58 protein-coding genes (1 of these 58 cut by a window edge) are annotated in these 52,550 nt (G+C 66.6%); 34 read left to right on the top strand and 24 right to left on the bottom strand.

The genetic code is table 11. The features are described from left to right. Positions 1-100: 100 nt before the first annotated feature. The 3 genes from AC3A6B_RS15180 to AC3A6B_RS15170 form a co-directional block, all read right to left on the bottom strand. Positions 101-874: a glucose 1-dehydrogenase gene (locus AC3A6B_RS15180; RefSeq protein ID WP_487837515.1), complete on the bottom strand. Its 774-nt coding sequence runs from the start codon at positions 872-874 to the stop codon at positions 101-103. A gap of 76 nt (positions 875-950) precedes the next feature. Further along, a complete protein-coding gene (locus AC3A6B_RS15175) occupies positions 951-1,622 on the bottom strand; it encodes an RraA family protein (protein WP_487837514.1) in 672 nt (223 codons plus the stop codon). 27 nt (positions 1,623-1,649) lie between these two features. Beyond that, positions 1,650-2,858, bottom strand: a complete 1,209-nt coding sequence (locus AC3A6B_RS15170; RefSeq protein ID WP_487837513.1) for an aspartate transaminase — start codon at positions 2,856-2,858, stop codon at positions 1,650-1,652. Positions 2,859-3,015: 157 nt separating this feature from the next. Here AC3A6B_RS15170 and nac point away from each other — a divergent pair, with 157 nt between their 5' ends. The 13 genes from nac (at position 3,016) to AC3A6B_RS15105 (ending at position 13,077) form a co-directional block, all read left to right on the top strand. Beyond that, positions 3,016-3,954, top strand: a complete 939-nt coding sequence (gene nac, locus AC3A6B_RS15165) for a nitrogen assimilation transcriptional regulator NAC (protein WP_436295229.1) — start codon at positions 3,016-3,018, stop codon at positions 3,952-3,954. 69 nt (positions 3,955-4,023) lie between these two features. Further along, entirely contained in the window at positions 4,024-4,437 is a 414-nt protein-coding gene (locus AC3A6B_RS15160) for an acetyl-CoA carboxylase biotin carboxyl carrier protein (RefSeq protein ID WP_487837512.1), read from the top strand. Between the two features lie 10 nt (positions 4,438-4,447). After that, positions 4,448-5,800, top strand: coding sequence for an acetyl-CoA carboxylase biotin carboxylase subunit (gene accC, locus AC3A6B_RS15155; protein WP_487837511.1), 1,353 nt, complete (start codon positions 4,448-4,450; stop codon positions 5,798-5,800). After that, the gene (gene pxpB, locus AC3A6B_RS15150; RefSeq protein ID WP_487837510.1) at positions 5,797-6,465 is read left to right on the top strand and encodes a 5-oxoprolinase subunit PxpB; all 669 of its coding nucleotides are present in this window, start codon (positions 5,797-5,799) and stop codon (positions 6,463-6,465) included. Before accC ends, pxpB begins: the two co-directional genes overlap by 4 nt. Continuing rightward, complete coding sequence (locus tag AC3A6B_RS15145; RefSeq protein WP_487837509.1) at positions 6,462-7,448, top strand: 5-oxoprolinase subunit C family protein; 987 nt, start codon at positions 6,462-6,464, stop codon at positions 7,446-7,448. The genes pxpB and AC3A6B_RS15145 overlap by 4 nt, the downstream gene beginning before the upstream one ends. 1 nt (position 7,449) lies before the next feature. Beyond that, positions 7,450-7,860 carry an acetyl-CoA carboxylase biotin carboxyl carrier protein gene (locus AC3A6B_RS15140; protein ID WP_487837508.1) on the top strand — a complete coding sequence of 137 codons (411 nt, stop codon included), beginning with the start codon at positions 7,450-7,452 and terminating at the stop codon, positions 7,858-7,860. A gap of 13 nt (positions 7,861-7,873) precedes the next feature. Next, positions 7,874-8,641 carry a LamB/YcsF family protein gene (locus tag AC3A6B_RS15135; protein WP_487837507.1) on the top strand — a complete coding sequence of 256 codons (768 nt, stop codon included), beginning with the start codon at positions 7,874-7,876 and terminating at the stop codon, positions 8,639-8,641. Between the two features lie 88 nt (positions 8,642-8,729). Further along, complete coding sequence (locus AC3A6B_RS15130; RefSeq protein WP_487837506.1) at positions 8,730-9,482, top strand: SDR family oxidoreductase; 753 nt, start codon at positions 8,730-8,732, stop codon at positions 9,480-9,482. 25 nt (positions 9,483-9,507) lie between these two features. Continuing rightward, the gene (locus tag AC3A6B_RS15125) at positions 9,508-10,209 is read left to right on the top strand and encodes an amino acid ABC transporter permease (RefSeq protein ID WP_487837505.1); all 702 of its coding nucleotides are present in this window, start codon (positions 9,508-9,510) and stop codon (positions 10,207-10,209) included. Positions 10,210-10,212: 3 nt separating this feature from the next. Beyond that, positions 10,213-10,971, top strand: coding sequence for an amino acid ABC transporter permease (locus AC3A6B_RS15120; protein ID WP_487837504.1), 759 nt, complete (start codon positions 10,213-10,215; stop codon positions 10,969-10,971). An 80-nt stretch (positions 10,972-11,051) separates the two neighbouring features. After that, a complete protein-coding gene (locus AC3A6B_RS15115) occupies positions 11,052-11,786 on the top strand; it encodes an amino acid ABC transporter ATP-binding protein (RefSeq protein WP_487837521.1) in 735 nt (244 codons plus the stop codon). A 35-nt stretch (positions 11,787-11,821) separates the two neighbouring features. Then, positions 11,822-12,664: an ABC transporter substrate-binding protein gene (locus AC3A6B_RS15110; RefSeq protein ID WP_487837503.1), complete on the top strand. Its 843-nt coding sequence runs from the start codon at positions 11,822-11,824 to the stop codon at positions 12,662-12,664. A gap of 80 nt (positions 12,665-12,744) precedes the next feature. Beyond that, the gene (locus AC3A6B_RS15105) at positions 12,745-13,077 is read left to right on the top strand and encodes a DUF1090 family protein (RefSeq protein WP_487837502.1); all 333 of its coding nucleotides are present in this window, start codon (positions 12,745-12,747) and stop codon (positions 13,075-13,077) included. 29 nt (positions 13,078-13,106) lie between these two features. Here AC3A6B_RS15105 and AC3A6B_RS15100 read toward each other — a convergent pair whose 3' ends face one another. Genes AC3A6B_RS15100 through AC3A6B_RS15090 form a run of 3 tightly spaced genes read right to left on the bottom strand, consistent with a single transcriptional unit; the run spans position 13,107 to position 16,464 of the window. After that, on the bottom strand, positions 13,107-13,838 hold the full coding sequence (locus AC3A6B_RS15100) for an oxygen-binding di-iron domain-containing protein (protein ID WP_487837501.1): 732 nt from the start codon (positions 13,836-13,838) through the stop codon (positions 13,107-13,109). Positions 13,839-13,890: 52 nt separating this feature from the next. Beyond that, entirely contained in the window at positions 13,891-15,276 is a 1,386-nt protein-coding gene (locus AC3A6B_RS15095; RefSeq protein WP_487837500.1) for a vanadium-dependent haloperoxidase, read from the bottom strand. Between the two features lie 24 nt (positions 15,277-15,300). Further along, positions 15,301-16,464 (bottom strand): sulfite oxidase, encoded by a 1,164-nt coding sequence (locus tag AC3A6B_RS15090; protein WP_487837499.1) that lies wholly within the window; start codon positions 16,462-16,464, stop codon positions 15,301-15,303. A gap of 112 nt (positions 16,465-16,576) precedes the next feature. On the opposite strand from AC3A6B_RS15090, the gene AC3A6B_RS15085 reads away from it, so the two are divergent. Continuing rightward, the gene (locus AC3A6B_RS15085; RefSeq protein ID WP_487837498.1) at positions 16,577-17,092 is read left to right on the top strand and encodes a hypothetical protein; all 516 of its coding nucleotides are present in this window, start codon (positions 16,577-16,579) and stop codon (positions 17,090-17,092) included. 64 nt (positions 17,093-17,156) lie between these two features. On the opposite strand, the gene AC3A6B_RS15080 is transcribed toward AC3A6B_RS15085, so the two are convergent. From AC3A6B_RS15080 to AC3A6B_RS15065, 4 genes are all read right to left on the bottom strand, one after another. Then, positions 17,157-17,564, bottom strand: coding sequence for a hypothetical protein (locus AC3A6B_RS15080; protein ID WP_487837497.1), 408 nt, complete (start codon positions 17,562-17,564; stop codon positions 17,157-17,159). Between the two features lie 70 nt (positions 17,565-17,634). Next, positions 17,635-18,930 (bottom strand): UDP-N-acetylglucosamine 1-carboxyvinyltransferase, encoded by a 1,296-nt coding sequence (locus AC3A6B_RS15075; RefSeq protein WP_487837520.1) that lies wholly within the window; start codon positions 18,928-18,930, stop codon positions 17,635-17,637. Between the two features lie 536 nt (positions 18,931-19,466). Continuing rightward, positions 19,467-19,814: a hypothetical protein gene (locus AC3A6B_RS15070; protein ID WP_487837496.1), complete on the bottom strand. Its 348-nt coding sequence runs from the start codon at positions 19,812-19,814 to the stop codon at positions 19,467-19,469. Positions 19,815-19,882: 68 nt separating this feature from the next. Continuing rightward, on the bottom strand, positions 19,883-20,878 hold the full coding sequence (locus AC3A6B_RS15065) for an alpha/beta hydrolase family protein (RefSeq protein WP_487837495.1): 996 nt from the start codon (positions 20,876-20,878) through the stop codon (positions 19,883-19,885). Between the two features lie 114 nt (positions 20,879-20,992). On the opposite strand from AC3A6B_RS15065, the gene AC3A6B_RS15060 reads away from it, so the two are divergent. The 5 genes from AC3A6B_RS15060 (at position 20,993) to AC3A6B_RS15040 (ending at position 23,292) form a co-directional block, all read left to right on the top strand. Continuing rightward, entirely contained in the window at positions 20,993-21,421 is a 429-nt protein-coding gene (locus AC3A6B_RS15060; protein WP_487837494.1) for a GNAT family N-acetyltransferase, read from the top strand. A gap of 277 nt (positions 21,422-21,698) precedes the next feature. After that, the gene (locus AC3A6B_RS15055) at positions 21,699-21,842 is read left to right on the top strand and encodes a hypothetical protein (protein WP_487837493.1); all 144 of its coding nucleotides are present in this window, start codon (positions 21,699-21,701) and stop codon (positions 21,840-21,842) included. 206 nt (positions 21,843-22,048) lie between these two features. Then, positions 22,049-22,450, top strand: a complete 402-nt coding sequence (panD, locus tag AC3A6B_RS15050) for an aspartate 1-decarboxylase (RefSeq protein ID WP_487837492.1) — start codon at positions 22,049-22,051, stop codon at positions 22,448-22,450. A gap of 129 nt (positions 22,451-22,579) precedes the next feature. Then, positions 22,580-22,801 carry a hypothetical protein gene (locus AC3A6B_RS15045; RefSeq protein ID WP_487837491.1) on the top strand — a complete coding sequence of 74 codons (222 nt, stop codon included), beginning with the start codon at positions 22,580-22,582 and terminating at the stop codon, positions 22,799-22,801. A gap of 107 nt (positions 22,802-22,908) precedes the next feature. Continuing rightward, positions 22,909-23,292: a hypothetical protein gene (locus AC3A6B_RS15040; RefSeq protein ID WP_487837490.1), complete on the top strand. Its 384-nt coding sequence runs from the start codon at positions 22,909-22,911 to the stop codon at positions 23,290-23,292. 24 nt (positions 23,293-23,316) lie between these two features. Here the strand turns inward: AC3A6B_RS15040 and AC3A6B_RS15035 are convergent, their stop codons facing one another. Both AC3A6B_RS15035 and ydiK read right to left on the bottom strand, forming a co-directional pair. Beyond that, entirely contained in the window at positions 23,317-23,832 is a 516-nt protein-coding gene (locus AC3A6B_RS15035; RefSeq protein WP_487837489.1) for an anthrone oxygenase family protein, read from the bottom strand. Positions 23,833-23,977: 145 nt separating this feature from the next. Continuing rightward, a complete protein-coding gene (gene ydiK, locus AC3A6B_RS15030; protein ID WP_487837488.1) occupies positions 23,978-25,045 on the bottom strand; it encodes an AI-2E family transporter YdiK in 1,068 nt (355 codons plus the stop codon). Between the two features lie 91 nt (positions 25,046-25,136). On the opposite strand from ydiK, the gene ku reads away from it, so the two are divergent. The 8 genes from ku (at position 25,137) to AC3A6B_RS14990 (ending at position 33,003) form a co-directional block, all read left to right on the top strand. Further along, entirely contained in the window at positions 25,137-26,036 is a 900-nt protein-coding gene (gene ku / locus AC3A6B_RS15025; RefSeq protein WP_487837487.1) for a non-homologous end joining protein Ku, read from the top strand. Continuing rightward, positions 26,033-26,887: a tetratricopeptide repeat protein gene (locus tag AC3A6B_RS15020; RefSeq protein ID WP_487837486.1), complete on the top strand. Its 855-nt coding sequence runs from the start codon at positions 26,033-26,035 to the stop codon at positions 26,885-26,887. Before ku ends, AC3A6B_RS15020 begins: the two co-directional genes overlap by 4 nt. Positions 26,888-26,902: 15 nt before the next feature. Continuing rightward, the gene (gene ligD / locus AC3A6B_RS15015) at positions 26,903-29,422 is read left to right on the top strand and encodes a DNA ligase D (RefSeq protein WP_487837485.1); all 2,520 of its coding nucleotides are present in this window, start codon (positions 26,903-26,905) and stop codon (positions 29,420-29,422) included. A gap of 107 nt (positions 29,423-29,529) precedes the next feature. Further along, a complete protein-coding gene (locus AC3A6B_RS15010) occupies positions 29,530-29,841 on the top strand; it encodes a hypothetical protein (RefSeq protein ID WP_487837484.1) in 312 nt (103 codons plus the stop codon). Between the two features lie 23 nt (positions 29,842-29,864). Further along, the gene (locus AC3A6B_RS15005; RefSeq protein ID WP_487837483.1) at positions 29,865-30,134 is read left to right on the top strand and encodes a GlsB/YeaQ/YmgE family stress response membrane protein; all 270 of its coding nucleotides are present in this window, start codon (positions 29,865-29,867) and stop codon (positions 30,132-30,134) included. Positions 30,135-30,279: 145 nt separating this feature from the next. Continuing rightward, entirely contained in the window at positions 30,280-31,080 is an 801-nt protein-coding gene (locus AC3A6B_RS15000; protein WP_487837482.1) for a transporter substrate-binding domain-containing protein, read from the top strand. 136 nt (positions 31,081-31,216) lie between these two features. After that, positions 31,217-31,999 (top strand): YihY family inner membrane protein, encoded by a 783-nt coding sequence (locus tag AC3A6B_RS14995; RefSeq protein WP_487837481.1) that lies wholly within the window; start codon positions 31,217-31,219, stop codon positions 31,997-31,999. Then, positions 31,996-33,003, top strand: a complete 1,008-nt coding sequence (locus AC3A6B_RS14990) for a formylglycine-generating enzyme family protein (RefSeq protein WP_487837480.1) — start codon at positions 31,996-31,998, stop codon at positions 33,001-33,003. The genes AC3A6B_RS14995 and AC3A6B_RS14990 overlap by 4 nt, the downstream gene beginning before the upstream one ends. 24 nt (positions 33,004-33,027) lie before the next feature. Here the strand turns inward: AC3A6B_RS14990 and AC3A6B_RS14985 are convergent, their stop codons facing one another. From AC3A6B_RS14985 to AC3A6B_RS14955, 7 genes are all read right to left on the bottom strand, one after another. After that, positions 33,028-33,918 carry a hypothetical protein gene (locus tag AC3A6B_RS14985; RefSeq protein WP_487837479.1) on the bottom strand — a complete coding sequence of 297 codons (891 nt, stop codon included), beginning with the start codon at positions 33,916-33,918 and terminating at the stop codon, positions 33,028-33,030. Between the two features lie 8 nt (positions 33,919-33,926). After that, the gene (locus AC3A6B_RS14980; protein ID WP_487837478.1) at positions 33,927-34,325 is read right to left on the bottom strand and encodes a nuclear transport factor 2 family protein; all 399 of its coding nucleotides are present in this window, start codon (positions 34,323-34,325) and stop codon (positions 33,927-33,929) included. Between the two features lie 173 nt (positions 34,326-34,498). Continuing rightward, positions 34,499-35,362: an MlaA family lipoprotein gene (locus AC3A6B_RS14975; protein WP_487837477.1), complete on the bottom strand. Its 864-nt coding sequence runs from the start codon at positions 35,360-35,362 to the stop codon at positions 34,499-34,501. Positions 35,363-35,518: 156 nt separating this feature from the next. Next, positions 35,519-38,635 carry an efflux RND transporter permease subunit gene (locus tag AC3A6B_RS14970; protein ID WP_487837476.1) on the bottom strand — a complete coding sequence of 1,039 codons (3,117 nt, stop codon included), beginning with the start codon at positions 38,633-38,635 and terminating at the stop codon, positions 35,519-35,521. Next, positions 38,632-39,816: an efflux RND transporter periplasmic adaptor subunit gene (locus tag AC3A6B_RS14965; RefSeq protein WP_487837475.1), complete on the bottom strand. Its 1,185-nt coding sequence runs from the start codon at positions 39,814-39,816 to the stop codon at positions 38,632-38,634. Before AC3A6B_RS14965 ends, AC3A6B_RS14970 begins: the two co-directional genes overlap by 4 nt. 2 nt (positions 39,817-39,818) lie before the next feature. Next, positions 39,819-40,481: a phosphatase PAP2 family protein gene (locus tag AC3A6B_RS14960; protein WP_487837474.1), complete on the bottom strand. Its 663-nt coding sequence runs from the start codon at positions 40,479-40,481 to the stop codon at positions 39,819-39,821. A 2-nt stretch (positions 40,482-40,483) separates the two neighbouring features. Next, the gene (locus AC3A6B_RS14955) at positions 40,484-42,016 is read right to left on the bottom strand and encodes an efflux transporter outer membrane subunit (RefSeq protein ID WP_487837473.1); all 1,533 of its coding nucleotides are present in this window, start codon (positions 42,014-42,016) and stop codon (positions 40,484-40,486) included. A 195-nt stretch (positions 42,017-42,211) separates the two neighbouring features. Here AC3A6B_RS14955 and AC3A6B_RS14950 point away from each other — a divergent pair, with 195 nt between their 5' ends. The 4 genes from AC3A6B_RS14950 (at position 42,212) to AC3A6B_RS14935 (ending at position 45,819) form a co-directional block, all read left to right on the top strand. After that, entirely contained in the window at positions 42,212-43,042 is an 831-nt protein-coding gene (locus AC3A6B_RS14950) for a MipA/OmpV family protein (protein ID WP_487837472.1), read from the top strand. Continuing rightward, positions 43,042-43,728, top strand: a complete 687-nt coding sequence (locus AC3A6B_RS14945) for a response regulator transcription factor (protein WP_487837471.1) — start codon at positions 43,042-43,044, stop codon at positions 43,726-43,728. Before AC3A6B_RS14950 ends, AC3A6B_RS14945 begins: the two co-directional genes overlap by 1 nt. After that, complete coding sequence (locus AC3A6B_RS14940) at positions 43,697-45,139, top strand: sensor histidine kinase (protein ID WP_487837470.1); 1,443 nt, start codon at positions 43,697-43,699, stop codon at positions 45,137-45,139. The genes AC3A6B_RS14945 and AC3A6B_RS14940 overlap by 32 nt, the downstream gene beginning before the upstream one ends. A gap of 83 nt (positions 45,140-45,222) precedes the next feature. Then, entirely contained in the window at positions 45,223-45,819 is a 597-nt protein-coding gene (locus tag AC3A6B_RS14935) for a hypothetical protein (protein ID WP_487837469.1), read from the top strand. A gap of 50 nt (positions 45,820-45,869) precedes the next feature. On the opposite strand, the gene AC3A6B_RS14930 is transcribed toward AC3A6B_RS14935, so the two are convergent. The 3 genes from AC3A6B_RS14930 to AC3A6B_RS14920 form a co-directional block, all read right to left on the bottom strand. Further along, a complete protein-coding gene (locus AC3A6B_RS14930) occupies positions 45,870-46,670 on the bottom strand; it encodes a hypothetical protein (RefSeq protein ID WP_487837468.1) in 801 nt (266 codons plus the stop codon). Positions 46,671-46,799: 129 nt separating this feature from the next. Continuing rightward, positions 46,800-47,930, bottom strand: coding sequence for a sensor histidine kinase (locus tag AC3A6B_RS14925; RefSeq protein WP_487837519.1), 1,131 nt, complete (start codon positions 47,928-47,930; stop codon positions 46,800-46,802). 138 nt (positions 47,931-48,068) lie between these two features. Beyond that, positions 48,069-48,449 (bottom strand): response regulator, encoded by a 381-nt coding sequence (locus AC3A6B_RS14920; RefSeq protein ID WP_487837467.1) that lies wholly within the window; start codon positions 48,447-48,449, stop codon positions 48,069-48,071. A 275-nt stretch (positions 48,450-48,724) separates the two neighbouring features. Here AC3A6B_RS14920 and AC3A6B_RS14915 point away from each other — a divergent pair, with 275 nt between their 5' ends. Genes AC3A6B_RS14915 through AC3A6B_RS14905 form a run of 3 tightly spaced genes read left to right on the top strand, consistent with a single transcriptional unit; the run spans position 48,725 to position 51,710 of the window. Beyond that, positions 48,725-50,635: a galactose oxidase early set domain-containing protein gene (locus AC3A6B_RS14915; protein WP_487837466.1), complete on the top strand. Its 1,911-nt coding sequence runs from the start codon at positions 48,725-48,727 to the stop codon at positions 50,633-50,635. A gap of 38 nt (positions 50,636-50,673) precedes the next feature. Continuing rightward, a complete protein-coding gene (locus tag AC3A6B_RS14910) occupies positions 50,674-51,111 on the top strand; it encodes a hypothetical protein (RefSeq protein WP_487837518.1) in 438 nt (145 codons plus the stop codon). Further along, complete coding sequence (locus AC3A6B_RS14905) at positions 51,108-51,710, top strand: SCO family protein (protein WP_487837465.1); 603 nt, start codon at positions 51,108-51,110, stop codon at positions 51,708-51,710. The genes AC3A6B_RS14910 and AC3A6B_RS14905 overlap by 4 nt, the downstream gene beginning before the upstream one ends. On the opposite strand, the gene AC3A6B_RS14900 is transcribed toward AC3A6B_RS14905, so the two are convergent. Both AC3A6B_RS14900 and AC3A6B_RS14895 read right to left on the bottom strand, forming a co-directional pair. Then, the gene (locus AC3A6B_RS14900; RefSeq protein ID WP_487837464.1) at positions 51,682-52,338 is read right to left on the bottom strand and encodes a DUF2894 domain-containing protein; all 657 of its coding nucleotides are present in this window, start codon (positions 52,336-52,338) and stop codon (positions 51,682-51,684) included. The genes AC3A6B_RS14905 and AC3A6B_RS14900 overlap by 29 nt on opposite strands. After that, positions 52,313-52,550: the end of an OmpA family protein gene (locus AC3A6B_RS14895; protein WP_487837463.1), read on the bottom strand. Its footprint extends 410 nt past the window's final position; only the last 238 of its 648 coding nucleotides appear in the window; its start codon lies beyond the right edge, outside the window; its stop codon occupies positions 52,313-52,315. The genes AC3A6B_RS14900 and AC3A6B_RS14895 overlap by 26 nt, the downstream gene beginning before the upstream one ends.

Raw genomic sequence — 52,550 nt, 5'->3', positions numbered from 1 at the left:
ACCTGCAGCTGGCCGGGGCCGAGTTCGGGGGTCGCGACTTCTTCGACGCGCAGATCGCCGGGGGCGTGGATGACGAGGGCTTCCATGGCTGGTTCCTTGTCTAGAGCGTGGCCGTCACGCCGCCGTCGACGTAAAGGACGTGGCCGTTGACGAAGTTGGAAGCGTCGCTCGCGAGGAACACCGCCGCGCCGACCAGGTCTTCCACGTCGCCCCAGCGGCGCGACGGCGTGCGGTTCACCAGCCAGGCGGTGAACTCCTCGTTCTTGACCAGCGCATCGGTCAGCTCGGTCTTGAAGTAGCCCGGCCCCAGGCCGTTGACCTGGATGCCGTGCTGGCCCCAGTCGATCGCCATGCCCTTGGTCAGCATCTTCACCGCGCCCTTGCTCGCGGTGTAGGGCGCGATGCCGGGGCGGCCGAGCTCGCTTTGCACCGAGCAGATGTTGATGATCTTGCCGCGCCGGCGCGGGATCATCCGGCGCGCCACCGCCTGGCCGACCAGGAACACGCTGTCGACGTTGGTCTTCATCAGCTCGTGCCAGTGCGCTTCCTCGAACTGGTCGAGCGGGCCGCGGCGCTGCATGCCGGCATTGTTGACGAGGATGTCGATGGCGCCGATGTCGGCCTCGATGCGCTCGATGGCCGCGCCCACCGCCTCGCCCGAGGTCACGTCGAAGGCGGCGGTGAACACGGTGGCGCCTTCCTCGCGCAGCCGTGCCGCGGCCTGTTCGAGCTTGTCGGCGCTGCGCGCGTTGAGGATCACGCGCGCGCCGGCGCCCGCCAGTCCGCGCGCCAGGGCGTAGCCGATGCCGGCGCTGGAGCCGGTGATGAGGGCGGTGCGCCCGCTGAGGTCGAAACTTTTGAGAACGGGATTCAAGGCGGTGTCTCCATCAAGGTGCGTGTGTCGCGTGTCCGAGTAGCGGAGTATCGCCTCGCGCGCGCTGCCGATGCGCTCAGTTGGCGCAGCGGGCCTCGAGCGCGTCGATGAAGGAGCGGTCCCATCGACCTTCCTTCATGGCCCGTATCGTCTCGGCTTCGGTCTCCAGGTGCGCGCGTGCCTTCTCGATCAGCAGCTCGGCCTCGTCCGGCGCGAACGCCATCAGGCCATCCTGGTCGCCGACCACGATGTCGCCGGGATTGACTACCATGCCGCCGACGGACACCGGCACGTTGATCTCGCCCGGGCCGTCCTTGTACGGGCCGCGGTGGGTGACGCCGCGTGCGTAGACCGGGAACTCGCGCGCCCGGATTTCGGCCACGTCGCGGATCGCTCCGTCGACCACCACGCCCACGACGCCGATATGGGCGGCGTAGAAGGACAGGATGCCGCCGACCACCGCGTTGTTGAGGATGCCCCCGGCATCGATCACCAGCACGTCGCCGGGACGGCAGAACTCGAGCGCGCGCAAATACGTCAGGTTGTCGCCGCCGCGCGAGCGCGCCGTGACGGCCGTGCCCGCCATGGTCCGGGCGACGGGACGGTGATAGGGGTTCAGGCCCGTGGTGCCGATGTTGCGGTGCATGTTGTCGCTCAGCGCCGCGACGGGCATCTCGCGCAGCGCGGCCAGGATTTTCGGATCGACCTGCATGGCCGAGGGGTTCTTGCGGATGGCTTTGTAGGGCATGGTGTGTCCTTGGAATGGTTTGCGCGTTCAGCGCAGCTCGGCCACCGCGCGGGCGATCCGCACACAGCCTTCTTCCAGCGTGTCGATCGCGGTGGCGATGGACAGGCGGAAGTAGGGCGAGAGCCCGTAGGCGGTGCCGGCGACCGTGGCCACGCCAGCGCTTTCCAGCAGGTACATCACCACGTCGCCGTCTTCGTTGAGCGGCTTGCCCGCGGGCGTGCTCTTGCCGATCAGTCCGGCGCAGTCGATGTAGAGGTAGAAGGCGCCGGGCGGCGCGGCGCAGCAGAGGCCGGGGATCGCATTGACGAGCGCGAGCGTGCGGTCGCGCCGCTCCTTGTAGACCGCCACGCTCTCGGCCACGAAGCGCTGGTCGCCGTTGAGCGCCGCCGCGGCGGCTGCCTGGCTGATCGAGCAGCAGTTGCCGGCGGACTGCGAGAGCAGGGTGTCCATTGCCGTGACCAGGTCCGCCGGACCGGCGGCCCAGCCGATGCGCCAGCCGGTCATCGCATAAGTCTTGGAGACGCCGTTCACGGCCAGCGTGCGCTCGCGCAAGGCCGGCTCGACCGCCAGGAGGTGCGGCGTCGATCGGCCGTCGAAGCGGATGTGCTCGTAGATGTCGTCGGTCATCACCATCACGTGCGGATGGCGTGCAAGGACATCCGCCAGCGCGCGGTATTCATCGGCCGTGTAGCTCGCACCGGTGGGGTTGCTCGGCGAGTTGATCAGCAGCCAGCGCGTGCGTGGCGTGATGGCGGCCTCCAGCTGGGCCGGCGTGAGCTTGAAGCCGTGCGCTTCCGGGCAGGCGACGACGACGGGCTTGCCTTCGCAGGCCAGAACCATGTCGGGGTAGGACACCCAGTAGGGCGCGGGGATGATGACCTCGTCGCCCGGCTCCAGCGTGATGGCGAAGGCGTTGTAGATCGCGCTCTTGGCGCCGCTGGTGACGATGATCTCGTTCATGGCGTACGCGAGGCCGTTCTCGCGCTGCAGCTTGGCGACGATGGCCTGGCGCAGCTCGACCGTGCCGGCCATCAGCGTGTAGCGCGTCGCGCCCTTGTCCATGGCCTCGGCGGCGGCGCGCCGGATGTGCGCAGGCGTGTCGAAGTCGGGTTCGCCCACCACCAGGTTGACGATCGATTTGCCCTGGCGGCGCAGCTCGTTGGCGCGGTCGGCGGCGGAAGTGCTGGGCGAAGGCTTGATGCGCCGTACGCGGGCGGCGATGCGGGAGGTGGTCACGGAGCTTCCTTGGTCTGCGGAATGCCCAAAGGTACGCATATCGCCCCGCCGCGGCCAAGACAAGATCGCTCTGGTTGTATAGGCAGAGCTTATGGTGACCCCGGGTACGCGCCCCCGCACCCCGGTGCTAGGCTCAGCTTTTGCTTGGAGACAAGGCGTGAACCTCCGGCGCCTCAAATACTTCGTGAAGATCGTGGACATCGGCAGCCTGACGCAGGCCGCCGAGGTGCTCTTCATCGCGCAACCGGCGCTCAGCCAGCAGCTCGCGACGCTCGAAGGCGAGGTGCGGCAGCAATTGCTGGTGCGCACCAAGCGCGGCGTGACGCCCACCGAGGCCGGCAAGGTGCTGTACCGCCACGCCCAGATCATCCTGCGCCAGTGCGAGCAGGCCCGCGTCGACATGGAGGCCGCGGGCGAGGGCCTGTCGGGCCAGGTGTCGGTGGGGCTCGCGCCCGGCACCGCGGCCTCCGCGCTGTCGTTGCCGCTCTTGCGCACCGTGCGCGCGCGACACCCCGGCATCCTGCTCTACCTGAACGAGAACTACGGCACCACGCTGAGCGAGCTCATCATGAACGGCCGCATGGACTTGGCCGTGCTCTATGGCGACAAGGCCATCCACGGGCTCAGCTTCCTGCCGCTGCTCAAGGAACCCCTGTTCCTGGTGGGGCCGGCCTCGATGCCGGCGCCGGCCGAGCCGGTGCGGCTGGCCGACCTGCGCGAGATCGAGCTGTTCCTGCCGCGTCCCTACAACGTGGTGCGCAAGCTGGTCGACGCGGCCTTCGTGCGCGCCGGCATGGTGCCGCGCGTGGTGGCCGAGATCGAGTCGGCCTTCACACTGACCGCGGCCATCGCCGACGGACTGGGCGCTACCATCCTGCCGGCTTCGATGGCGCGCGAGGTCGTGGCGGCCTGCGGCGCCTGGCAGTTCCGCATCGTCGATCCGGTGATCGAGGCGCCGCTCGCGCTGTGCCAGTCGGACCACCTGCCGCTGTCCGAACCGGCGCAAGCGGTGAAGGACATCCTGCTCGAGCTCGTCGTCGACCTCGCCGGCACCGTCGCCTCGACGCCCGAGCCCGAGCTGAGCGCCTTGTCATAAGCCGCCCTTATCGCGGCACAGCCAATCCGTCTTGGGCTTTGCGCCCGCGGCCCGCTACTGTTCCCTGGCATGAACCAGGAACAGATCAAGACGCTCATCGACGCGCTGGCCGCATCGGACCTGTGCGAGCTGGAGTACAGCGAGAACGGCAGCACGCTACGGCTTTCGAAGCAGTCGGCGCTGGCGGCGGCGGTGCCGCGTGCGCGAGCGGCGATCGCGGCACACGATGCGCCTGTTGCGGCGGCCGCTTCGGCCGAATGCCTCGCGCCGCTGTACGGCGTGGTGAATCTGCAGCCCACGCCCGGCGAGCCGCCCTTCGTGCAGGCCGGCCAAGCAATCAAGGCAGGCCAGACCCTGTGCGTGATCGAGGCGATGAAGGTGTTCAACGAGGTGCGCGCCGAGCGCGACGCCACGTTGCAGGAAGTGCTGGTCCGCTCGGGCCAGGAAGTCGAAGCCGGCCAGCCGCTGTTCCGCTTCGAGTGAGGACGAGTACATGTTCGACACCGTCCTGATCGCCAACCGCGGAGAAATCGCATTGCGCATCCAGCGCGCCTGCCGCGGCCTCGGCCTCAAGACCGTGGCGGTGCACTCCGAGGCCGACCGCGACGCGAGCTACGTGGCGCAGGCCGACCAGGCGCTGTGCATCGGCCCTGCCGCGCCCGGGCAGAGCTACCTGAACCAGTCCGCGATCCTGTTCGCCGCCGAGGTGAGCGGCGCGCAGGCCATCCACCCGGGCTACGGTTTCCTGTCGGAGAACGCGGGCTTTGCCGAACGCGTCGAGCAGGCCGGCCTCGCTTTCATCGGCCCCAACGCCGCCTGCATCCGCACCATGGGCGACAAGGTCGCGGCCAAGCGCGCGATGCGGCGCGCCGGCGTACCCTGCGTGCCCGGGCCGGACGAGGGGCTGCCCGAGGATCCGCTGGCGATCCAGGCCCTGGCGCGCGAAGTCGGCTATCCGGTGATCGTCAAGGCCGCCGGCGGCGGCGGCGGCCGCGGCATGCGCGTGGTGCACGACGAGGCTGCGCTGCCGGACGCGATGGCCCTGACGCGCGAGGAGGCGCGCCGCGCCTTCGGCAACCCCGAGGTCTACATCGAGAAGTTCCTGCTGCACCCGCGCCACGTCGAGATCCAGGTGCTGGCCGATAGCCACGGCCAGGCGCTATGGCTCGGCAGCCGCGACTGCTCGCTGCAGCGCCGCCACCAGAAGGTGATCGAGGAAGCGCCGGCGCCGGGCATCGACGAGGCGCTGATCGCCGAGGTCGGCGAGCGCTGCGCCGCCGCCTGCCGGCAGATCGGCTACTGCGGCGTCGGCACCTTCGAGTTCCTCTACGAGCGCGGTGCGTTCTACTTCATCGAGATGAACACCCGCCTGCAGGTGGAGCATCCGGTGACCGAGATGACCACCGGCATCGACATCGTGCAGCAGCAGCTGCGCGTGGCGCGCGGCGAACGCCTGGCGCTGGCGCAGGCCGATGTGCGTTGCCAGGGCCATGCCATCGAGTGCCGTATCAACGCCGAGAACCCGGACACCTTCGCGCCATCGCCCGGCCGGATCACCGGCTGGCAGCTGCCCGGCGGCTTCGGCGTGCGCGTGGACTCGCATGCCAACGCCGGCTACCGCGTGCCGCCGTACTACGACTCGATGATTGCCAAGCTCATTGCGCATGGCAGCACGCGCGCCGATGCGCTCGAGCGCATGCGCCTGGCGCTGGCCGAGATGCATGTCGAGGGCATCTCGACCAATGTACCGCTGCATCGCGAGATCCTACGAGACGACGGCTTCGCCGCCGGCGGCGTGGACATCCACCATCTCGAGCGCTGGCTTCATCAAAGGAGCGCCGCATGATCACGGAGCGCGCATCCGTCAGCCTGCTGGGCACCACGGCGCTGCTGTTCGAGGCGCCTGGCGAGCTGAACCTCGGGTCGCAGCAGCGCATCTGGACGCTGGCGCGCGAGACCCAGGAATGGCCCGAAGTGCGCGAAGCGGTGCCGGGCATGAACAACCTCATGCTGACCTTCATGCGGCCCCCGCGCAGCGCCGCTGCACTGGAAGCGCTGGAGGCCCGCCTGCACGCGGCTTGGGACGCGGCGGAGGCGCTGCCGCTCGAAGGGCGCGTGGTCGAACTCCCCGTGGTCTACGGCGGCGAGGCCGGTCCCCACATGGCCGACGTGGTGGCGCACACCGGGCTCAGCGTGGAGGAGATCGTCGACCTGCACAGCACGCCGGTCTACCCGGTCTATGCGCTCGGCAGCCATCCCGGCTACTGCTACCTGGGCGGCATGGACCCGCGCATCGCGACGCCGCGGCGCCAGGTGCCGGTGCTGAGCATTCCGGGCGGCGCGGTGTCGATCGGCGGCGCGCAGACCGGCGTCTCGGCCTCGGCCGGCCCGAGCGGCTGGAACACCATCGGCAGCACCTCGATGTGCTTTTTCGATCCGGCGCAGGACCCGCCCGCGATGCTGCAGCCGGGCGACATGATCCGCTTCCGGGTCCAGAGGATCGTCAAATGATCGAGATCCTTTCCTCCGCCGCGCTCGCCACCGTGCAGGACCTGGGCCGCACCGGCAGCCTGCGCTGGGGCGTCGGCACCTCCGGCGCAATGGACGACCTGGCGCTGGCGGCCGGCAACCTGATGCTGGGCAACGAGATCGACGCCGCCGCCATCGAGGTGCCGGTGTTCCCGTTCAAGCTGCGCTTCGACGCGGACTGCGCCTTCGCGCTGACCGGCGCCGATTGCGCGGCACGGCTGGACGATCAACCCCTGATGCCCTGGTGGGTGTGCCAGGCGCGTGCCGGCCAGGTGCTGACGCTGGGCCTGCCGCAGGGCGGCGCGCAGCGCGGCAGCCGCGCCGTGCTGTGCCTGGCCGGCGGCGTGGATGTGCCCGAGGTCCTGGGCTCGCGCAGCACCCAGCTGCGCGGCGCCTTCGGCGGCCACGAAGGACGCGCGCTGCGCCGGGGCGACGTGCTGCGCGCGGCAGGGGCAGGGCGCATATGCCGGACAGGCTTCGGCCTCGTGCCGCCCGCGCTGGCCTTGCCGCTGCAGGCGGACGGCGTGCCTGCCGTGCGGGTGCTGCCTGCCGCCGAATACCTGGGCTTCGAGGAGGCCTCGCGCGCGGCCTTCTGGGCCGGCGAATGGAAGATCACCGCGCAGAGCGATCGCTACGGCTACCGGCTGGCAGGCGAGGCGCTGCGGCCCGTCGCGCCGATGGAAATGCGCTCGCACGGCATCGTGCCGGGCGTGATCCAGGTGCCGCACAGCGGCCAGCCCATCATCCAGATGCGCGACGCCCAGCCCTCGGGCGGTTACCCGAAATTCGGCACGGTGATCGAGGCCGACCTGTGGCGGCTCGGCCAAGCGCCGATTGGCAGCCGCATCCGCTTCGTCGAAGCCAGCTGGGACCAGGCCATCGCCGCGCTGGACGAGGTCCAGGCCTGGTTGGCCAAGGTGCGGCGCATCGTCGATCTGCACCGCAGTTCGCCCGCCATGAGCTGACATGCGAACACCTGAGCAACTGCAGCAACTGGCCACATGGCTGGCAGCCACCGACATCGGCCTGCTGGAACTGCGCACGCCCGAAGGGACGTTGCGGCTGGGCCGCAACGGCGCGTCGGTGGGCGAGATCGTGCAACTCGATGCGGGCGACGACGGCACCGCGGCGGCGCCGGCCGTCGCCGCAGCCTCGAGCGTGGGCCTGTTCCTGCACAGCCATCCGCTGCATGCCGCCCCCCTGGTGCGCATCGGCGAGCGCGTGCCGGCGGGGCAGCTCCTGGGGCTGCTGCAGATCGGCCCGCTGCTGCTGCCGGTGCACGCGCCGCTGGCCGGCGTCGTGGCGGCCATGCGCGTCGTCGCCGGCCAAGCCGTGGGCTACGGCACGGCGCTGGTCGAGTTGCAAGGCCTCGAATGAAAGGAACAGCACGATGGACATCGACCTGAACGCCGACCTGGGCGAGGGCTTCGGCCCCTGGCGCATGGGCGAGGACGAGGCGCTGCTGGAGATCGTCTCCTCCGCCAACGTGGCCTGCGGCTTCCACGCCGGCGACCCGGTCATCATGGACCGCACGGTGCGCATGGCCCACGCGCGGGGCGTCGACGTCGGCGCCCATGTGGGATTCCCCGACCTGCTCGGCTTCGGGCGCCGCCCGATGCAGATCGACACCGCGGAGCTCGCCAGCTACGTCGTCTACCAGCTCGGCGCGCTGGCGGGCATGGCGCGCGCCGCCGGCCATCGCATGACGCACATGAGCTTCCACGGGGCACTCGGCAACATGGCCGCCGCCGATGCGGCGCTGGCGGGGCCGCTGGTGCGCGCGGTGGCCGACTTCGACCCCGGGCTCATCATCAGTTCTTCCGCCAGCAGAGCCATCGAGGACGCGGCCGAGCGCTGCGGCCTGCGCGTCGCCACCACCTTCCTGGCCGACCGCGCCTGCGACGACGCCGGCCTGCTGGTGCCGCGAAAGCTGCCGGATGCGGTCATCCACGACACCGACGCCGTGCTGGCGCGCGTTCGCCAGCTCCTCGACGAGGGCACGGTCACCAGCTACGCCGGCAAGAAGATCCCGATGCAGGTGCGCTCGATCCTGCTGCACGGCGACACGCCCGGCGCGGTGGCGCTGGCGCGTGCCGTGCGCGGCGTGGTCGAGGCGGCAGGGCGCGTGGTGCCGATCTCCCGGCAGCTGGCGACATAAGGACGGCTTATCTCTACACAGCCATTCCGTCTTGGCGCTGCAGCCGGGTGCTCGATACAGTGAATTTCTCCTAACGAAGGACGCAAAGATGCCGTTTTCCGACTACAAGACCGCGCTGGTGACGGGAGCCTCCTCGGGCATCGGCGCCGCGGTCGTCGAGCGCCTCTGCAAGGAGGGCCTCCAGGTCCACGCGCTCGCGCGCAGCGCCGGCAAGCTGGCCGAACTGGCCGCGCGCACGGGCTGCATCCCGCACGCCATCGACGTGAGCGACCTCGAAGGCATCACCCGCCTGACGCAGGAGGTCCCGTTCGACGTGCTGGTCAACAACGCCGGCGTCGACCGGCCGGGCTCGATCCTCAAGGCGGATGCCGAAGGCATCGACCTGCTGGTCGACGTGAACCTGCGCGCCGTGCTGCACCTGTGCCGGCTGGTGGTGCCCGGCATGGCGGCACGCGACCGCGGCCACGTGGTCAACATCAGCTCGATCGCCGCCGCCTACAACTTCGGCGGCAACAGCACCTACCACGCGACCAAGGCGGCGGTGAGCATGCTGTCGCGCCAGTTGCGCATCGACGTCTTCGGCAAGCGCGTGCGGGTCACCGAGATCTGCCCGGGGCGGGTGGCCACCGACATCTTCGCGCACGTGCACGGCGACTCGGAAGAAACGCGCAAGCGCTTCGTCGAAGGCTTCGAGCTGCCGCAGGCCGAGGACATCGCGAACGCCATCGCCTTCGCGATCGCGGCGCCGATCGCGGTGAACGTGGGCCACATGGAAATCACGCCGACGCTGCAGGTGCCCGGCGGCCTCTCCACCACGCGCCCGGAAGCGCCGCAGGCCTGAGCGGCGCTGCAAACAAGGAACGGCAATGAAGGACTTCGACCTGCTGGCCGTCCTGCTGAAGCCGGAGTTCGGCGCGATGCTGCTGCACGGCGTCGAGATGACGCTGAAGATCGCGGCCGGCTCCTGGCTGCTGGCCATGGCGATGGCCATCGTGCTGCTGGTCGTGCGGCTCACGCCGAGCCGCATCGCCGAGCGCGTGGTCGCGGCCTACGTCTCCTATCACCGCAACGTCCCGACGCTGGTGCAGCTGATGTTCTGGTACTTCGGCATCTTCAGCCTCTTGCCCGATGTATTGCAGGGCTGGCTGTCCGCGCACAACGCGGAGATGATCCTCTCGATCGTCGCGCTCGGGCTGTGCCAGGCCGCCTATTTCAGCGAAGACATGCGCTCCGGCCTGCGCTCCGTTCCGAGCGGGCAGGCCGAGGCCGCGCGCGCCCTGGGCCACGGCTACGTCGGGTCGATGCGCCACGTCATGCTGCCGCAGGCGATCCGCAATGCGATTCCCGCACTGGTCAACCACAGCGTGTCCCTGTTCAAGAACAGCAGCCTCGCGATGGCCATCGGCGTGGCCGAGCTGACCCACGCGGTCAAGGAAGTGGAAAGCCAGAGCTTCCGCGCCTTCGAGGCCTACAGCGTGGCGACGGTGCTCTACCTGCTGTTCTCGCTCTTCATCATGGCGGCCGGCGCCTGGCTGTCGAAGCGCTATCGCATCGTCGGAGCGAGGTGAGCGATGTTCAGCGTCTTCGAGATCCTGCGCGACAACTGGCTGCTGCTGCTGGTCGGCCAGTACCCGAGCGGCCCGCTGGGCGGCATCGTCGCCACGCTGATCCTCTCGGTGCTCGGCATCGTGCTGGCCTTCCCGCTCTCGGTGCTGCTGGCGCTGGCGCGGCTATCGCCCTGGCGGCTCTTGCGCTGGCCGGCCACGGTGCTGGTCTACGTGGTGCGCGGCGTGCCGCTCCTGATGGTGATCCTGTGGGTCTACTTCCTGGTGCCGCTCCTGATCGGGCGCGAGGTCTCGGGCTTCACCACCATGCTGTGCACGCTGGTGATCTACGAGGGCGCGTACCTGTCGGAGGTGGTGCGTGCCGGCATCCAGGCCCTGCCGAAGGGTCAGACAGAAGCGGCGCGCGCGCTCGGCCACAGCCATCTCGGAACGATGTGGTACGTGATCCTGCCGCAGGCGCTCTACAACATGCTGCCGAGCATGCTGAGCCAGTTCATCTCGACGATCAAGGAAACGACGCTCGGCTACGTGATCAACGTGCAGGAGCTCACGTTTGCTGCGAACCAGATCAACAACCAGCTGCTGACCAAGCCCTTCCAGGTGTTCTTCATCCTGGCGATGACCTACTACGTCGTCTGCTTCAGCCTGACGCAGCTGGCGCTATGGCTGGAGCGGCGCATCGCGCACAAGCGGCTCGGCGTCACGCAGGCCCCGCTGTCGCCTGAGGGCGCCTCGCTGCCGCCGCCGGTGGCGGCCAACCCCTGACCAGGCCGCACACGACGGCCGGCGACACCACGAAGGAGACGGAAACCATGCCCACCCCTGCGACCGCCGAGGACGCGCCCATGATCCTGTTCTCCAACATCAACAAGTGGTATGGCGACTACCAGGCGCTGGCCGACGTCAACGCCGAAGTCAAGAAGGGCGAGGTGGTCGTGGTCTGCGGCCCCTCGGGCTCCGGCAAGTCGACGCTGATCCGCACCGTCAACCGCCTGGAGGAGATCAAGTCGGGCCAGCTGCTCTTCGACGGCCACGACATCCACGCGCCGATGAGCAGCGCGGCGCTCAACAAGCTGCGCAGCCGTATCGGCTTCGTGTTCCAGAGCTTCAATCTGTTTCCGCACCTCTCGGTGCTGGAGAACATCATGCTGTCGCCGATGCGCGTGCTCGGCGTCAAGCGTGCCGCCGCGCGCACCAAGGCCATGCAGTTGCTCGAGCGTGTCGGCCTGTCGAACAAGGCCGGCGCCTATCCCGCGCAGCTGTCGGGCGGTCAGCAGCAGCGGGTGGCGATCGCGCGCGCCCTCGCCATGGAGCCGCCGGCCATGCTGTTCGACGAACCGACCAGCGCGCTCGACCCCGAAATGGTGGGCGAGGTGCTCGCGGTGATGCGCGGCCTGGCCGGCGACGGCATGACCATGATGTGCGTCACGCACGAGATGAACTTCGCGCGCGAGGTCGCGGATCGCGTCTGGTTCATGGACGCCGGCCGGATCCTCGAGAAGGCCGAGCCCGAGGCTTTCTTCAGCAGTCCCCAGCATCCGCGCGCGCAGCGCTTCCTCTCGGACCTGCGCGCGCACTAGGCATTTCCCATCCCAGCCCTCACCAGGAGTTCATCATGTCGAAGAAGACCGTCTTCCGTCTCGCCGCCATCGCTTGCTGCCTTGGCTCCCTGTCCGTCCTGGCCCATGCCGACCAATGGGACGACATCAACCAGCGCAAGGAACTCAAGTGCGGCACCTTCGCCGATGTGCCGCCCTTCGCCGCGCCCGATCCCAAGACACGCGAGATGGTGGGTTTCGACGTCGACCTCTGCCACGCGCTGGCCAAGCAGCTCGGGCTCACGGCCAAGGTCACGCCGCTGTCGGTCGAGGCGCGCGTGCCCGAGGTCAAGCTCGGCCGCGTCGACGTCACCGTGGCCAACCTGGCCTACACCAAGAGCCGCGGCGAGCAGATCCAGTTCAGCGATCCGTACTACGTGGCCAAGGAGATGCTGGCCGTGAAAGCCTCCGACCCCGGCACCACCAAGGCCGACTTCAAGGGCAAGCGCCTGAGCTCGACCAAGGGCTCGACCTCGGAGCTGTCGATCAAGATGAACGGCTCCGAGCCGGTGACCTTCCAGGACACGGGCTCGGCCTTCATGGCCGTGCAGCAGAACAAGTCGCAGGGCATGGTCGCCAACACCATGACCATCACCAAGCTCGTCAACCAGTCGAAGACCTCGGGGGTCGAACTCAAGATGATCAAGGAGCCGATGGTGCTGCAGCCGATCGGCGTCGGCATGAAGAAGGACGAGCCGGTGCTGCTGGCCAAGGTCAACGCGGCCCTGGTGGCGCTGGACAAGGCCGGCGAGATCGACAAGATCTGGGCCAAGTGGCTCGGGCCGAACACCGAATACAAGATGACGCGCGAAGAGAAGGTGATGCCGCTGTCCGAGCTCAAGTTCGAGCTGCTGCCCTGAGCGTCCGCGCACTCGGGCGCGGCCGAGTGCGAGAAGTTGCTGGCAAACTCGGCTTCTTCTTCCTCCTTCGGGGCACCGGTATGCGCGTGAAACCTTGCTTCCTGGCCGTCGCGCTGGCTCTCTCGGTGCCCTCGATCGCACAGCCCACGGACCAGGCAGACAACACCGCTTGCAAAGCCGAGGAAGCCGCTCTGGAGCGGGACATCGATCTCGCTCGCTCCAAAGGCCAAATGCTGCGCCGGCGGCAACTCGCGGAGGCGTTGGTTGCACTGCAAACTCGTTGCAAGGCACTCGCCCCGGAGCAGAGCCGCGCAGCGCGAATTGAGCGGCTCGAGCTGGAAATCAGGGAACTTCGGCTGGAGCTCGACCGTGCAGAGGATCAATTGCGCGAGCTGAAGTCCGGGGGGCCGTGACGGCTCGCCCCGCATCGGTGGAGCGGAACTCAATGCGGGGCCGAGAGTGCCTCTGAAAGATTGCGCAAGAGCGATGCGCCATCTCCCTGCCACGCGCTGCCGTGCATGCATGCGAGCGTGCGGGGCTCCCGCTGCGCGAGCCCGGCCAGCAATGCGGCCGTCTGCGGTGCATGCGCGTAATAGTCCATCTGGCGTCGAAATGCCTCGCTGGGCCCAAGGATGTCGGTATCGACCAGCGCCCGCTCACTGTTGCCCGGCTGCGTGAAGAGGTCGCCGCAGAAGAAGGTGCGCGTGTGCGCGTCCATCATCAGCCCACACTCCCAGCCGTGCGGAAGATGAGGCGTGTCGAACCAGCGCATCGTGTGGATGCCGAGCGCGAGTTCTTCGCCATCGGCGAGCGCGCGCGGCGGGCGATCGGCCATGTCACCCATCGAGACCATGGCCGCGATGCTGCCGCACAGGGGCACGGCCTGCGGCGCTGCGGCCAGAAACAGGTTCAGCGCACCGCACTCGTCCGCCTCCACATGGGACAGCCCGATGTAGCGCAGACGCTCGACCGGCATCACGCTGGCGATGGCTTCGCTCACCAGTGGAAAAAGCTGGCGCAGGCCGGAGTGGAACAACAGCGGCTGGTCGTCGACCACCAGGTATTGGTTGAAGCTGAACAGGTTGCCATCGGGCAGCGGCACCGGCGTGTTGATGCGGAATATGCCCGAGGCGATTTCCTGCACGTTGGTGCCGGCCTGCGGATTCGTGACCATGCGCGTCTCCTGTGTGTTGTGGGCTGCAACCCGACGGGGCAGGATGCGGCAACTAGCTGCCATCGGACTTTGCACGCGCAACGACCGCTTCGCCTACCTGTCGTCCAATCTCCCAGCCGGACGTGATGTCGCTGCGGAAATGGATCCCCGCCCACAGGCGCGATTCGCCGAATTCCTGTACCCAGCCGTCGTACCGCGCGCGCTCGCGGGGAAACAAGTAGGTCAGAACGACAGCGGGTGCCTTGACGAGCGTAGCCGCATTGGACGGATAGGTCGGGAACGGCGGGGTGGGAATCACTGTGGTTATCGCCGCGTCGAACTGATTCGGACGCGCCGTCCAGTAATGAAACTTGGCGTCCTGCGAGGCAATCCAGCCCTCGTAGTGCGCGACGTGCACCAGCGTGTACGCACGCGCGGCACGTGGCGCACTGGCGTGCGTTCCATCCTCCGCCAATCGGCGTCCCACCTCTTCGCTCAATCGAAACGCGACGCCCGGCTGCCCCAACTGTCCGAACTGCCAATAGCTGACCTTGCTGTTCGTGAACGGCGTGCGCTTGAAGTCCTTGACTTCAGCAAGTTCGGAGGCGCGTTGAGGCGAGTCGTGCGCTGGCGGCGGCCCAGGGCGAAACTGGCTCGGAGAGTTGAGAACGAAGAGCTTCCAACCCACTTCGTCGACACCTACGGGATTGGTTCCCTTCCACAGACCCGGACCCGCTGGTACGTTGCCGGCCCATTTGCCACCATCGAGCTTCATTCGCTCGATGACGCGCGCGGCGACGGCACGCCCCAGCTCCAATCCCGCCTTGGTATCGCTAGGGAAAGCCACCCCCGCCATGACGCGTGAGCGAGCGGCCTCCTCTGCCGCGCTGGCGACACGCTGCGCTTCTTTCGGATAGACATGCGCAAGAACTGCGGCAGCGGCACCTGCGGCCACGGAGTGCTCACACGGATATGAAGGATTGCGGGGCATCGGTACGGAAGCCGGAAGCAGTCTGTCGATCTCGCCAGGACGTTGACGCTTGTATGTGTACTTGGTGTCCCAGGCCGCGATCATCGCGTCATTGATCGCGATGTTCATCATTGCAAACGCCCGCTGCACGGCGCCGCCCGGCATGGGATTGGCCCCCGAGATGTCGATCAGCATTTCGTTCCATCGATGGGACGGCGACCAGAAGTCCCAGTACCGAATGCGCTCCTGGGCCGCGGAGTCCCGCTGCGCTGCAAACGTCCGCAGCTGCTCCAGCTCGGCGGCGGTTGCGGCAGCGTTCGGCGGAGGCTGCAGTCGGAGTTCCTGGCCGGAGCTCAGTACCCAGGTGCGCCACGCGCCGGCACCTCGGTCGGCGAGCGGACTGGATGACTTGTCTGGCGGTGAGACGCTGGTGGCGCAAGCTGTCAAAAGCGCAAGCAATACAGCAGAAACGGCAAACCTGTTGCGCATGGGAGTCTCCTGTGTGAACGACGATCAGGCGAGGCGGATCCGCCGCGTGACTTGCCCGTTGCTTTCCCAGTAGGTGCGTTTTTTGGCGATGCGGGGATCCTCCATCGCTGGTTGGACATTCCCTTGGGTATCGACAGCACGTGAAGTGATGGCGTGTTCTCCTGGCGTCGCATTGGCCCACTCCAGGGACCAGAGCTTCCACGCGAAATCGGCTTGCTCCCGCCGGTCGATCGTTGCTGCGACCCAGGGTCCCGCGTCGATCTGCACCTCCACGCGCGCCACGGATGGCCCCCATGCCGCACCGACGATGCGGTATTTGCCGCTGCTGCTGGTGACCTTGGCCGGAACGGACTTGAGCAGCGCCCTACCCACGGACGTTTCCGTCCAGACGGTTTCCTGATTGCGCTGCTCTTCGCGGATCGTCACGTAGTCACGCGCCATGAAGCGGCCCATGAAGCGGGTGTCCCATATCTCGATGCGCTTCAGCCATTTGACGTTCGCAATGCCATACCAGCCCGGAGCGATAAGCCGCACGGGGAACCCGTGCGGCTGCGGAAGCGCTGCGCCGTTCATCTCATAGCAGAGCAGGTTGTTCGGGTTCATCGCATCGACCAGCGACATGCTGCGGGCAAAGTGCTGCGGCATCTTGGCCTGGCGGACTTCCTCTTCACCTGCGTCGCTCCCGACGAAGACGACCTCCATCCCCCGATTCAGCACCCCGGCTTCCTTGAGCAGTGGTGCGAGCGGCGTCCCCGCCCATTTGGCGGTGCCAATCCCGCTGATGAACCACGGGAACCCATGATTCCCGGAGCATTCGAGTGTGAAGACGACCTCTTTCCGAGGTCGGGCCTTGAGCGCGGGGAGCGTCAAGGTTTTGGGCTGCTTGACGAGCCCGGTGATCTCGAGGGCCCACGCCTTCTCGTCGATGACCGGCTTGTTGTAGTGCGCCACACGAAAGAACTTGTCGTTGGGCGTCAAGAAGGAACTCAGCTCTTCCCACTGGGGCAGATTCTCGACAACCCCGCCACTCGGGTTCGGGGGCGGCTGATCCAGCCAGGGAATGACCTCCTCGCCCGGCCGGGCCGGGAAGGCCTGGGCAAGCAAGTGGGAGTGCAGCAGCGCCAGACCGGCGAGCGACGCAGCGCCTTGCCGCATCAACTGCCGTCGTGCCATATCTTTTGAGTCCATGCGTGCCTCCTTTGATATAGCTTTGAATAATCGGCGGCGCCTCCTGGAAATACAAGAAACGTGAAGGCCGGCGCAAGCGATGGTGCGGGCCGCGTGCCCAAGGCCCCGGACTATGACCACGCTGAGCGTGGACACTGCGCCGTCGCTAGACTTGGGAATGCTCAGAGCCCTGTCCGCCCTCGTCCTCTTGCTGCTCGCCTGCAGTGCGCAGGCACAGCGCCAGCCTCCTTCCAGCACCGAGATCCGATCGGCGTACTGCATCACCGTGCTGACTGGCCGAGCCAGGGATGCTCAAACGCTCGCCTCTCTGCCGGCGCCCAGGGCGCTGCAGGAGCGCTACCGGGAGGTGCAGGAAGGATACGAACAAGACGTGCGCCGCCTCCGAAGTTACCTCGTGCCCCGGATGCAGCACCTGGACGGAGAGCCGCTTCTGGCGGCGGCCGACCGTGGGCAATCCGACGTGAACGCATTCCTGCGGACGCAGCTTGCTTGCAAGTCCCGCTGCGACGCGAAGCCGGCGTCCGGGCCGGATGCCGGCGAAAAAAGCGCTGCGTGCTTCAGCGCTTGCTCAGCGGAGGACCCTGCGTCCGATCGGGTCAAGGCTTGCAGCCCGGTCAACTGGTTGTGATCCTGACCCGGCCGCCCGGGCGGTTGAATCGAAGGTCCGATCCAGACCGCGCCAGCGGTCCAGTTCACTCTGCTGCCACAGCCCGGACAGCGTTTCCGAGGATGGTGTCCGTGGCGGCATACCCGCCACCCCTGAGCAGCCTGGTGTCTGTCGATTCGAACTTGCAGTAGGCCGGCACCGGCGCGACGAAGTTGCTGGGAGCGGAAGGAAACTGCCTGGCGCGGTCCGTGGTCGGCTCGATCGTGAAGGTGGTCACGCGGTCCGGCACGGGGCTGCCGTCCGGCTGCGTGGCCTCCATGTGGTAGGTGAGAGTCACTTCCAGTGGGACGGTGCCCAGGTTGACGAGCGTGCACGAGCCGACCTGATTGATCTCCACGAAGAAAGGTGGCGTCGCCAGGACCGTCGGCGTCTGCTTGCCCGCGCCGCGGGAGCGCTCGTTCTGGTCGGCCGATGCCGGAATAGATGCCGCCATCGATCCAAGGGCCGCCGTGGCGCAGACGGCCACCCAACGTTCAACCCCCAAAAAGGGGCTTTGCCGGCGCCTAGTCGCCCGCCACCCACTCCACCGTCGCGCCAAGCGCGTTGAGGTTCTCGACGAAGTGAGGGTGGGCACGCCGTATCGGCAATGCATTCAGGATGGTCGAGCGGCCCTCGATGCTTGCGGCCAACATGAAGAGGGCGATCGCGACCCGGATGATGTAGGGGCTCTCCACGGTCGCGGGCATGAGTGACTTCCCGCCATAGACGATGAGCCGGTGCGGATCGCACAGCACTGCGTGGGCGCCGAACTTCCCGAGCTCCGAACTCCAGCCGAGCGCGCCTTCATACACCTTGTTCCAGAACATCACCGACCCTTCGGCGCGCACGCCCAGCGCAACGAAGATCGGCAGCAGGTCGGCTGGCACGTAGGGCCAGGGTGCCGCCTCCACTTTCTGAAGGATGTTGGTCGTGAACGGTGCGCGCATCTGGAGTGGCTTGCGGACATGCGCCCGGCTGAAGCCGTCGCGGTGTTCGAGCTCAACGCCGAATTTGGCGAAGGTCCGGTCGAGAAGCGGGAACTGCGCCGACGCGCCATTGCGCACCGCCACGTCGCCCCCGGTGATTGCGCTCAACGCCAGGAAGGTGGCCACCTCGTGGAAATCGTCGGCGAAGGTGTACTCGGCGCCGCCGAGCGAATCCAAGCCTTCCACCTGCAGCTGAGAGCCGCCGGTGCCGGCGATGCGGGCTCCCATCAAGCCCAGGAATGCGCAGAACTCCTGCACGTGCGGCTCGCACGCGGCATTCGTGAGCCGCGAGCGGCCTTGCGCCGTCACGGCGCAGAGCACGAAGTTCTCGCTCGTGGTCACCGAGGCGTAGTCCAGCCAATGGTCCGTGGCGACGAAGCGGCGGGGTGCCCTGATCGTCACGGCCCCAGGTTCCATCGCCACCTCTGCCCCGAAGGCGCGGAACACCTCGATGTGCGGATCCACCTCCCGCACGCCCAGCGTGCAACCGGTGACGTCGTCCTCGATCCTGGCGATGCCGAAGCGATGAAGCATCGCCGGCACCAGCATGATCGAAGAGCGCATGCCTGCCGGCACGCGGGCCCGGCTGGCATCCAGCAGTGGGCCATGATGCAGCTTCAGCGTGCCGCCTGCGCGCATCTCGACCGTCGAGCCGAGCTCGCGGAAGAACGCGAGCAGCTTGCTCACGTCGGTGATGTCGGGGACGCCATGAAGCACCACCGGTTCATCGGTGAGCAGCGTGGCACACAGCACCGGCAGGACTGCGTTCTTGTTTGCCGACGGCGAGACGGTACCGGACAACGGACGGCCGCCGTAGACGATCAGATGGCTCATGACTGATGCTGCTTCCTGGCAAAAAGCGCCAATGATGCCCGCTTGTGCGGCGCTTCCAGATCGTTCCAAAAAGGCCGAGATGTGGCAGCATGCGCCGACAGCAAGAAAGAGAGGCACAACGTGGCATTGCTCGAAGCGATGGTCGTCAGCCAGACGGTCGACGTCTCCGCGGATGTCGTCTACGCCTTCGCCCGGCAGATGGAGAATCTGCCGCTCTGGGCGTCCGGCCTGGCCAAGGGCATCGAGCAACGTGATGGGGGATGGTTCGCCGACTCGCCGATGGGCCAGGTCAAGGTGACGATGGCGCCCGCCAATTCGTTTGGCGTGCTCGACCATGACGTCACGCTCCCGGATGGCGTCAGTGTCCACAATGCGCTCCGGGTGACACCCTGTGGAGATGGGAGCGTGTTGACCTTTGTCGTGCTTCGATCGGCTGGCGCCAGCCAGAGAGCTTTGACGCCGACGTCGCGCATGTACGTCAGGACCTCCTGGCCTTGAAGCAGTTGCTCGAGCAGCAAACTTCTTGACGGCGCCTGCTATGCGGTCCGGTCTTTCACGGCCCTGACCGCCCGGCGATAGATCAGGATCATGGAAACCAGGCCAAAGAAGGACGCCATGGTCGAGGCCAGCGCAATCGCAAACAGCAGCCCTGGCACCGCATCGTCCGTGGCAAGGAGCGTGAGAACCAGGCAAGCCGCCCACAGCGCACCCCAGCGCAGGATGTAGATGTCCATGTACGTTTTCAGCCAGACGTAGTTCCGGCTCCTGATCGCGGCGCGCTCAGGCGCGCTTGCGTGGGCCGGAGTCGGCTCCAAAGCAGAGGTCGGCGACCAGAACCGGGTCCAGACAGAGCCGGCATCGGCGTTTTCCGTGGAGGATGTCATCAGGCCTCCAGCCTAACCCTTCTCGCCAACCTTCCCGGCAAAGCAGGCCGGCCCGATGACGGGCTGGCTCAGTCGTCCTTGCCGCTGGAGCGGTCGTCGTTCAGGAACTCGAAGGTGGCCTGCCAGGTCTGCGGCGAGTTCAGGATGCCGAGATGCCCGGTGCGCAGGATGGGATCGTAGGCGCCCTGCCCGGTGAGCACGATCTCGCGCGCGCCGCGCAGGCTGGCGCTCCTGGAGAAGTCCGTCGGCTTGCCGAAGGAATCCACGGCGGGCACCGGCGCGATCAGGCCGTCCTGCACCGGGAAGTAGACGAAGCTGGCATCGCCATTGCGGATCACCAGCACGCGCGTGGGCCCGTCGTTCTCGTTGCGCCCGTTGCGGCCGTTGAGCAGGCGCAGGAAGGGCGTGTCGGGCGAGCCCAGTTCCTGGCACACGTCGCTCGCAGGCGTGAAGCCGCCCGCCGCCGGAGCCTGAAAGTAATTGGCAGGGTCGGGCGAGCAGTTGATGATGCCGTGGTTGGGCCCGTCGATCGCGACGAAGCGGCGCACCATGTGCCGCACCTCGTCCTGCCGCATCCATTCGCGCGCGAGCGTCACTCCCAGGCTGTGCCCGACGATGTCCACCCGCTTGGCGCCCGTGAAGTCCATCACCGCGCGCACGAAGCGGCGCAGGTCGGGCACGTTGGCCGCATTGGTGTGGGCGATGCTCGAACGGCGCGTCTGGTCCGCGGCCAGGTCGCACTGGTCGCCCTGGTAGCCCACGCCCCAGAGCTCGCTGGTGGAATAGCCGTTGTCGGCGAGGTATTGCGCCATCGCCTGAACGCGTCCGTAGGGACTGCAGGCGGTGGCGAACGGTGTGTCGTTGTTGCCGTGAATGAAGATCACCGGTGTTCGCGTCACCGGCCCGGCGGCGCCGAAGCCAATGAGGGGGCGGGCGAGCGAGGTGTCTTCGATCGAGGGAAAGCCCGGCGGCAGCGTGTTGCCCACGATGCCCGCTGCCTGCGCGGCGGCGGCCGCGGTCACGAAGGTGGCGAGAGCGGCGGCATGGCGAATCCACGTTTTCATCAGCGGGCTCCTTCTTTAGCGCTCGCGATGATGCCGACCAAAGCCTTCGCTGGCAAGGTTCGCCGCGGGCCGGAGCAGAATGCGCCACCTCGGCAACTCCTTAAGCATGCCCCCATGACAGCCCTCACCATTGTCGAAGCGACGCAAGAGGAAGTGAGATCGGGTGAGCTCGGTCGTCGCCTGCGCCACTTCAACTATGGATTCGTCGGGCAGTACCCCGAATCGCAGCCCGTCTGGCTGAACGTCAAGGACGAAGAAGGCCGGCTGGTCGGAGGGATGCGCGGATACGTCTTTCTTTACTGGCTGCACATTGACGTGCTTTGGGTTGACGAGGCGGCTCGAGGCAGCGGGCTCGGCAGCAAGCTGCTGGAGCGAGCCGAGGCCAAGGCGAAGAGCTTGGGCGCGCACAGCGTGAAGCTTGATACCTTCGAATGGCAGGCACGCGCCTTCTACGCCAGGCACGGCTACAAGGAGTTCGGTCGCATCGACGACCACACCAAAGGCTACTACCTCGCCTTCATGATGAAGAAACTGGCAATCTGAAGCTACAAGCAGAATTCGGCCAGCCGGACAAGGATGATGCACCGCCACTGATGAGGCGACGTCCCCAGCCATCTACTTTGCCCCGTTCGCGCGCGACCTCCGGGCGCATCACGCGGCATCATGCCTATGAGGGGGACAGGGAACGCGGCCGTCCTCTTTTGCAGTGATTTCGTAGATTCCATCACGCTGCGCGTTGATCCAATGGGCGCAAACTGAATGCATGTTCAGAGCGCTATTGCTTCTACTGGTTGCCCTCGGCCCACTCTGGCTTGTCTACATGTTCGGCCTCTGGCTGCTGGTTGCATTCGTCGCGCTCGCGGCGGCAACCTTCATGTTTTCGACGGGCAAGGCACACCCTTCGGAGGAGAATCAAGGCGGCCGGCTCACTGGCTACCGCACCACCACGTTTGCGGACTTCTAGGCAAGATTCGGCGCCCACCATTGGCTCGAACAGGGGCGAGGTGCGCGTCCTCCCTCATCGGAGGTATTTCACGTCCGGTTCGCGGTGGTGGCTGTAGGAGGCCAGGTTGAGCTCGTGAAATGCACAGGGGCGTTCGTTAGAACTCGGTTATGGTTATCTTTGCCGTCGATCGCCAACCCAGTTTCGTACACACAGCCCTACCGACCATGTTTCGAACTCTGCTCAAGTCAAAGATCCATCGCGTTGCCGTCACCGATTGCGAACTGCACTACGAGGGCTCCTGCGCCATCGACGAAGACCTGCTCGACGCCGCCAATCTGGCGGAGAACGAGCAGGTCCACATCTGGAACATCAACAACGGCGAGCGCTTCGTGACCTATGCGATCCGCGGCGAGCGCGGCAGCGGCGTCATCTCGGTCAACGGCTCGGCCGCGCGCCGGGCCTCGGTGGGCGACCTGATCATCATTGCCGCCTTCGGCCTGGTGCCCGAGGACCAGGTGGCTGGCTACCGGCCGAAGCTGGTGTTCGTGGACGACGCCAATCGCATCAAGGAAGAGCGCGCCCACATTCCGGTACAGGCCGCCTCGGTCGAAGTGGCCGCGGCCTGAGCGCTGGAAGTTCCCGCCCTCGGCGCGCTTCAATGAGTGCGCTCGGCTAGCACTGCGCTGCGGCGCGCTCCTACATGCAGGGCCGGGAGACGGCGTGTACGTTGTCTTTTCAACCGAAGGAGACACGTCATGGCCACGCAGCAGACACCATCCCGTCCACGGTCCCCTGACAAACCGAAGGTTCTTCCCGAGAGCCCTGCAACCGTTGTTCCTGCGGAAGCCGATAGCGACAGCGAGTATGCCGATGCGACCGAATCCACGGGCGGCACCGCCGCCGACCAGGCGGACGCGGTCAAACCGGTCGGGGATCAGAACGCCCCAGGTTCCGTCAAGCGCAAGCAAGCCTCATAACCAAGCCTCATAACCGGGCTCGGAGCAGATGGGTGTCGTGCCGCTGGTGCCGGGGATTGTCATCTGCCTCGGCGCGGCGTATCTTGGGTGCCGAGAAGGAGCGATCCATGCCTTCACCAACAAGCCTCGTACGAAGAGACAAGCGCGGCACGCCGCCGGTGCCCGCGAGTTCATTGAGCTACGCCGAAGCAATCGCGCCGCCATCGGATGCCGAGTTGTGCGAGCGCGCCGTGCTGGCGATCTGGCGCAGTCTGGACGAGCACGATCTCGTGGATGAGCGGCTACGAGCCGAGCTGGCAGGTGTCCTGGAGCCGTTGATCGTTCTTGCCCTGGGCGATCGTCCGCAACGCTTGATCAGCACGCTCAGGTTGCCGGACCCGATCGATGCGTCCCATCTGTATTGGCTCACTCGCCGGCTCCTGACTCTTGTTCCCGAACTGCAAGCCATGGCCGCCAAGCCGGGAGGCAACGCCCGTGCGCCCCTCGCCTGACGCGACGACGCTTCCTGTCCGAGCTCAGGCGCCCGACGCTCCCGCCCGCGCCGATTGCACTGCCGCCACCGTGAACGAGAGCGCAGCCAGCACCCCCATCGCCGTGCGCAGGTGGTTCCACCGAACCCAGGGCCCAACATAAGCCGGCCACTGCACCGCGGCAACCGCGGCAGACGCCTCGGCCCGCGCCAGCGTGTTGTTCATCGGCACGTTGAAGACCATCGTCACCCCGAAGGTCCCGACCAGATAGGCCGCTGCGCCGATCAGCAGCCACCAGGTGGCCGCATCGTTCGCATGCAGCAGCGCCCGCAGCACCAGCACCGCGCACAGCAGCGCGGTGCCGGCGAACACTCCGAGAAACACCGGATTCTGGATCGTCACGTTGATATTCTGCATCGCGGCCATCCCCTGTTCGGGCGGCAGCTGCGACAGTGCCTTCATCACCGAGGTCGAGAAGGCGAAGAGCAGGCCGGCGATGACGGCCGAGCCGACAGCGGCGAGCACGGTGAGGGGGAGCATGAGTGCGTTCAGGGTTGCCATGAGGTTTGCCTTCTGCAGCTGCGTTGCTGGAATTGCGAAGGCCGCTATTGGGCCCCGGCCGCGCGCGGATTTCAATCACGCCTCGTCCCGGTCTCGTGCTCCATCGTCCGGCCTGGAAGCGGGAGCGGCCGAACTGGATCACGCGCTACGTCTGAGCCTCTACCGCCTCGGCGTCCCGGAGCCAGTTGTCGATCAGCGTGTATGACACCGCCAGCATCACGGGGCCCACGAAGATACCCACCAGCCCGAAGCCGAGCAGCCCGCCGATGACGCCCGCGAAGATCAGCACCAGCGGCAGGTCGGCGCCGCGCCGGATCAGCACCGGGCGCAGAAAGTTGTCCATGGTGCCGACGATCACCGTCCACACCAGGAGGAAGATGCCCCAGCCGGTCGAGCCGCTCCAGAAGACCCAGATCACCGCCGGCGCCAGCACCAGCGTCGGCCCGACCTGCACGATGCACAGCATGAACATCACGGCGGTGAGCAGGGCCGCGAAAGGCACGCCGGCGATCGCCAGGCCGATGCCGCCCGCCACCGCCTGGACGAAGGCCGTCACGCCCACCCCCAGCGCCACGCCGCGGATCGCCTTGCCGGCCAGCACCACGGCATCTTCTCCGCGCTGGCCGCCGAGCTTGTGGCCGAAGCGCCGGACCACCGCCGCCGCCGATTCGCCGCCCGCATACATCATCGCGGCGATGACGACCGTGAGCAGGAACTGCAAGGTCAGCGCACCGAGCACGCCGGCCTGCGCGAACAGCCATCCGGTGACTTGCCGCATATAGGGCGTCACCTTTGCCTCCAGCCCCGCCACGCCGGAGGACACGAGATCGTTCCAGGCGATGGTCAGCCGCGGCCCGACGATGGGCAGGCGATCCACCCAGCCCGGCAGCTGTGGCGGGCCCCGGCTGATCAGCAGCCTGATCCATGCGACCACTTCTTCGGCGTTGGCGGCGATGGTCGAGATCGCCAGGGTCAGCGGCAGCACGAACAGCAGCAGCAGGATCAGCACCATCGCGAGCACCGCCAGGCTGCGGCGCCGCCACAGCCGCGCCTGGATCCACAGGAAGGCCGGCCAGGTCGCCACCACCACCATCGCGGCCCAGATCGTCGCGCCCAGGAAGGGGCGCAGGATCCAGAGCGAAGAGCCGATGAGCAGCACCAGGGTCAGGACGCCGAAGGTGGTCTTGGCGAGGTCGGGGCGGGGTTCGGACATGGCGGGGTTTGGGTGAGGGGAAGTGCGCCTATTCTCCTGGCAGCCAAAAAATGGCATGCTGCCCTTCCTTCGTTCGCCTGGAGGCAAACCCATGGCTGCTCGTTCCATAGCGTCGCTGTCGCTCGGCTTCGGCCTGGTGTCGATCCCCGTCAAGCTGTATTCGGCGACGGAGAGCTCCGCGACCGTCCGCTTCAACCTGCTGTCGAAGGACGGCTCGCGCGTGAAGCAGCAATACATCTCTGAGAAGGACCAGACGGTCGTGCCGCGCACCGAGATGGTCAAGGGCTACGAGTTCGAGAAGGACCGCTACGTCATCTTCAAGCCCGAGGAGCTCAAGGCGCTGGAGGAGGGCGGCAGCCACGTGATCGACATCGTGTCCTTCATCCCCGAGCAGGCGGTGGACCCGCTCTACTACGACAAGGCCTACTTCCTTGCGCCCGACAAGCGCGGCGGCAAGCCCTACAACCTGCTGAAGGCCGCCATGCAGGAGAGCGGTCGCTGCGCGCTGGCACGCTGGGCCTGGAAGTCCAAGCAGTACGTGGTGCAGGTGCGCGCCAACGACGACGGCCTGGTGCTCCAGCAGCTGCTCTTCGCCGACGAGGTCCGGTCGATGAAAGACCTGGAGATCGAGCAGCTCCCGCCGCCGTCGGCCGCCGAGCTCAAGCTGGCGCTGCAGCTCATCGAGCAGATCTCCGCCGACGACTACGACCCCACGCTCTTCGAGGACGAAGAGAAGAAGCGCATCCTGGCCGCGATCGACGCCAAGATCGCCGGCCAGGAAGTGGTGGCGGTCGAGCATCCGGAAGATGCCGCCGCCGGCGCCCAGGTCATCGATCTCACCGACATGCTGCGCGCGAGCCTCGGCCGCGCCGTCAAACCCGGCGCGAAGCAGCCCGCACCCGCAGTCGAAAGCAAGGGCGCAAAGCGTGCTCCCCGGGCGGCAAAGGTGGCCGAGGCCGCGCCGCCGGTGCGCGCGCGCATGAAGAAGTGACGAACGGCGCCCCGCTCGAAAGCACGCACCCCTACACCTTGCGCGGCGTCCGGCAGATGCTGGGCCTGACGCGGCATGCCATCTCGAAGCTGATCGAACTCGGCTTCGTCGACCCCTCGCGCGGACCCGGGCGCGCCTTGCGCTTTTCGTTTCGCGACGTGGTGCTGCTGCGCTCGGCGCACGACCTGCGCGTGGCGCGCATTCCCACGCGGCAGATCCTGCGCTCGCTGCGGCGGCTCAAGGACACGCTGCCGCCCGAAGTCCCCGTGAACGGGCTGCGCATCACCGCCGCCGGCGACCGCATCACGGTGCGCGAAGAGGACGCACTATGGGAGCCCGACACGGGCCAGCTCGTGATGGACTTCAGCGTCGCGCCGGCCACCGGCTCGGTGAGCTTCATCTCCCAGCGCGCCCCGGAGCCGGCGACACCCGAGTCCGATGACCTCGAAGACCTGTTCGAGACGGCGGAAGAGCTGGAGGCCTCCGACCCCACCGCCGCCGAAGACACCTACCGCCTCATCCTCGAACAGGACCCGGCCCACGCCCACGCCTACCTGAACCTCGGCTTCATGCTGTGCGAAGCCGGCCGCTGCCGCGAGGCCGTGGCGCTCTACGACGAGGGCATCGCGCATTGCCCCGACGACCCGCTGATGCACTACAACCGCGCCGTCGCGCTCGAAGACCTGGGCCGCGTGGCGGCCGCGCTCGCGAGCTACGAGCAATGCCTGCGCCTGCAGCCCGACCTTGCCGACGCGCACCAGAATGCCGCGCTGCTCTATGCCCAGGCCGGGCAGAAGCAGATGGCCATCCGCCACTTCAGCGCATTCCGGCGGCTGCAACCGCGGGTCTAGCCGGCCGCGACTGCGATGGCCCGCGCCGACCCGCTCAAGAAGTACAAGGCCAAGCGCAACTTCGCGCTCACGCCGGAACCGGCCGAAGGCGGCAGCGAGAGCACGCACGCGCGGCAGTTCGTCGTGCAGAAGCACTGGGCCACGCGCCTGCACTACGACGTGCGGCTCGAGCTCGACGGCGCGATGAAGAGCTGGGCCGTGCCGAAGGGCCCGAGCTACGACCGCCAGGTGAAGCGCATGGCCGTGCACGTCGAGGACCACCCGATCTCGTACAACAGCTTCGAAGGCACCATCCCGCCCAAGCAGTACGGCGCCGGCAAGGTCGTCATCTGGGACAAGGGCACCTGGACACCGATCGGCGATCCGCACAAGGGCTATCGCGACGGCGACCTCAAGTTCGAGCTGCACGGCTACAAGCTGCGCGGCAAGTGGGTGCTGGTGCGCATCAAGAGCAAGGAGGAGAAGCAGAACGCCTGGCTGCTCATCAAGGAACGCGATGCCTACGAGCGCCCCTCGGCCGAGTTCAGCGTGGTCGACGAGTTTCCGGACAGCGTGGCGGACCTGCCGATGCCCACGCCCGAGGCGGAAGCGGCCGCACCAGCGCCCGCACCGGCGAAGAAGCGCACCGGCGCGCGCGGCATGCCCGCCGGCGCCGTCAAGGCAGAGATGCCGCAGAAGCTGTCGCCGCTCTTGGCCACGCTGGTCGATGCGCCGCCGGGCCGGCCGAGCGAATGGGTCTACGAGATCAAGTTCGACGGCTACCGCATGCTGGCGCGCGTCGATGCCGACGGGGACGTGCGCCTCATCACGCGCAACGGCCACGACTGGAGCAGCCGCCTGCCGCACCTGGTGCAGGCGCTCGCGCGCATGAAGCTCAAGCCCGGCTGGCTCGACGGCGAGATCGTGGTGCTCGCCGAATCCGGCCGGACCGACTTCCAGGCGCTGCAGAACGCCTTCGAGAGCGCCAGGACGCAAGGCATCGAGTTCTTCTTGTTCGACGTGCCGTACTACGACGGCCACGACCTGCGCCGCGTGCCGCTGGTCGAGCGGCGCGAGTTCCTGCGCGGGCTGCTCGCCAAGGCGCCGGCCGGCATCCGGCTGAGCGAAGCCTTCGATGCGGCGCCGAAGGACATCATCGCCTCGGCGTGCAAGCTCGGGCTCGAAGGCATCATCGGCAAGCGCAAGGAGAGCAGCTACAGCTCGCGCCGCTCGACGGACTGGATCAAGCTCAAGTGCAGCCAGCGGCAGGAGTTCGTCATCGGCGGCTACACCGACCCGAAAGGCTCGCGCATCGGCATCGGATCGCTGCTGCTCGGCGTGCACGACGACCAGGGCGATCTGGTGTACGCCGGCAAGGTCGGCACCGGCTTCAACGACCGCTCGCTCGCGGACATGTTGGCGCGCCTGCAGAAGATCGAGATCGACCAGCGCCCCTTCAAGAACAAGACCGAGGACGAACGCAACGCCCACTGGGTCAAGCCCACGCTGGTGGCGGAGGTCACCTACGCGGAGTGGACCGCCGGTGGCCACATCCGGCACGGCGTGTTCGAGGCCCTGCGCGGCGACAAGCCGGCCCGGGCCATCGTGCGCGAGAAGCCCGTGCACCTGGCGGACGCCGATGTCGGAGAGCAGCAGCCCGTCGCGCACACGCTGCCGCCGACGCTCAAGGTCACCAACCCCGAGCGCGTGATCGACCCGAAGAGCGGCGTGACCAAGATCGAGCTGGTGCGCTTCTACGGCCTCGTCGCGCCGCTGATGATGGAGCACCTCAAGGGCCGGCCCGTGTCGATCGTGCGTGCGCCCACCGGCATCGCGGGCGAGCTGTTCTTCCAGAAGCACCTGGACAAGGACAGCATGCCGGGCATCCGGCAGCTCGACCCCGCCATCTGGCCGGGGCACGAGCAGATGCTCGAAGTCGCGACGCCCGAGGGCCTGCTGTCGGCCGCGCAGATGAACGTCATCGAGTTCCACACCTGGAACGCCGTGAAGACCGCGACCGGCAAGCCCGACCGCATGACCTTCGACCTCGACCCGGGCGAGGGCGTCGGCTGGCCGGCGGTGCAGCAGGGTGCCGAGGTCGTGCGCGTGTTCCTCAACGAGCTGGGCCTGGCGTCCTTCTGCAAGACCAGCGGCGGCAAGGGCCTGCACGTGGTGGTGCCGCTGCGCAAGCACCACGACTGGGACACCGTGAAGGATTTTTCGGAAGCCATCGTGCGCCACCTGGCCCGCACGCTGCCCAAGATGTTCGTCGCCAAGAGCGGCCCGCGCAACCGCGTGGGCAAGATCTTCATCGACTACCTGCGCAACGGCTTCGGCGCCACCACCGTCTGCGCCTGGTCCGCCCGCGCGCGGCCCGGGCTCGGCGTGTCGGTGCCCGTCGAGTGGGCGGAGGTGCAGCACCTGACGAGCGGGGCGCAATGGACGGTGCGCAACATCCATACGCGACTGGACAAGGGGAACGAGCCCTGGAAGGACTATGCGAAGTCGGCGCAGGGGATCGGGCCGGCGATGAGGATGCTGGGGTTTCGCGGCTGAGGGCCCCGCCCTACACGCGCTGCGGCCAAATGCCCACCACGGCCGCGGTCCGCCGCACCTATGAATGGTCCCTCGGTCAGTTCGACCGTTTCACTCAAGGGGCTGCCATGGACAATTCTGATCAGGAAACTTTGACCCAAGGTCCCGCGCAAGCGAACCCTGCTGAAGAGGGGGCCACTGCCGCAGCACTCGCAAAGCGCGCAGCGCGCGAAGCGATCGACACTGGAAAGGGCTACGCCCAGAACGCCATCAACGAGGCCGGCAAGAGACTGACGGCAGCGAAGGAACAGGTGAGCCGAGCTGCTGACCAGGGGACTCACTATGTCTCCGAGCAACCCGCACGTGCCGTAGCGATTGCCGCTGCCGGTGGTGCGATCCTCGGCGCTCTTCTGGTCGCCGCGATGCGCGGTCGCCGCTAGTCCCCCCACTCCCGGAGAACAAGATGAACATCATTATTTGGCTGGTGGTCGGCGGGCTTATCGGCTGGGTCGCCAGCATGATCATGAAGACGAATGCGCAGCAGGGTTTGGTCCTCAATATCGTGGTGGGCATCATCGGTTCGGTGATCGGCGGCTGGCTCATCGCGCCTCTGCTTGGCGCGGCCACCGTCAATCAGAACGATTTCAGCGTTCGAGGGCTGCTGGCTTCCCTGATCGGCGCAATCATCTTGCTCGCAGTGGTGAATCTTGTGCGGCGAGGGAGCGTGCGGTAGCTCGGCTGGGGCTCGTCGACCACGATAGGCAGGGCGTTCAACTCGGAGCAGAATCCTTCGAGGTGCAGACCTTCGACGGCGACGCCTGCGGACCCGAAGGCATCTCCATCCGGGAAGCACCGCGAGCGACTTCAAGGAGGACGCCATGCGAACTGCTCATTGGATGATGGCGGCAGTCCTTGGACTGCTGCTTGCAGGCTGTGCGGGCATCGGAGCCGCTCCGACACCGGAAGCGCGACAGGCGTTGGCTCCGACCGGCAAGCTTCGCGTCGGGCTCCAGCTTGGCAATCCCTTGAACGTCGTGCGGGACTCCGCGTCGGGCGAGATGAAGGGGGTTGGATTCGACCTCGGAAAAGAGATGGCCCGGCGCATAGGGGTTCCGTTCGAGCCGGTGCTGTACCCATCGATCGGAGCTCTTCACGACGGCGGGAGATCCGGGGCTTGGGACGTCGCCCAATTCGGGTTCAGTCCCGAGCGGGCGAAGGAGTGGGATTTCAGCGCGCTGCACCTGCAAGTCGAATTCGGCTACCTCGTCCCTGGCGGTTCTTCGATCTCGACGATGGCTGATGTGGATCGCCCCGGGACTCGAGTTGCCGTGCAGGAGAAGTCCGGACCCGATGCCTTTTTTACTCGCACGCTGAAGAATGCCGTGGTTGTCCGGGCATCGAGCAACCCTGGCGCGTTGGAGGCGCTGAAATCCGGGCGAGCAGACGTCATGGGCAGCATCAAGCCCATCCTGTTCGAGATGTCGAATCAATTGCCTGGTTCTCGAGTGCTCGACGGCCGGCCTGGCCTCGATCCGCACGCCATGGCGATGCCGAAGGGACGGGATCCCGGAGCGGCATACACGCGCCAGTTCGTCGAGGACGCGAAGTCCGGGGGGCTGGTCAAAACCGCGATCGAGAGAGCCGGTTTGCGCGGCGTGATTGTCGCGCCGCTCAAATGATGCTCTCTAGCCGCAGCTAGGATCGCTGCGCTCAGGAGGCGATCCGGGGTGCCCATGACAATCGCCATTCATCCTCTTTCAGCGAAACATGTTCACCCTGACCCGCCTGACAATCCAACGCGCCAGGAAAGAGCGCTTGCCCCAGGTCGCCGGGAGCCTGACGTTCACCACCTTGCTGTCCATCGTGCCCTTGCTGGCAGCGAGCTTCGCGCTGCTCACGCGATTCCCGATCTTCAGGCGCTTCAAGGACGCGCTTCAGGAGCTCTTGTTGAGCAGGCTGCTTCCATCGGACTTGGCCCGCACGGTGCTGAAGTACCTGAACCAGTTCGCCGCGAACGCCAGCGGCCTGACCTGGGTCGGCTCGCTCTTCTTGCTGGCCACGGCCGTCGCGATGCTGCTGACCGTGGAGAACGCACTGAACCAGATGTGGAAGGTCCGGAAGAATCGGCCGTTTTTCAGGAGGGTCGGCTTGTACCTGCTGATGCTGGCCGTCGGGCCACCGGTTCTGGGTCTGAGCCTGTGGGCCACGTCGTATTTGCTGGGCGTTTCCATGGGCCTGATCGGCGCGCTGCCGCCATCGCTCGCATTCGTGCTCGACCTCGGGCCGCTCATGCTCGGCGTGGCTGTATTGACGAGCATGTTCTACCTCGTTCCGAATGCCAAGGTACGGCTGCGCGACGCCCTCGTGGGCGGCCTGATCGCCAGCGTGGCTTTCGAATTCGGCAAGCGCGGCTTCACCACCTACCTCGTCAAGGTGCCGACGTACAAGGCACTGTATGGGGCGTTCGCGGCTCTCCCCATGTTCTTGCTGTGGGTGTACTTCTCGTGGCTGGTCACGCTGCTCGCGGCCATGATGACGGCCAACCTGGCCCTCACCCGACGGCGAGCGACAGGCACCGTCACGCGATCACCACGATGATGACGGCCGCACCGCAGCGTCTGGCTTGCCTGTCGCTCGCTTTGCTGTCCGCCTGCAGCGGCGTGCGCCCTGCAATCATCGAGAACAGCCTCGGCATGAAGTTCGTCCGCGTGCCGGCCGGAGATTTTGTGATGGGCAGCGACGAGCGTCCCGAGAGCCTGGCGCGCATCTTTCCGCAGTACGCGCCGGAAGACCTGCAAGTCCTGGGTGACGAGGCGCCGCGGCACGCGGTGCGCATCACCCGCGCGTTCTATCTGGGCCAGCATGAAGTGACGGTCGACCAGTTCCGGCTGTTCGTCGAACGCTCAGGCTACGTGCCCGAATCCATCGCAGACGGCACCGGCGGCTATGGCTACAACCCCGCCTACGACCGCGCCAGTTCGGCGCGCGGCGACGCCTTCGAAGGGCGCAGCCCCCAATACTCGTGGCGCGACCCCGGCTTCCCCCAGGCCGGCGACCACCCCGTGGTCAACGTCAGCTGGAACGACGCTGCCGCCATGGCGCGCTGGCTCAGTCAACGCGAAGGCGTGGTCTACCGCCTCCCGACCGAAGCCGAGTGGGAATACGCATGCCGAGCCGGCAGCTCGACCCGCTACAACACCGGCGACGAACCCGCGAGCCTGCTCGGCGCCGCAGCGCTCCTGGATCTGGACACCGTGCAACGCTGGCCGTGGCGACGCCCCTATGCCTTGCCCGGCCATGACGGCCACGTGTTCACTGCTCCGGTCGGAAGCTTCGCGCCCAATGCCTTCGGGCTCTTCGACATGCACGGCAACGTGTGGGAGTGGGTCGCCGACTGGTACGGAGAACACTACTATGCAGCGTCCCATCGGGACGATCCGCAGGGGCCGGGCACTGGTGAGCTCCACGTGCGCCGCGGCGGCTCGTGGGCCACCTCGGCCTTGTACGCGCGGTCGTCCTACCGCAACTGGAATACGGCCCAGACCCGCTACGCGCTGGTGGGCATGCGCCTTCTGCGGGAGGCAAAGGCGGGGGAAGAGTGAAGCGCGGCCTTTGGCGGCCATGTCTCAGGCCGCCTGCACGGCAGCGAGCCAGAGCTGCGCTCCTTGCTGCGGCGTCGAGGCCCAGGTCACGCTGTAGGTGCCGGCCGCGCTCACCTGCCTGACGGCAACGGCGCACTGCACCAATGCACCAGCAGTCAGTACCGAATCGATCACCGTGAAGCCGTTGTCGGGCACGGCCGTCTTGTCCAGGTCGACGCCTGCATCGCCCCACCACCATGCGACGAGCAGCGCAGGGCCGGTGGTGGTGACACTGGCGCTGGTCAGGGGCTGGCCCGACAGCACCTCGCGCCACTTCACATCGCGCACCAGACCGCCTCCGGTGATCTCGACAACGCTCAGGGTCGTCTCGTCGGTGACTTTGGGCTTCGCCACGCTGACCGTGTGGTCGGCCATGCCCCGTGCCTGCTCACAGGTGTACAAGGCCGTCCCCGAGCTCGGCCACAGGGTGTAGGTGTGCGCCTCATCGCGCCGGACGAAGGCATTGCCCACGGTGTCCGTCGGCGCGACGTCAGCAAGCAAGCCCCGCCCGACGCAGGCCAACAGGGTGCTTCCGGTGGCGCGCGTGGACATGCCGGAAGCGGACAGCGATGAGGACGTCACGCCGTCAAAGTTGAAGGCGAGCGCGTGGGCGCCGAGGGCTGGCGCCGCTGGAGCAGGTGCAGGAGCAGGTGCAGGAGCAGGTGCAGGAGCGGGTGGAGGAGCAGGGACAGGGGCAGCTGCAGTTGCAACCGTTGTTGCCTGCCCGCCGCCGCCGCCGCCGGAGCCTCCGCCGCAGGCCGTGAGCGCTGCGCCCCCAGATGCCATGCTGACTGCCGCAAGCGCCCACATACGGCGCAACAGGCTGCGGCGCTCGTTCAGCAGCGCAAGCGCCGCATCGTCGGAGGGTTCGTTCATATATGCGGCTACCTCGAGTTGAGCCTGGCGGCCGTGTCACCCGTCCCGATCCAGCGGCTGATCTTGGTGTCGTCTTTCCACGTAAAGACCTGCACCCATTCGGACTCGTGCACCTTGCCGTCCGGCAGCGCTCTGCTCTTGATGCGGCCGAGGACTGTGACGTGCATGGGCCCTTCAAGGAACTCGCGAGGCTCGAACTCCAGGATCTCATCGGCCTGCGCGAGCTTTCCGAAGAATTCGGCCACCTTCTGCTTGCCCTTGCAGGTTCCGCCATAGGGCGTACCGGTTGCCGGGCTGCCGAAGAATCGCCATTCCACGTCATCTGCAAGGAGCTCCAGGAGGGCCGGAATATCGCGGCTGGCGAACGCCGCGTAGCCTTGCTTCGCGATCTCGGTGGGGGTACCCATGGCGCGTCTCCTTGTGGATGGAAGGGGCGAGTAGTTTAGTACTACATACACAGGATGCAACGCAGCGCTGCCTGTCGGCTCATGCGTGGCAATAGTCACGAAAGCGCTCGCAGCCTTCGAATACTGCGTGAAAGCAATGCGAGGTTGCGCATAAGAAGCTGATCCGGTCCTACTCAATCGCGATCGCTTCTCAGATCCTGCTGAATCTGGTTATTGCGGCGCTGAGCCCATGCATCGCGCACGAAGATGTAGTCATCGAACGCTTCGCGGCGAAACTTGTCTATGGGCAGCATCCGCGTTCGCACATTGACGATCTCCATCAATTGCAATCCGCTGGCTGCACCGCTGTCCTGGACCTGGCCGATGGGCGACAGCGGCCGGTCGCCAATGATGCCGAGCGCATCGCGCACCGTCCGCGGGCCAAGCAGCGGAAGCACCAAGTAGCGTGAGTCGCGCCAGCCCCAGGTCGCAAGTGTCTGGCCGAAGTCTTCGTCATCTCGCTTGGGCATGCCGAAGTGGGACGCGGGGTCGAACACGCCGGCGATGCCAACCGTCGTGTTGAGGGTGAACCGCCCTAGCGATCTACCCGCGTCTCCAGGACGCCCTTGCAAGGCTTGGTTCACAGCCGTTGCGGGCATGCGCAAGTTGGCAAAGAAGCGGGATACGCCCGCTTGGATGGGCTCAGGCGTGATCTTGTCGTACCCGACCGCCAAGGGACGCAGGACGAGCTTGTCGGCAACGTTGTTGAAGCCGTGCATCCTTCTGTTGAAGCCCTCCAAGTGATCGTGAACGAGTACCTGTGCATAGATCGCTTCAGCATCCAGCTGGGCTTGGCTGGGGACTCCGGTTGCGTCAAGATTGCCTGCTTCGGCAAGCGCTGGCATTGGCGTGGCGTTGGGCTGGCTATCGGCCCCCTTCGTAGCCGCCGGCTGTACCTTATCAGCGGAGGGCGCAGCCTGATACTCGACGGTGTTGCTGGCGCACGAGGTGGTGGTCAGCACGATCGCCGTAAGCAAGAGGGTTCGTAAGGCTCTCATTCAAATGCTCCGTCCAGGTGTTGCCGAGATCTCGCGAGATTGCGAGCAAGGCGACTTCCATGCTCCACTTCGACCTCTTACTGATCACTTACCGAATGCCATGCAGGGCCAAGCAAGGAGAGCAGGAAGAGCGGAAAAAGGGCGACGCAGGGCATGTCAGAGCTCCCATGGCAGGCTCGGGGGCGATTGACGAGCCGCCGCTGGACGGCGCGCAATGCGCCGTCTGAGCCACTGGACACCATCGTCCACATAGCTGTACACGACCGGAACGACGAGCAGGCTCAGCACCGTCGAGGTGATGAGGCCGCCGATCACGACGATGGCCATCGGCGCGCGGAAGGCAGGATCGCCGGACCAGCCCAGGGCGATCGGCGTCATGCCGGCGCCCATGGCGATCGTGGTCATGAGAATTGGCCGGGCTCGCTTGCGGCAACCATCGAGGATGGCCGCTGCGCGGTCCAGCCCATGGTCCCGGCGCGCGATGACGATGTAGTCGACCAGCAGGATCGAGTTCTTCGTCGCGATCCCCATCAGCATGATCAAGCCGATCATGGACGGCATCGACAGGGCCGACCCCGTCAGGAACAGGGCCAGGATGGCCCCCGGCACCGACAGCACCAGTGCGCTCAGGATCGTGCCGGGCTGTGCGAAATCTTTGAGCAGCAGCACCAGGACCATGTAGACGCATAGCACGCCGGTCAGCATGGCCACACCGAAGCCGGCGGCCAGTTCGCCAAACTCCTCGGCGTCACCCAGCGCACCGCGTTCAATGCCGTGGGGCAACCGCTGCAGGCTGGGCAGTGCCGAAATCGCCCGCTCCACGTCGCCCAAGGGCAGGCCGTTGAGTTGCACCTCGATGTTGATGTTGCGCTTGCGGTCATGCCGGGTGATCTCCGACGGACCGCTGCCCACATCAAGCGTGGCGACGTTCTCCAGCGCCACGGGCCCACGCGCACCGGGAACGGGCAAGCGCTTGAGCGTGTCGATGTCTTGGCGCGCCGCATCGTTCAACCGCACCATGACAGGCACCTGCCGTTCGCTCAGGTTCAGCTTGGCGAGTTCCTGCGAGTAGTCGCCGACCGTTGCGACGCGAAGCGTCTCGGCAATCGTCGAGGAGGTGACGCCCAGGTCTGCGGCACGTGCGAAGTCCGGCCGAACCGTCAGTTCGGGCCGCACCAGGCTGGCGGTGGACGTCATTGCGCCGATGCCGGCGATGGCGCGCAGTTCGCGCTCGACCTGCAGCGCGGTGCGCTCGAGCACCCGGCTGTCCTCGCCCGCCAGAACCAGGACATAGCTGCTGGAGCCGCCCATCCCGACCGCAACGCGAACTCCTGGCAACCCGGCCAGCGACTCGCGCAGTTGCCCCTCGATGTCCTGCCGCGTCAGCCCACGGCGCTCCTCGCGCGGCGTCAGCTTCAGCGTGAGCACTGCCGTGCGCACGTTCGATGCCGACGCGGCCGCCGCATCGCCCGGGCCACCGTCACCGCTGCTGCCGCCGCCAACGGCCGTATAGACCAGCTGCACGTGCGGGTTCTGCATGAGCTTCAGGCGCGCCCGCTCGGCCACGGCGACCGTGTCGGCCAGTTCGCTACCGGGCGGCAAGGTGAGCGTCACCTCGGTCTGAGGGTCGTCGTCCAACGGCATGAAGGTCGTGGGCAGCAGCGATGCAAGGCCCAGTCCGCCGACGAACAAGGCCGTGGCCGCAACGACGGTCGCCGCACGGCGTTGCAGGCACCAGCGCGCCATGTCCAGGTAGCTCGTCATCCAGGTCGGCTCCGGCGCAACCCGCTGTGTCGGCGCCTTCAGCAGGTAGGCCGCCATCATGGGCGTCAGCAGGCGAGCAACGACGAGCGAGAAGAACGCCGAGATCGCCGCCGTCCAGCCGAACTGCACGAAGAACTTGCCGGGCACTCCGCTCATGAACGCGGTGGGCAAGAACACGGCAATCAGCGTGAACGTGGTGGCGATGACGGCCAGGCCGATCTCGGCGGCGGCGTCCATCGACGCCTGGAAAGGCGTCTTGTCCATCAGCAAATGGCGCTCGATGTTCTCGACTTCGACGATGGCGTCGTCAACCAGCACTCCGACTACCAGCGACAGGGACAGCAGCGTGACGATATTGAGCGTGAACCCCATCCAGTGCATGAGTGCGAAGCTGGGGATCACCGACAGCGGGAGTGCCACCGCCGCGACGAAGGTCGCGCGCCAGTCGCGCAGGAAAAGGAACACCACCAGCACGGCTAGCGCTGCTCCTTCGTAGAAGAGACCCATGGACACTTCGTAGTTCTCGGCGACCTGGTCGATGAAGTTGAAGGCCTCGGTGATCGTGATCTCCGGATGCTTGGCCCGCATCTGGGCCAGTGCGTGGCGCACGCCGTCCGCGACGTCGAGCTCGCCGGCGCCCTTCGCGCGCACGATCTCGAAGCCGACCACCGGCGCACCGTCGAGGAAGGCGGCCGAGCGCGGCTCGGCGACCGAGTCCTTCACTGTCGCGACCTGATCGAGTCGAATCCTGCGCCCGTCACCAAGCGCAAGCTCGATCGCCGCCATGTCATTGGCGGATTGCACCGTGGCCAGCGTGCGCACGGACTGCTCGGTGCCACCCAAGCTGACGCGGCCCCCGGAGGCGTCCTGCTGCACATGCTGCAATTGCCGCGATATGTCGGCCGCCGTCGTGTGCAGCGCGAGCAGGCGGTCGGGGTCGAGATCCACACGCACTTCGCGACTGACGCCGCCCACGCGGGTGACGGCGCCGACGCCCGGCACAGCCAGCAGCGTTCGTGCGACCTCGTTGTCGACGAACCACGACAGCGCCTCGTCGTCCATGCGAGTGGAGGCGACGGTGTAGGTCAGGATCGGCGAATCAGCGATCTCTGCCTTCTTGATCACCGGATCGCGCAGATTGGCTGGCAGCTCGGAGCGCACGCGCGAGACGGCCGCGCGCACGCCGTCCACGGCCTCCTGGGTGGGCTTGCCGAGCCGGAACTCGACCGTGATGTTCGCCTCTCCATCGCTGAGACTGCTCTTGATGTGCTTGACGCCTTGCAGTGTCGCGAGGGAGTTCTCGATCTTGCGTGCAACCTCGGCTTCCATCTGGGAGGGGGCGGCTCCAGGAAGCGAGGCCGTCACCGTGACCGTGGGCAGGTCGATGTCGGGGAAACTCTGGACCTTCATGGCCGGGAAGGCCATCAGCCCCGCGAGCGTCAGCAGCACGAACAACAGAATGACCGGGATCGGGTTGCGGATGGCCCACGAAGAGACGTTCAGGTTCATCGCGCGCCCCCGCTGCTAGTCAGCGTCAGGCGCTGTGGTGTCGATGGCGATCCCGCAGGCGGCGCGACTTCTGGCCCACTGGTCACGCGCACGAGGTCGCCATCGCTCAGGAAGGCCGCGCCCGAGACGACCACGCGATCTTTCACATCGAGGCCACCGACGATCTCGATGCGATTGCCCGATCGGCGACCTGGCGTCACCTTGGTCTGGATCACCCGGGAATCCGGCCCGACGCGCATCACGTAGCTGAAGCCCTCGCGCAACTGCACCGCGGTTTGCGGCAGCGTCTTCACCTCGTTCGAGCCGATCTCGAACTCGCCGCGCGCGAACATTCCGGCGCGCGCGGTGTCGCTCGACGGGAGGTCCACGTAAGCCAGGCCGTTGCGAGTCTGGATGTCGATCGCGGGCGCGAGCATCCGCAACCGGCCCTCGATGACATCCGCTCCGGTCGCCGTGATCCTGACCTTCTGTCCGGGTTTGAGCTTGAGCAAGTCCGCGGCGGCCACCTCGGCGCGCCATTCGAGCCTGCCGCCCCGGATCAGACGGAACAACTCCTGGCCAGCCGGCACCACGGCCCCGACGGTTGCCGCACGCGCGGAGACGACACCGTCATCCGGAGCGGCAATCCGGGTCTGGGCGAGACGCAGTTGCTGCATTCTCTCGACAGCCCGGGCAGCATCCAGTTTTGCCCGCGCCCTGCGCTCCGCGTTGATGTACTGCTGAATCTGCTGCGCTGACAAAGCGCCGCTTTCCTTCAGTGCGCGGGCGCGCTCGGCATTGGCGGCGGCTTCGGCGAGCGCCACATCGGCCTCGGCGACGGCCGCGCGGCTTTGCGCCAGTTCGGCTTCCACCGTATCGGCGGCGAAAGTCGCCAGCGGCTGTCCGCGGCGCACCATGTCCCCCACATTGACCTTGACTTCAATCAGGCGCAGGCCGTTGGCCTCGGTGCCGATACTGGCTTCCTGCCACGCCATGATGTTGCCGTTGGCGGAGACCCGGATGGGGAATGTCGCGGGCTGCAGGCTGGCAACGGCCACGGTCAAGGAAGACTGTCCCGCGGCACGCACTGCGGCTTCTTGCGCAGATGCGTCGGGTACCTCCCATGCAAGCGAGAATGTGATGGCGGCGACGCTGAGTGCGATGCCGGCCCCGGCGAGCTCGAGCGTGTTGGATGTTTTCATTTTCAGTTCCGGAATTCGGTGCCTTGAACGCGTGGCGCCCACAAACGCACACACCACGCGGCAATGAATGCAGATGCCAGCACGTCGCTCGGGAAATGTTCGAGCGTCAGAACGCGGCAGAGACTTGCGATGGTCGCCAGCACCAGCAGCGGCGCGCGCCACGCTGGCAGGAGGTGCGCCAGCACGCAGGCCACGGCGAATGCCGTGAGAGCGTGACTGGAGGGAAATGAATTGAAAGGTGATCCGATGAACGGCGTGGAAACGCCATAGTGGCCATGTTCCAGGAGCATGCTCGGGCGGGCCCGCGCCACGACGTGCTTGAGAGCCAGGGTGATGAGGCCGCCCGTCAGCAGGGTGAGCAACATCAGGAGACTTCCTCGCCTCGCACGCTCGCACAGGGGTCTCCAGCGCTGTGTCACCGGCAACGCGATCGCAACGCGGCTTGCTCCATAAGTGCTCAACGCAATGATGGCAAAGACGCTGGCGTCGGCGACCCCGCTCACGTCGTCGAAGAATTCATCGAGCGCTGGCGTCAGGTGGCCATCGATGGCCTCGACGATCGCGGCATCCAGCCAGATCGCCAGAACCGCCAGAATGGCCAGCGTGGTCGAGACGCCAAGTAGGTTGTCGATAGTGGCGAGAGCATGCTTGCGTGATGTGGTCATGCTCAATGCCTTGGGTTGTTCGACGCCGCGAGGGCGTCGGCGCTGGCAGTGGCCTTGTGGCTGGCACGCCGTTCCTGCGGCGTCGGCGACCATCCGCCGCCCATCGACCGATAGAGAGCAATCCAGGCAAGCAAGCGCTCGCGGCGCAGTTCGATCAACGTGCTTTGCGCGGCCACCAGGCTGCGGCGCGCGTCTTCCAGGTCGAACAGGCTGGCTGCGCCAGCGCCGTAGCTCGATGCGCTGGCCCGATACGAGCGTTCAAACCCGTCGCTGGCGACCTTGGCGCTTTCGCCGCGCTGTGCCGTGCTCTCCAGCGTGACGAGTGCGCCTTCCACCTCCTGGATCGCCGTGCGCAGACGTGCCGCATAGACCGTGGCGGCAGCTTCGTAGCGGGTTCTTGCGGCCTCTGCATTGGCCCGCCGCGTGCCCCCGTCGAACAGCGGAAAGGTGATGGCGATAGGGCCGACGCTCCAGATCGTTCCGTCGGTGCTGACGCCGAGACTGGATACGCGCGTGGCGCCAATACTGCCCGCCAGCGTGATGCGAGGCCAGCGCTGGGCATTGGCTTGCGTCGAGTCAGCGCTGGCGGCAACGACGTTCCTTGCAGCCGCATGGATGTCAGGGCGCTGCGCGAGCAGTTCTGCCGGCACGGTCTGCACGCTGAACTCGACCGGTCGAGGCAGTTGCGCAACCTTCTCGGCGAGTTGGCCCCGCAGGGCCGGCTCGTCCAGGGCGGTCAAGGCCACGAGCGCCTTGACCAGCAGATCGCACTGCGCCTTGCGTTCCTCCACGGCCACTTCGCCTTGGGCCGCACTGGCGCGTGCCAGATCCGCTGTCGCAGGCGCCCGAATGCCGCCGGCCGCCGCCAACTCGGTGAGGCGGGACGTCTGTGCACGGGAGGCTGCATCGATTCGGGCTTGCTCAGCGTGCGCCTCGCAGGCCCGCAGTTCGACATAGTTCCTCGCCACGTCGGCCGCGACCGAGACCCGCGCGTCGTGCCAGCCCGCCTGGCTTGATGCAAGCCGCGCTTCGGCCGAAGCGCGGCCGGCGCGATTGGCTCCAAAGAGATCCAGCTCCCAGGCGGCCTGCAGGCCCAACGACGAGACGTTGCCAACAGGGGCAGCCAGTTCCGAGCGCCCCCTCGTGGCGCTTGCGGCGATGTCCAGCGAAGGCAGCAGCGCCGCGCCGCTGGTCACGTGCGACGCCCTGGCATTAGCGATGTTCGCGGCGGCTTGTGCAAGTGTCGGACTGGCGCGCTGAGCCGCCTCGATCAGGCGAAGCATGAGCGGGTCGTCGAACTGCGACCACCACTGCCTCAGATCACCGATCCGTCCGCCGTGTGGTAGCGGAGCATGCCATTGCGCGGGGAGCTGCGCGGCGCTTCCCGGCGCCAGGGCCGGTGCGGTCGACGCGCAACCGGCGAGCACGAGCAGCAAGCCAATGGCAGCGCACGCCTCAAGGCGGCGGGCGACTTGGCGTGGCTCGTGCAACGGAGCCGATAAGCGGGCGTGTTGAAACCTGGATTGGACGTTCATTGATTGGGCTTGTTGAGGCTCGCGAGCCTTCGCCTTGATCTGCAATGGAACGTGACTGTCTGGCCGTGCGACTTTCGCAACACTTACCGGGAACGCGGTCAACCGCCGCGAGCGCTGGCCCCAGATCGGGTAAGTGTTCGGTAAGACGAGGAGCTGGAGCATGGGGACTTTCAACACCCGATGAGGAACCAACTCATGCCGCCTTCCCTAGTTCTCGCCCCTCGCTTCCAGCCAAGCGCAGTCAACCTGGCCCGTGTCTCCGCTCTCGCAGCCGTATTGACCTGCGCCGCTCCGGCGTTCGCCCAGCAGCCTCCTGGCAAGGACGAGCCCGAAGGGTCCTCCTGGGGCCTGGGGCTGGGCGTCGTCAGCGGGCAGAAGGCCTATAAGGGAACGGATCGCGAGACCAGAGCCTTGCCCATGCTCTCCTACGAAAACCGGTACGTGAAGCTGTCGGGCCCGAACCTGGAGTTGAAGCTGCCCGGACTCGAGTTGAGTGACTCGCAGCGCCTCAACTTCGGCGTCGTGACCAAGCTGTTCGGCGGCGGTGGCTACGAGGCCAGCGACTCGCCAGCCCTGGCCGGCATGGCTGAGCGCAAATCCAGCGTCTGGGCTGGCGCCAAGGTGGAGTGGGAAAATGACGTGGCCGACGTCAAGCTGGAGTTGCTGGGCGACGCCTCGGGCAAGAGCAAAGGCCAACGCGTTGTTCTGGGCTTGGAGCGCAAGTGGATGCTGAGCCCCAAGCTGATGCTGGTGCCTCAAGTGGGCGTCGAATGGGTAGACAAGAAGTACGTGGACTATTACTACGGGGTGCGCGCCAGCGAGGCAACGGCGGGGCGTGCGGCCTACGTCGGCAAGGCCACGGTCAACCCGGAGATCAGCCTGACCGGCATTTACCGTTTTGACAAGCAACAGTCGCTAATGCTCAATGTCGGCGTGAAATCCCTGGGCAAAGAGATCAAGAACAGCCCCATCGTTGGGCGCTCGACCGAGAACCGCGTGATGCTGGGCTACATGTACCGCTTCTGATGAGCCGAATACTCCTGATCGAAGACCATGAGCGAATGGCACAGCTGATACGCAAGGCCCTGTTGGCCGCGGGAATTGGCGTCGACGTGAGCGACCGCATCAACGCCGCATGGTCTGCAGTCCAGCAGATGCCTTACCAGGCCTTGGTCCTTGATCGGGGATTGCCGGACGGGGATGGACTCGTCTTGCTGCAGAAGCTGCGCGGCGCCGGTTTCCGCGTGCCTTGCCTCGTGTTGACGGCACGCGATGCGCTGCATGACCGCGTAGAAGGCCTCGAAGCAGGCGCCGACGACTACCTTCCCAAGCCGTTCGCCATGGACGAGATGGTGGCACGAGTGCGGGCGTTGCTGCGCCGCCCCGTGGAACTCCGCCCGCTCGATCCCTGTCACGGTGATTTGACGCTGCATTCAGCCGCCAGCGTTCTGTGCTGCGGGGACGAAAGGGTCGGCCTCGCCCCGGCGGAAGTGCACATCATGCTGTTGCTCTTGCGCAAGCATGAGGAGGTCGTGCGTCGCAATGCACTGGAGGCAGCGGCATGGGGGCTGAGCGAGGCGGTCACACCGAACGCGCTGGATGTGGCCCTTCATCGTCTTCGCCGGAAGCTGCTTGCCATCGGTTCACGGCAGCGGATCGTCAACGTCAGAAGTCTTGGCTATGCGCTCCGTGAAGACGATTCGGCTCAGTAGCCTTGGCCTGAAGGTCCTGGCGGCCTATGTCGTCGGCGCCCTCTTGAGCATCGCGCTGGCTGTCGTGGCCGCGGTCTGGATGGTCCAGCACGACGTGCTGGCTGACTTGGAGTTGCGGGAGCGCGTTGGGACGCTCGCGAAAAAGATCAAGTTCGACGCCAACGGCAAGCCTGTCGAACTTGATGCCAGCGAGGCCGATCTGGACTGGCTGTACGACAGCCTCCCCCAAGAGACCGCCTATCGCGTGCTGGATGCAGCGGGGAACGTGGCGCTCGTTTCGAAGGCTGGGGAGGCATTTTGGCCACGTAGCGGCAGCGGGCCTCGCCTGGAGCGAGACGGCTTTGTCTTCGAGCGTGACGGAGTGACCCTGCACGGTGCCACCGAGCCTTTCGAGCATCAGGGTCGGCAGTGGTACCTGCAGTTCGCCACCAGCGAACGCCTCATGAAGCTCATCCAGCACAAGTTTGCGCTGCCCTACATGGGAACCGGCATCGGCATCTTCAGTGCAGTGCTGATCGTCGCCTTCGGCCTATGCGCATACGTGACGCTGCGGTACGCGCTCAAGCCGCTGCGCGACATCTCCGAAGCCGCGGCGGCCATCTCGCATAGATCGCTTCATGCGCGGCTGCAAACCGAGGCGATGCCTGCGGAGATCAGCCCGCTAGTCGCCAGCTTCAACCAGGTGCTGGAACGGCTCGAGCGCGGCTATCGGCTGCAGCAGGAGTTCCTCGCCAACGCGGCGCACGAGCTGAAGACGCCGCTGGCCTTGATTCGTGCGCAGATCGAGTTGCCGGTCGACGACACAAGTACCCGCGACTCGCTTCTGAGCGACGTGGACTACATGACGCGCCAAGTACAGCAGTTGCTTCTTCTGGCTGAAGCCAGTGAAGCGAACAACTACAGCTTCGCCCTCGTGACGATGCCGAATTTGGTCCAGGAGGTCGTCGCCTACCTGCAACGAATGGCAGACACGGCCGGTGTGCGCCTCACGGTATCGGATACAACGGGTGAGGTCAGGTGGCAGGCAGATCGCGGGGCACTGTTCACGCTGCTGAAGAATCTGCTGGAGAACGCTATTCAGCATGCACCTGCGAAGACCGTTGTCAGCGTGGAGATCCAAAGCGATACAGTGATCGTGCGGGATCGCGGGCCTGGCGTCGATGCCGTGCAACTACCCCTGTTGTTCGAGCGATTCTGGCGCGCGGCACATCGGCGTGACCACGGCGCAGGACTGGGGCTGGCCATTTGCCAGGAGATTGCTCTGGCGCACGGATGGAGTCTGACGGCCGAACGGGCTGAACCGGGACTGCAGTTTCGGCTGTGGAATGAGGCGGGGAGCCAGACCAGTCCACGGAGTCGCCGTGGGTTTGGTTGCTCCGAACTCGGCGCGGACTCAACTTCGGGTGTCTGATGTTTCCGGCCGACGGATGATGAAGGCACACAACTTGGCGCGCGCTGCACGGGATGCCAGTGTGGCGCGCCTTTGCCTAGTACATGCTGGTCGATGGCGACTTCACCTGGTGGCGCGGCGCAACGTTTCTCACGGAAGTTGACGCTTCGGCAAGCCGCGCCGCCGCGCCACATGGGACCGATCTACCCGAATCCAGAGATGTCGGCCTTGGACAGATCGAGGACCTTCAATCCCGAGACGGGCGCGGCGCTCATGAAGTTTCTTCATTCAACTCGGCTTCAGGCCGGCGGATCAGGCGGCCCCGTCTCTCCTTCTTCGCGATCACGAAGGTATTGAGCTCTGCGCCCGACTTCGCCAGCGGATCGATCCCCCGATCGAGCAGCTTCTCCTGGACGTCCGGACGCGCAAGGGTCCGGGTGAGTCTGATTTTTCGCGATAAGCAAGAGAACTCGGCGAGTCGCCTTCGCCGGTCGTCGCCGTGCCGCAGTTCCGCTTCGCAGCGTCAGCGGCCTTGCGGTCGACCACGTCGAACTTCCGCAACCAGTCTTCCCATCGAAGACGGCACCATCGGCGCCGACAGCCTCGAAAGCCTCGGCTTCCTGATGGCCGAACTGGGCGATCTGGCCGCAGCCTGCATGACCCTCGCCGCACACTGCCGGCGTGCCGCGGGAATCTGCTGAACCGGTTGTCGACATGTTTTCGCTCATCGGCGGCATGCCTCCTGCGGCGACTACGCTTTGAAAGCGAACGCGGTCAGGTCCCCCGCAGCTTCGCCGGGTGCGAGGTGAATCAGGGTGAGGGAGGTCCAGCGTATTTCCTGCTCCAGCCCTGTCCGAATCAGCTGCAGCCCCGTCAGCCCCTTCAAGAGACTCTGGAACTCGTCCCCCAGCGTGTTGCCAAAGGCCGTGCCCTGCTGGGCGTACTCCATGCCGTCTCGAAGAGCCGCTTCCGAGGCCGAGCGCCGACGGCCGCCGTGGGTAGCACGGTATAGCTCGACCAGCAGGCGCGCGTGTTCATCCGTCAACTGCACTTTCTCCGGGCCGAGGACGGTGCCCAGTGCTGCAGTGAGTGCCGCGAGGGTCGCACCAGCCCGCCTCGAAGCGGCGCCAAGGGCGTCGAGCAGCGTTCCCACCAGCATCCAGCTGGGCAATCGCAAACGCCGCGGCTGACGGTCGCCCACGACATCCCACATGGCCACTTGGACCGCGGCCGCCAGGTTTCCCGTCAAGTAGCCGGCTATCCCGAGTACGGAGGGCCAGGGGTGAATCTCGTTGCAGAAGTCGGTGATTTCACTCAATCGCTCGCGGCCGGTCGCGAGCGCCTCGAGCACTGCGCGAAAGACAAGTTGGTCGTTCTCCGTGGGCTCGGGCTGCCACGCGCAGGTCAGCATGCTCTCGACCCGGGGTGCGAGGTCATCCAGGACGCCGCGGCGCAGGACCCAAAGCATTCGCTTTCCGCTGGATGTGATGAGGGTCTGCGGCTGAAGCGCGTTCCAGAGGTCGATCTGGCTTCGCGGAGGCAGCTTGGCCATGACAGCATCGAAGGCGGCCTGGCACGAAGCCACCAGCCCGATGTACTCGGGGAGATTCAGACGGCGCTCGCCTCGAGAGAACGCGTCCTCCCCCCTAGCCCGGGGCATGGTGGCGTTGCGACGCGGAGTTCATCCCGGTTGCAGCGGGCAGCGCGGGAGGCGAATGCTGAAAACGCATCCGGTGCCCGGCACGTCTCGAACAGTCAACGTGCCGGAGTCGGCTTCTACGCTCTGCCGGGCGATGCAAAGACCGAGACCCAGGCCTGACTTGTCATTGCTGCTTTGATTGAAGGGGATGAACATCTTGGCGACACTTTCGGCCGACAGTCCCCCGCAGTGGTCCTCGACTTCGATGAGGACGTGCTCTCCCACTCCGCGGGCCGTCAGCATGACCTTTGTGTGAGAGCGAGTGAACTTGAACGCGTTCTGCAGGAGATTGGTCAACGCGGCGAGCAAGAGTTCGCGGTTCGCGCGAACGCCCAGAAGAGGGTCTACCGGTGCGACCTCGAGGGCGCAGCCTGCGGCGCTTGCATTGAGTTGGGCCGCGTTTTCGGCGTCCGTGATCAACGAGGATACTGAGAATGCATGGCGTTGCTCCGGTGCGCTGCTGCGTACCTCGGCGAGCGACCGATTGATGAGATTTCCAAGCGATGAAAGGCTGCGCTTCAGGACGGCTCCAGTGGCGCCGCCCACTGTCATGTTGCCCAACTCAAGGGCTCGGACCGCGAGAATTGCCGTACCCAGGGAGTTGCGCAACTCATGAACCAGGAAGCCGAGACGCTCGTGCGCATCGACGTCTTGCTGCCGGGCAATCTGTGTGTCGCGTTGAAGACTGAACTCTGTGACAGCGTCGGCGATGGCATTGTCCAGGCATCGATTCAGGGTGCGGAACTCCCCGATGGCGAATGGCGCGTCTCTCTCGAATGCCAAATCAGTGATTGCCTGGCAGACGTCGCCGTAGTCGTGAACGACCTGATCGACTGAATAGCCAAGCTTCAGCAGTTCTCTTCCATGCGCAGCGGCGCTCAGGCCCAGTTCGGACAAGGCCAGCGAATCCCCGCCCGAGGCCCCCGAGATTCTGATGCCTTCCTCAGCTTCGTCGGCCTTTTCCGCTGCAAGTGTTCTTATCAGTTGGTCAAGAAACAATGGAACGCCATTGGCAAGCTGTTGTTCAGTTGCGGCTCGTCTGGGTCTCTGCGCAACCTTGGTCTTGCAGCGTGAGATCAGCTCATCTCGGTTGTTGATCAAGAATCTGTGCATCATGGAACGCCTCGCGAGCTTCTAACGCACTTCACCTCGACGAACGCCGAACTCTCGTTCTTCTCTTCTACGACTTCAAGCGCCACGAGTCCGTGCGGTAGCGCACAGAGAAGTTCCGGCTCGCGCAGTCCAGGCGCGTCACATGGGGGTATCTCTTGGCGCATTGCAGAAGTCAAAAAACCCGTCCAGCTCGGTCGATTTGTCGAAGACGGCATCGGCACCCAGAGCCATGCATCGCGCACGCATGTCGACCGTGCAGTAGTTCGTGAGGATGACCACGCGTTGGTGCGGCTGTCGGTGGTCGCACCCTTTCAGAACACCGAGCCCTGACCCATCCTTGAGAAAGAGGTCGACCACCGCCAGGTCCCAGGAGCCGTCATGGCCATCGAGCCATTCGCTCGCGTCATGCTCGCCTTCGGCAAACCCGACGACCCTGCAGTTGGAAAGATCGTGCAGCGCAGGAATCAAGTTTTCCCTGATGGTCGCATTGTCCTCAACGAGATAAGTGATGGCTGCCACAGACGCACGCCTTGGAGAGAAGGGAGCCTATGGCGCCTGATTCACGCAGGGATGTGCGTGGGCATGCTGCCCGACTCCTTGTGGGACCGACACCTGCGGACAGGCGCAAGTGGCTTAAGCCTTGAACGTCGTGCCGCCCGCGTTGTCGAGCTCGAAGACCGCGTTGCTCGTCTCCTCACCGGCCTACAACTTAAAGAGTAGTACTTTTTTATTGTTTCTTGCGTATGCAAGGACTAAGCTGGCGCCCGTCGGATGAAGACAAAAAAGGAGGAACGATGACCACCGTTCCATCGGCGCGAGCCTTGCGCGGCCTTGCCAGCGCGTCCCTGATGTTCCTGGCCTGGTGCGGCGGTGTCGACGGAGGCGGCGGCAGAGCGCAGGGCGCCGACGCGGCGCTCAGCACGTCCGCATCTTCCAACAGGCCGGCACCACCGGACGGAGTGGCGGCGGTCCTGACCAGTCCGACGCCCGGCATCAAGTTCGCCAGCCGCAGCGCGACCTTCGTCTGGACCAATACCGGCGCCAACCAGTACGGCTTCACGATCCAGTCGACCTCCGGGGCGACGCCGGTGGTCGACACCGTGACCAGCGCGACCACGCTGACGGTGACGAACCTGCCCATCGACGGCGCGGGGCTCGTAGTCCGGCTGCGCTCCCGATTCAAGGGAAAGTGGCTGCCACCCAACGAGTACGGCTTCACGGCAGCCGGATACACCGCGGCGCAATCCACCGCGGCCGTCAAACCGTGGTCCGATCCGATAGCGCTGCCGCTCGTGCCTGCCTCGGCCGCCAACCTGCCGGACGGCAAGCTGCTGTTGTGGGCGGCGCGCTCGCCCACCAGCTTCAGCTCGAGCAGCAGCGAGGCCTACACCTACACCTCGGTGTTCGACCCCGTCACGCGAACGTCGAGCCCGATGACGGTCACGGCCACCGGCCACCAGATGTTCTGCCCGGGCCTCAGCATGCTGGCCGACGGCAGCGTGCTGGTCACCGGCGGCAGCGATGCGACGAAGACCTCGATATACGACCCGGCATTGGGAGGCTGGGCGACGGGTGCGCAACTCGGGATCGCGCGTGCCTACCAGTCCAGCACGACGATGTCCGACGGCTCGGTCTTCACGGTCGGCGGCTCATGGAACGGCGGGCTCGGCGGCAAGTACGGCGAGGTGTGGTCGGCCAGCACCAGGACCTGGCGCACGCTGGCCGGCGTACCGGCCAACATGCCGGACGCGAGCAATGTCTCCAACCCGCCGCTGGCCGGCCCGGACGCGGCCGGGGTCTACCGCGGCGACAACCACATGTGGCTGTTCGGCGCCGCCGGCGGCTGGGTGTTCCACGCCGGTCCGGCCGCAGCGATGCACTGGATCGACACGCGCGGCAGCGGTGCCATCCTGCAGGCCGGCCCGCGCAGCGACGACCCCTACGCCATGACCGCCGGCGCCGTGATGTACGACGTCGGCAAGATCCTCAAGTTCGGCGGCGCGCCGAACCACGACAGCGGCAACGCCTTCAATACCGCCTACATCATCGACATCAATGCGGGCCCGCCGAACCCAGCTACCGTGCGCAAGGTCTCGCCCATGGCCTACGGCCGCACCTTCGTCAACAGCGTGGTGCTGCCCAACGGCGAGGTGTTCGTGATGGGCGGCCAGACGCAGCCCGTGACCTTCTCCGACTCCTACAGCGTGCTGGCCGCCGAGCTGTGGAGTCCGGTGTTCGAGCGCTTCATCACCCTGCCGCCGATGCAGAAACCGCGCAACTACCACAGCGTGGCCTTGTTGCTGCTGGACGGACGCGTGCTGGCGGGCGGCGGCGGGCTGTGCGGCTGCCCTGCCGACCACCCGGACGCGGAGATCTATACGCCGCCCTACCTGCTGGCGCCGGACGGAACGCCCGCGCCGCGACCGGCCATCACGGCAGCGCCGGCCACCGCCACATGGGGCAGCCAGATCGCCGTGGCCACCGACCGCGCGGCGGCCAGCTTTGCACTGGTGCGCATGGCGTCGGCCACTCACTCGGTCAACACCGACCAGCGTCGCATCCCGCTCTCCTTCACCGGCACGGCAGGCAACTACCAGCTGGGCATTCCGGCCGATCGCGGCGTGGTGCTGCCGGGCAACTACATGCTGTTCGCGCTGGACGGCAGCGGCGTGCCCAGCGTGGCGCGCACGATCAATATCCGGTAGTGACCGGCGCGCTTCGCAAACCAAGGCTCCCGATGGCGATGGCGTTGGCCCTCGCAACCGCACTGGCCGCGGGCCCGGCGTGCCGCGGGTTGCGCGAGCCCGCGGTGCCGGCCTCGGTGGCGCGCGGCGCGCGCCTGTTCGACGGTACCGAGCCGCTCGCCGGCACGCTGTCCGGCCACAGCGCGCCGCTGCCTGTCGTGGCGACGCGCTGCATCCAGTGTCACACCGGCCCTGGTAAGTCCAGCGCCGCGGTCTCCGATTTCGCGCCGCCGCTGGACCGGCGCCAGCTGCGCGAAATCCGCGCGCGCCGGGGCGGCCCGCCCGTCGCGTACGAGCAGGCGAGCTTCTGCCGCACGCTGCGCACCGGCGTCGATCCCGCCCACATCGTGTTGCCGCGAGCGATGCCGCGCTTCGATGCCGACGAGGGCCAGTGCGCGGCCTTGTGGGACTACCTGACGCAGGCCGCCCCCGAATGAACGCGCATCGCCCGCTCGTCCCGTCCCGGGGTGCGTCCCTCGGGCGCCGCCACCTGCTGGCCGCCGGTGCGCTGGCGTGGCTGGGGGTGCCGCCGGCCGCCCGTGCCAAGGCCGGCGTCGGCCCGGTGATGCCGCCCGTGACCGTTCCGGCCTTGCCGCTGCGTCGCCACGACGGCGCCGCGCCGACGCTCGCGGCGCAGCTGCGCGGCGCCCCGACCGCCGTTCAATTGATGTTCACCGGCTGCAGCACGGTCTGCCCGATCCAGGGTGCCTTGTTCTCGGCGCTGCAGGCTGCACTGCTGGCCGAGCGCGATGCGGCGGCGCGCCTGCTGTCGCTGAGCATCGACCCACTGGCCGACGACCCCGCCGCCCTGAGCGCCTGGCTGCGGCGTTTCGGCGCCAGGCCTCTATGGAGCGCGGCGGCGCCTGCCCCCCAGGCGCTCGACCCGATGCTCTCGCTGTTCAATGGGGGCGCAGCCGCGGGCGACCGCCATACCGGCCAGGTTTATCTGTTCGATCGCCACGCCCGGCTGGTCTGGCGTACCAGCGAGCTGCCGCCGGCGGCCGAGGTCATGGCCGCGCTGCGGGGCCTTGCGTAGCTCTGCCCCGAGCACCCTTCCTGCTGCCCTCGGCGCGCGGGCTCTCCGTACCCGCCGAGGCACTGCCGCCGTTCGCCTGGTCGACCCACTGCAAAGCGTCCACATAGGACATGAAGCGGTGGAGGTACTCCGGCGACAGCTCGCGCATCAACGTCAGCGATTGGTGCACGAGGCGGTGCGAGTTGAGGGGGCCGGCATTCTCCGGCACCTTTGCCTGCGACTGGGCCAGCCGTCTATCGGCGCTGAGCCTCGACCAGGTGTTTCTGAAATAGTCGAGCGTCTTCGAGTCGAGCGCCGCGTCGTCCCGATGCGATGACGCATGACGGGCGACATGGTCGACGAGCGCCGCGAGCGCGCCGCGCTGGGGCTGGCCTGGCTGCGCCGCGGTGTCGTCGTCCGCGCACTGCGCTCTTTGGAGATCCTCGCCATAGGCCGTGAGCAGCTCGACCACCTTGGCGTCCAGCATGCGTCGCGCGTCGCCGCTGTGGTCCGCCGCGCGTCGGGCCAGCACCTCGATGAAACGAAAGCGGACCGGATTGAAACGATGGTCGCCGCGCTCGCGCCATGCCTCGATCATGGCCGCGGTTTCGCCTGCCTCTTCGCTATCCACGGGGCTTCGTGCCTGCATTCGAAGGTCTCGGCGTGGGCGCCATTTCCACGCGCCGGTTCCTGGCGCGTCCGTCGGCATCGGCATTCGACGCCACCGCCTGCTCGGCGCCGAAGGCCGCGGCAAAGACCGAGGACGACGGAACCCCTTCCTCGATCAAGGCGCGGGTCACCGTCAAGGCCCGCTGAGCGGACAGCTCCCAGTTGTCGGCGAACTGGCGGTTGCCTCCGCGC

Source organism: Variovorax sp. Soil_C_33, assembly GCF_057656935.1.
This window is presented reverse-complemented; position numbering and strand designations above follow the sequence as displayed.

Coding starts and splice junctions, on each gene's coding strand:
- AC3A6B_RS15110 (WP_487837503.1), top strand. CDS start 11,822: ATGTCGAAGAAGACCGTCTTCCGTCTCGCCGCCATCGCTTGCTGCCTT.
- ku (WP_487837487.1), top strand. CDS start 25,137: ATGGCTGCTCGTTCCATAGCGTCGCTGTCGCTCGGCTTCGGCCTGGTG.
- AC3A6B_RS14950 (WP_487837472.1), top strand. CDS start 42,212: ATGCCGCCTTCCCTAGTTCTCGCCCCTCGCTTCCAGCCAAGCGCAGTC.
- AC3A6B_RS15005 (WP_487837483.1), top strand. CDS start 29,865: ATGAACATCATTATTTGGCTGGTGGTCGGCGGGCTTATCGGCTGGGTC.
- AC3A6B_RS15135 (WP_487837507.1), top strand. CDS start 7,874: ATGGACATCGACCTGAACGCCGACCTGGGCGAGGGCTTCGGCCCCTGG.
- AC3A6B_RS14960 (WP_487837474.1), bottom strand. CDS start 40,481: ATGACCACATCACGCAAGCATGCTCTCGCCACTATCGACAACCTACTT.
- AC3A6B_RS15095 (WP_487837500.1), bottom strand. CDS start 15,276: ATGCGCAACAGGTTTGCCGTTTCTGCTGTATTGCTTGCGCTTTTGACA.
- AC3A6B_RS14955 (WP_487837473.1), bottom strand. CDS start 42,016: ATGAACGTCCAATCCAGGTTTCAACACGCCCGCTTATCGGCTCCGTTG.
- AC3A6B_RS15070 (WP_487837496.1), bottom strand. CDS start 19,814: ATGACATCCTCCACGGAAAACGCCGATGCCGGCTCTGTCTGGACCCGG.
- AC3A6B_RS15065 (WP_487837495.1), bottom strand. CDS start 20,878: ATGAAAACGTGGATTCGCCATGCCGCCGCTCTCGCCACCTTCGTGACC.
- AC3A6B_RS14945 (WP_487837471.1), top strand. CDS start 43,042: ATGAGCCGAATACTCCTGATCGAAGACCATGAGCGAATGGCACAGCTG.
- AC3A6B_RS14925 (WP_487837519.1), bottom strand. CDS start 47,930: ATGCACAGATTCTTGATCAACAACCGAGATGAGCTGATCTCACGCTGC.
- AC3A6B_RS14965 (WP_487837475.1), bottom strand. CDS start 39,816: ATGAAAACATCCAACACGCTCGAGCTCGCCGGGGCCGGCATCGCACTC.
- AC3A6B_RS15080 (WP_487837497.1), bottom strand. CDS start 17,564: ATGGCGGCATCTATTCCGGCATCGGCCGACCAGAACGAGCGCTCCCGC.
- AC3A6B_RS15040 (WP_487837490.1), top strand. CDS start 22,909: ATGCCTTCACCAACAAGCCTCGTACGAAGAGACAAGCGCGGCACGCCG.
- AC3A6B_RS14940 (WP_487837470.1), top strand. CDS start 43,697: ATGCGCTCCGTGAAGACGATTCGGCTCAGTAGCCTTGGCCTGAAGGTC.
- AC3A6B_RS15075 (WP_487837520.1), bottom strand. CDS start 18,930: ATGAGCCATCTGATCGTCTACGGCGGCCGTCCGTTGTCCGGTACCGTC.
- AC3A6B_RS15060 (WP_487837494.1), top strand. CDS start 20,993: ATGACAGCCCTCACCATTGTCGAAGCGACGCAAGAGGAAGTGAGATCG.
- AC3A6B_RS15100 (WP_487837501.1), bottom strand. CDS start 13,838: ATGGTCACGAATCCGCAGGCCGGCACCAACGTGCAGGAAATCGCCTCG.
- AC3A6B_RS15090 (WP_487837499.1), bottom strand. CDS start 16,464: ATGGACTCAAAAGATATGGCACGACGGCAGTTGATGCGGCAAGGCGCT.
- AC3A6B_RS14985 (WP_487837479.1), bottom strand. CDS start 33,918: ATGAACGAACCCTCCGACGATGCGGCGCTTGCGCTGCTGAACGAGCGC.
- AC3A6B_RS14990 (WP_487837480.1), top strand. CDS start 31,996: ATGATGACGGCCGCACCGCAGCGTCTGGCTTGCCTGTCGCTCGCTTTG.
- AC3A6B_RS15120 (WP_487837504.1), top strand. CDS start 10,213: ATGTTCAGCGTCTTCGAGATCCTGCGCGACAACTGGCTGCTGCTGCTG.
- AC3A6B_RS15125 (WP_487837505.1), top strand. CDS start 9,508: ATGAAGGACTTCGACCTGCTGGCCGTCCTGCTGAAGCCGGAGTTCGGC.
- AC3A6B_RS15085 (WP_487837498.1), top strand. CDS start 16,577: ATGACCACGCTGAGCGTGGACACTGCGCCGTCGCTAGACTTGGGAATG.
- AC3A6B_RS15055 (WP_487837493.1), top strand. CDS start 21,699: ATGTTCGGCCTCTGGCTGCTGGTTGCATTCGTCGCGCTCGCGGCGGCA.
- pxpB (WP_487837510.1), top strand. CDS start 5,797: ATGATCACGGAGCGCGCATCCGTCAGCCTGCTGGGCACCACGGCGCTG.
- accC (WP_487837511.1), top strand. CDS start 4,448: ATGTTCGACACCGTCCTGATCGCCAACCGCGGAGAAATCGCATTGCGC.
- AC3A6B_RS15140 (WP_487837508.1), top strand. CDS start 7,450: ATGCGAACACCTGAGCAACTGCAGCAACTGGCCACATGGCTGGCAGCC.
- AC3A6B_RS15035 (WP_487837489.1), bottom strand. CDS start 23,832: ATGGCAACCCTGAACGCACTCATGCTCCCCCTCACCGTGCTCGCCGCT.
- ydiK (WP_487837488.1), bottom strand. CDS start 25,045: ATGTCCGAACCCCGCCCCGACCTCGCCAAGACCACCTTCGGCGTCCTG.
- AC3A6B_RS14975 (WP_487837477.1), bottom strand. CDS start 35,362: ATGAGAGCCTTACGAACCCTCTTGCTTACGGCGATCGTGCTGACCACC.
- AC3A6B_RS15160 (WP_487837512.1), top strand. CDS start 4,024: ATGAACCAGGAACAGATCAAGACGCTCATCGACGCGCTGGCCGCATCG.
- panD (WP_487837492.1), top strand. CDS start 22,049: ATGTTTCGAACTCTGCTCAAGTCAAAGATCCATCGCGTTGCCGTCACC.
- AC3A6B_RS14980 (WP_487837478.1), bottom strand. CDS start 34,325: ATGGGTACCCCCACCGAGATCGCGAAGCAAGGCTACGCGGCGTTCGCC.
- AC3A6B_RS14930 (WP_487837468.1), bottom strand. CDS start 46,670: ATGGCCAAGCTGCCTCCGCGAAGCCAGATCGACCTCTGGAACGCGCTT.
- AC3A6B_RS14900 (WP_487837464.1), bottom strand. CDS start 52,338: ATGCAGGCACGAAGCCCCGTGGATAGCGAAGAGGCAGGCGAAACCGCG.
- AC3A6B_RS15000 (WP_487837482.1), top strand. CDS start 30,280: ATGCGAACTGCTCATTGGATGATGGCGGCAGTCCTTGGACTGCTGCTT.
- AC3A6B_RS14935 (WP_487837469.1), top strand. CDS start 45,223: ATGCTGGTCGATGGCGACTTCACCTGGTGGCGCGGCGCAACGTTTCTC.
- AC3A6B_RS15010 (WP_487837484.1), top strand. CDS start 29,530: ATGGACAATTCTGATCAGGAAACTTTGACCCAAGGTCCCGCGCAAGCG.
- AC3A6B_RS15175 (WP_487837514.1), bottom strand. CDS start 1,622: ATGCCCTACAAAGCCATCCGCAAGAACCCCTCGGCCATGCAGGTCGAT.
- AC3A6B_RS15145 (WP_487837509.1), top strand. CDS start 6,462: ATGATCGAGATCCTTTCCTCCGCCGCGCTCGCCACCGTGCAGGACCTG.
- AC3A6B_RS15045 (WP_487837491.1), top strand. CDS start 22,580: ATGGCCACGCAGCAGACACCATCCCGTCCACGGTCCCCTGACAAACCG.
- AC3A6B_RS14915 (WP_487837466.1), top strand. CDS start 48,725: ATGACCACCGTTCCATCGGCGCGAGCCTTGCGCGGCCTTGCCAGCGCG.
- AC3A6B_RS15130 (WP_487837506.1), top strand. CDS start 8,730: ATGCCGTTTTCCGACTACAAGACCGCGCTGGTGACGGGAGCCTCCTCG.
- ligD (WP_487837485.1), top strand. CDS start 26,903: ATGGCCCGCGCCGACCCGCTCAAGAAGTACAAGGCCAAGCGCAACTTC.
- AC3A6B_RS14910 (WP_487837518.1), top strand. CDS start 50,674: ATGGCGTTGGCCCTCGCAACCGCACTGGCCGCGGGCCCGGCGTGCCGC.
- AC3A6B_RS14970 (WP_487837476.1), bottom strand. CDS start 38,635: ATGAACCTGAACGTCTCTTCGTGGGCCATCCGCAACCCGATCCCGGTC.
- AC3A6B_RS15115 (WP_487837521.1), top strand. CDS start 11,052: ATGATCCTGTTCTCCAACATCAACAAGTGGTATGGCGACTACCAGGCG.
- AC3A6B_RS14905 (WP_487837465.1), top strand. CDS start 51,108: ATGAACGCGCATCGCCCGCTCGTCCCGTCCCGGGGTGCGTCCCTCGGG.
- AC3A6B_RS15105 (WP_487837502.1), top strand. CDS start 12,745: ATGCGCGTGAAACCTTGCTTCCTGGCCGTCGCGCTGGCTCTCTCGGTG.